General features: G+C 35.7%; 47 protein-coding genes, 1 tRNA gene and 1 pseudogene. 10 read left to right on the top strand and 39 right to left on the bottom strand.

Annotated features, from left to right (window positions below; genetic code table 11):
• Positions 1 to 66: 66 nt before the first annotated feature.
• The 8 genes from ACFO5Y_RS10835 to spxA form a co-directional block, all read right to left on the bottom strand.
• The gene (locus ACFO5Y_RS10835; RefSeq protein ID WP_197104751.1) at positions 67 to 636 is read right to left on the bottom strand and encodes a Gx transporter family protein; all 570 of its coding nucleotides are present in this window, start codon (positions 634 to 636) and stop codon (positions 67 to 69) included.
• Positions 637 to 805: 169 nt separating this feature from the next.
• Positions 806 to 877: transfer RNA gene (locus ACFO5Y_RS10830), tRNA-Arg, on the bottom strand.
• A 99-nt stretch (positions 878 to 976) separates the two neighbouring features.
• Entirely contained in the window at positions 977 to 1,969 is a 993-nt protein-coding gene (locus ACFO5Y_RS10825; RefSeq protein WP_331459528.1) for an isocitrate/isopropylmalate dehydrogenase family protein, read from the bottom strand.
• A 33-nt stretch (positions 1,970 to 2,002) separates the two neighbouring features.
• Positions 2,003 to 3,319 carry a CitMHS family transporter gene (locus tag ACFO5Y_RS10820; RefSeq protein WP_197104749.1) on the bottom strand — a complete coding sequence of 439 codons (1,317 nt, stop codon included), beginning with the start codon at positions 3,317 to 3,319 and terminating at the stop codon, positions 2,003 to 2,005.
• 286 nt (positions 3,320 to 3,605) lie between these two features.
• Positions 3,606 to 5,408 (bottom strand): oligoendopeptidase F, encoded by a 1,803-nt coding sequence (gene pepF / locus ACFO5Y_RS10815; protein WP_197104748.1) that lies wholly within the window; start codon positions 5,406 to 5,408, stop codon positions 3,606 to 3,608.
• Positions 5,409 to 5,481: 73 nt separating this feature from the next.
• On the bottom strand, positions 5,482 to 6,567 hold the full coding sequence (locus ACFO5Y_RS10810) for a competence protein CoiA (RefSeq protein WP_197104747.1): 1,086 nt from the start codon (positions 6,565 to 6,567) through the stop codon (positions 5,482 to 5,484).
• Between the two features lie 110 nt (positions 6,568 to 6,677).
• Complete coding sequence (locus ACFO5Y_RS10805; RefSeq protein ID WP_197104746.1) at positions 6,678 to 7,370, bottom strand: adaptor protein MecA; 693 nt, start codon at positions 7,368 to 7,370, stop codon at positions 6,678 to 6,680.
• A gap of 168 nt (positions 7,371 to 7,538) precedes the next feature.
• Positions 7,539 to 7,937, bottom strand: a complete 399-nt coding sequence (gene spxA / locus ACFO5Y_RS10800; RefSeq protein ID WP_197104745.1) for a transcriptional regulator SpxA — start codon at positions 7,935 to 7,937, stop codon at positions 7,539 to 7,541.
• Positions 7,938 to 8,313: 376 nt separating this feature from the next.
• On the opposite strand from spxA, the gene trpS reads away from it, so the two are divergent.
• Positions 8,314 to 9,300, top strand: coding sequence for a tryptophan--tRNA ligase (trpS, locus tag ACFO5Y_RS10795; protein ID WP_197104744.1), 987 nt, complete (start codon positions 8,314 to 8,316; stop codon positions 9,298 to 9,300).
• Positions 9,301 to 9,537: 237 nt separating this feature from the next.
• A complete protein-coding gene (locus tag ACFO5Y_RS10790; protein ID WP_197104743.1) occupies positions 9,538 to 10,635 on the top strand; it encodes an FUSC family protein in 1,098 nt (365 codons plus the stop codon).
• A gap of 73 nt (positions 10,636 to 10,708) precedes the next feature.
• Here the strand turns inward: ACFO5Y_RS10790 and ACFO5Y_RS10785 are convergent, their stop codons facing one another.
• The 7 genes from ACFO5Y_RS10785 to gcvT all read right to left on the bottom strand — a co-directional run bounded on the left by ACFO5Y_RS10785 (position 10,709) and on the right by gcvT (position 17,908).
• A complete protein-coding gene (locus ACFO5Y_RS10785; RefSeq protein ID WP_197104742.1) occupies positions 10,709 to 12,097 on the bottom strand; it encodes a L,D-transpeptidase family protein in 1,389 nt (462 codons plus the stop codon).
• A gap of 32 nt (positions 12,098 to 12,129) precedes the next feature.
• Entirely contained in the window at positions 12,130 to 12,768 is a 639-nt protein-coding gene (locus tag ACFO5Y_RS10780; RefSeq protein WP_197104741.1) for a DsbA family oxidoreductase, read from the bottom strand.
• Between the two features lie 13 nt (positions 12,769 to 12,781).
• On the bottom strand, positions 12,782 to 13,303 hold the full coding sequence (locus tag ACFO5Y_RS10775) for a GNAT family N-acetyltransferase (protein WP_197104740.1): 522 nt from the start codon (positions 13,301 to 13,303) through the stop codon (positions 12,782 to 12,784).
• A 217-nt stretch (positions 13,304 to 13,520) separates the two neighbouring features.
• Entirely contained in the window at positions 13,521 to 14,993 is a 1,473-nt protein-coding gene (gene gcvPB / locus ACFO5Y_RS10770) for an aminomethyl-transferring glycine dehydrogenase subunit GcvPB (RefSeq protein WP_197104739.1), read from the bottom strand.
• On the bottom strand, positions 14,986 to 16,341 hold the full coding sequence (gene gcvPA, locus ACFO5Y_RS10765; protein WP_269434928.1) for an aminomethyl-transferring glycine dehydrogenase subunit GcvPA: 1,356 nt from the start codon (positions 16,339 to 16,341) through the stop codon (positions 14,986 to 14,988). Before gcvPA ends, gcvPB begins: the two co-directional genes overlap by 8 nt.
• A gap of 56 nt (positions 16,342 to 16,397) precedes the next feature.
• Positions 16,398 to 16,778, bottom strand: coding sequence for a glycine cleavage system protein GcvH (gene gcvH, locus ACFO5Y_RS10760; protein WP_138404015.1), 381 nt, complete (start codon positions 16,776 to 16,778; stop codon positions 16,398 to 16,400).
• A gap of 14 nt (positions 16,779 to 16,792) precedes the next feature.
• Entirely contained in the window at positions 16,793 to 17,908 is a 1,116-nt protein-coding gene (gcvT, locus tag ACFO5Y_RS10755) for a glycine cleavage system aminomethyltransferase GcvT (protein ID WP_197104737.1), read from the bottom strand.
• A gap of 374 nt (positions 17,909 to 18,282) precedes the next feature.
• On the opposite strand from gcvT, the gene ACFO5Y_RS10750 reads away from it, so the two are divergent.
• Both ACFO5Y_RS10750 and ACFO5Y_RS10745 read left to right on the top strand, forming a co-directional pair.
• Complete coding sequence (locus ACFO5Y_RS10750; protein ID WP_197104736.1) at positions 18,283 to 19,479, top strand: M20 family metallopeptidase; 1,197 nt, start codon at positions 18,283 to 18,285, stop codon at positions 19,477 to 19,479.
• Positions 19,480 to 19,926 (top strand): VOC family protein, encoded by a 447-nt coding sequence (locus ACFO5Y_RS10745; protein ID WP_197104735.1) that lies wholly within the window; start codon positions 19,480 to 19,482, stop codon positions 19,924 to 19,926.
• A gap of 87 nt (positions 19,927 to 20,013) precedes the next feature.
• On the opposite strand, the gene ACFO5Y_RS10740 is transcribed toward ACFO5Y_RS10745, so the two are convergent.
• Positions 20,014 to 20,379 carry a DUF1622 domain-containing protein gene (locus ACFO5Y_RS10740; RefSeq protein ID WP_197104734.1) on the bottom strand — a complete coding sequence of 122 codons (366 nt, stop codon included), beginning with the start codon at positions 20,377 to 20,379 and terminating at the stop codon, positions 20,014 to 20,016.
• A gap of 163 nt (positions 20,380 to 20,542) precedes the next feature.
• Between ACFO5Y_RS10740 and ACFO5Y_RS10735 the strand changes: the two genes are divergently transcribed.
• Positions 20,543 to 21,226 (top strand): YwaF family protein, encoded by a 684-nt coding sequence (locus ACFO5Y_RS10735; protein WP_197104733.1) that lies wholly within the window; start codon positions 20,543 to 20,545, stop codon positions 21,224 to 21,226.
• Positions 21,227 to 21,281: 55 nt separating this feature from the next.
• Here the strand turns inward: ACFO5Y_RS10735 and ACFO5Y_RS10730 are convergent, their stop codons facing one another.
• The 6 genes from ACFO5Y_RS10730 to ACFO5Y_RS10705 all read right to left on the bottom strand — a co-directional run bounded on the left by ACFO5Y_RS10730 (position 21,282) and on the right by ACFO5Y_RS10705 (position 25,929).
• Positions 21,282 to 22,235: an IS30 family transposase gene (locus ACFO5Y_RS10730; RefSeq protein ID WP_197104732.1), complete on the bottom strand. Its 954-nt coding sequence runs from the start codon at positions 22,233 to 22,235 to the stop codon at positions 21,282 to 21,284.
• Positions 22,236 to 22,330: 95 nt separating this feature from the next.
• Complete coding sequence (locus ACFO5Y_RS10725; protein ID WP_197104731.1) at positions 22,331 to 22,936, bottom strand: alpha/beta hydrolase; 606 nt, start codon at positions 22,934 to 22,936, stop codon at positions 22,331 to 22,333.
• A gap of 15 nt (positions 22,937 to 22,951) precedes the next feature.
• Positions 22,952 to 23,566 carry a flavin reductase family protein gene (locus ACFO5Y_RS10720; protein WP_197104730.1) on the bottom strand — a complete coding sequence of 205 codons (615 nt, stop codon included), beginning with the start codon at positions 23,564 to 23,566 and terminating at the stop codon, positions 22,952 to 22,954.
• A 9-nt stretch (positions 23,567 to 23,575) separates the two neighbouring features.
• Entirely contained in the window at positions 23,576 to 24,469 is an 894-nt protein-coding gene (locus tag ACFO5Y_RS10715; RefSeq protein WP_197104729.1) for a ring-cleaving dioxygenase, read from the bottom strand.
• Between the two features lie 48 nt (positions 24,470 to 24,517).
• Positions 24,518 to 25,483, bottom strand: coding sequence for a VOC family protein (locus ACFO5Y_RS10710; RefSeq protein ID WP_197104728.1), 966 nt, complete (start codon positions 25,481 to 25,483; stop codon positions 24,518 to 24,520).
• A 14-nt stretch (positions 25,484 to 25,497) separates the two neighbouring features.
• Positions 25,498 to 25,929, bottom strand: a complete 432-nt coding sequence (locus tag ACFO5Y_RS10705; RefSeq protein WP_197104727.1) for a MarR family winged helix-turn-helix transcriptional regulator — start codon at positions 25,927 to 25,929, stop codon at positions 25,498 to 25,500.
• A 337-nt stretch (positions 25,930 to 26,266) separates the two neighbouring features.
• On the opposite strand from ACFO5Y_RS10705, the gene ACFO5Y_RS10700 reads away from it, so the two are divergent.
• Complete coding sequence (locus tag ACFO5Y_RS10700; protein WP_197104726.1) at positions 26,267 to 26,950, top strand: YggS family pyridoxal phosphate-dependent enzyme; 684 nt, start codon at positions 26,267 to 26,269, stop codon at positions 26,948 to 26,950.
• Between the two features lie 50 nt (positions 26,951 to 27,000).
• On the opposite strand, the gene nrdG is transcribed toward ACFO5Y_RS10700, so the two are convergent.
• From nrdG to ACFO5Y_RS10625, 15 genes are all read right to left on the bottom strand, one after another.
• Complete coding sequence (gene nrdG, locus ACFO5Y_RS10695) at positions 27,001 to 27,573, bottom strand: anaerobic ribonucleoside-triphosphate reductase activating protein (protein ID WP_197104725.1); 573 nt, start codon at positions 27,571 to 27,573, stop codon at positions 27,001 to 27,003.
• Positions 27,570 to 29,801: an anaerobic ribonucleoside-triphosphate reductase gene (gene nrdD, locus ACFO5Y_RS10690; RefSeq protein ID WP_380706633.1), complete on the bottom strand. Its 2,232-nt coding sequence runs from the start codon at positions 29,799 to 29,801 to the stop codon at positions 27,570 to 27,572. The genes nrdG and nrdD overlap by 4 nt, the downstream gene beginning before the upstream one ends.
• Before the next feature lie 556 nt (positions 29,802 to 30,357).
• Positions 30,358 to 30,789 (bottom strand): VOC family protein, encoded by a 432-nt coding sequence (locus tag ACFO5Y_RS10685; protein ID WP_197104723.1) that lies wholly within the window; start codon positions 30,787 to 30,789, stop codon positions 30,358 to 30,360.
• Positions 30,790 to 30,879: 90 nt separating this feature from the next.
• Positions 30,880 to 31,716, bottom strand: coding sequence for a hypothetical protein (locus tag ACFO5Y_RS10680; RefSeq protein ID WP_197104722.1), 837 nt, complete (start codon positions 31,714 to 31,716; stop codon positions 30,880 to 30,882).
• 82 nt (positions 31,717 to 31,798) lie between these two features.
• Complete coding sequence (locus tag ACFO5Y_RS10675; RefSeq protein WP_197104721.1) at positions 31,799 to 32,560, bottom strand: MerR family transcriptional regulator; 762 nt, start codon at positions 32,558 to 32,560, stop codon at positions 31,799 to 31,801.
• Between the two features lie 119 nt (positions 32,561 to 32,679).
• The gene (locus ACFO5Y_RS10670) at positions 32,680 to 34,023 is read right to left on the bottom strand and encodes an MATE family efflux transporter (RefSeq protein ID WP_231606904.1); all 1,344 of its coding nucleotides are present in this window, start codon (positions 34,021 to 34,023) and stop codon (positions 32,680 to 32,682) included.
• 143 nt (positions 34,024 to 34,166) lie between these two features.
• A complete protein-coding gene (locus tag ACFO5Y_RS10665; RefSeq protein WP_197104719.1) occupies positions 34,167 to 35,312 on the bottom strand; it encodes an AI-2E family transporter in 1,146 nt (381 codons plus the stop codon).
• Positions 35,313 to 35,396: 84 nt separating this feature from the next.
• Entirely contained in the window at positions 35,397 to 36,308 is a 912-nt protein-coding gene (locus ACFO5Y_RS10660; RefSeq protein ID WP_197104718.1) for an AEC family transporter, read from the bottom strand.
• Between the two features lie 55 nt (positions 36,309 to 36,363).
• The gene (locus tag ACFO5Y_RS10655; RefSeq protein WP_197104717.1) at positions 36,364 to 37,635 is read right to left on the bottom strand and encodes a metallophosphoesterase; all 1,272 of its coding nucleotides are present in this window, start codon (positions 37,633 to 37,635) and stop codon (positions 36,364 to 36,366) included.
• A 90-nt stretch (positions 37,636 to 37,725) separates the two neighbouring features.
• Positions 37,726 to 38,916 (bottom strand): DUF998 domain-containing protein, encoded by a 1,191-nt coding sequence (locus tag ACFO5Y_RS10650; RefSeq protein WP_197104716.1) that lies wholly within the window; start codon positions 38,914 to 38,916, stop codon positions 37,726 to 37,728.
• A gap of 34 nt (positions 38,917 to 38,950) precedes the next feature.
• On the bottom strand, positions 38,951 to 39,544 hold the full coding sequence (locus tag ACFO5Y_RS10645; protein WP_197104715.1) for a helix-hairpin-helix domain-containing protein: 594 nt from the start codon (positions 39,542 to 39,544) through the stop codon (positions 38,951 to 38,953).
• A 542-nt stretch (positions 39,545 to 40,086) separates the two neighbouring features.
• Positions 40,087 to 42,729 carry a bifunctional acetaldehyde-CoA/alcohol dehydrogenase gene (adhE, locus tag ACFO5Y_RS10640; protein ID WP_197104714.1) on the bottom strand — a complete coding sequence of 881 codons (2,643 nt, stop codon included), beginning with the start codon at positions 42,727 to 42,729 and terminating at the stop codon, positions 40,087 to 40,089.
• A gap of 313 nt (positions 42,730 to 43,042) precedes the next feature.
• Complete coding sequence (gene pflA, locus ACFO5Y_RS10635; protein ID WP_197104713.1) at positions 43,043 to 43,813, bottom strand: pyruvate formate-lyase-activating protein; 771 nt, start codon at positions 43,811 to 43,813, stop codon at positions 43,043 to 43,045.
• Positions 43,814 to 43,854: 41 nt separating this feature from the next.
• Positions 43,855 to 46,113 (bottom strand): formate C-acetyltransferase, encoded by a 2,259-nt coding sequence (gene pflB / locus ACFO5Y_RS10630; RefSeq protein ID WP_197104712.1) that lies wholly within the window; start codon positions 46,111 to 46,113, stop codon positions 43,855 to 43,857.
• A gap of 174 nt (positions 46,114 to 46,287) precedes the next feature.
• Positions 46,288 to 46,647, bottom strand: a complete 360-nt coding sequence (locus tag ACFO5Y_RS10625; protein WP_197104711.1) for a metal-sulfur cluster assembly factor — start codon at positions 46,645 to 46,647, stop codon at positions 46,288 to 46,290.
• Positions 46,648 to 46,793: 146 nt separating this feature from the next.
• Here ACFO5Y_RS10625 and ACFO5Y_RS10620 point away from each other — a divergent pair, with 146 nt between their 5' ends.
• Together ACFO5Y_RS10620 and ACFO5Y_RS10615 are read left to right on the top strand one after the other, a co-directional pair.
• Positions 46,794 to 47,036 (top strand): DUF1858 domain-containing protein, encoded by a 243-nt coding sequence (locus tag ACFO5Y_RS10620; RefSeq protein ID WP_197104710.1) that lies wholly within the window; start codon positions 46,794 to 46,796, stop codon positions 47,034 to 47,036.
• Positions 47,029 to 49,014: a DUF438 domain-containing protein gene (locus ACFO5Y_RS10615; RefSeq protein ID WP_197104709.1), complete on the top strand. Its 1,986-nt coding sequence runs from the start codon at positions 47,029 to 47,031 to the stop codon at positions 49,012 to 49,014. The genes ACFO5Y_RS10620 and ACFO5Y_RS10615 overlap by 8 nt, the downstream gene beginning before the upstream one ends.
• Positions 49,015 to 49,057: 43 nt before the next feature.
• Here the strand turns inward: ACFO5Y_RS10615 and ACFO5Y_RS10610 are convergent, their stop codons facing one another.
• The gene (locus ACFO5Y_RS10610; RefSeq protein WP_197104708.1) at positions 49,058 to 52,108 is read right to left on the bottom strand and encodes a type I restriction endonuclease subunit R; all 3,051 of its coding nucleotides are present in this window, start codon (positions 52,106 to 52,108) and stop codon (positions 49,058 to 49,060) included.
• Positions 52,109 to 52,273: 165 nt separating this feature from the next.
• Between ACFO5Y_RS10610 and ACFO5Y_RS10605 the strand changes: the two are divergent.
• Positions 52,274 to 52,795 (top strand): annotated as a pseudogene (locus ACFO5Y_RS10605) (restriction endonuclease subunit S); the annotation flags it as partial.
• A 39-nt stretch (positions 52,796 to 52,834) separates the two neighbouring features.
• The gene (locus ACFO5Y_RS10600) at positions 52,835 to 53,449 is read left to right on the top strand and encodes a restriction endonuclease subunit S (protein ID WP_231606903.1); all 615 of its coding nucleotides are present in this window, start codon (positions 52,835 to 52,837) and stop codon (positions 53,447 to 53,449) included.
• 89 nt (positions 53,450 to 53,538) lie between these two features.
• Here ACFO5Y_RS10600 and ACFO5Y_RS10595 read toward each other — a convergent pair whose 3' ends face one another.
• A complete protein-coding gene (locus ACFO5Y_RS10595; RefSeq protein ID WP_197104706.1) occupies positions 53,539 to 54,468 on the bottom strand; it encodes a site-specific integrase in 930 nt (309 codons plus the stop codon).
• Positions 54,469 to 54,557 lie beyond the last annotated feature (89 nt).

Here is a 54,557-nt window from a genome sequence, read left to right as displayed (position 1 = left end):
CTATAAAAAAATAGTAGTGAGAAATCCACCGTCGTGGTTTACTCACTACTAATCTTAGTATGTTTTTTATTTATGATTCGATAGCCAATCTTTTTGGTCTGTATTTGCTACGAGTTCTTTATGATACATCTGAAGCACTGAGATACGTTCAAGTAAAAAATTCCCAAGGAAGCCAACAACGAAGCCAGCTAAGATCCCAGAGAACGATAGGACCGGAAGATAATTCATCACAGAGAAGGATCTAGCAAATAAAGCAGCGACACTTAATTGCCCTACGTTATGCATCACCCCACCGAGCACTGAAATCCCGATAATACTCACTTTATTAGGTCCTAATTTTTTCGACCATAGCATCGCAAAGTAACTTAATAGCCCACCCGCTAAACTGTAAAAGAATGTCGACATATTTCCACCAATTAAGGCAGTGAGGACAATTCTAATTAACACGACTTGAATACTTTTTGAAAAAGGTAGTGTGAAAATAGCAATCACAGATATTAAATTCGCTAAACCTAATTTAGCTCCTGGAGCAAAGGAAAGAGGTGAAGGGATAGCTCCTTCAAGAATACTAATAACTACTGCCTGTGCAGCTAGCATAGCGATGTACACCATAATTTGATAACGACTTCGTCTCATCTCATTCCTCCATTAAACAACTTATTTATAAATTCCATATTATTTCTCATAACTATTCTCACAGTATACACGTATTTTTTTATATTGTTAACCGTTCAAGCAAAATAATAAAACAAAAGATACTTAACAATTAGATTCAATGAATTGTTAAGTATCTTATTAATTTATACGCCGCCAGAGGGAATCGAACCCCCATCCTAAGAACCGGAATCTTATGTGATATCCATTACACTATGGCGGCCTAACTTCTCTATTATAGCCATCTTTAGCCTTCATTTCAAGATACAAAAAAAGAAGCAGTGCTGATGCACTCCTTCTTTCAAAGTATTCTGTATTGAGTTTATAGAGCTTTTATTACTGCCTTAGTAAAGCCTTTAGTAGTCATCTCTCCACCTAAATCTTTAGTAAAGTTATTTGAATCACTTAAGACTGTGTCTAATGCATTTCTTAGGCGATTTGACGCGTCTTTTTGCTCAATATGATCCAACATCTGGCAAACCCCTAACAGAATTGCTGTTGGGTTTGCTAGGCCTTTTCCGGCGATATCAGGGGCTGAACCATGGACCGCTTCAAAGATTGAAATATCTTCCCCAATATTCGCCCCAGGCACTAAGCCTAAACCACCTACTAAACCAGCCATTAAATCAGAAAGAATATCTCCATAAAGATTTTCAGTTACAATGACATCAAATTGCTTAGGGTTTATGACCAATTGCATTGCCATATTATCAACTAGAATTTCTTTGAATTCGATGGATGGGTATTCTTCAGCCACACCTCGGGCAACTTCTAAGAATAAACCATCCGTCAGTTTCATAATATTTGCTTTTGTCACAACTGTCACACTTTGACGATCATTCACTTTCGCATATTCAAACGCTTCACGAACAATTCGTTCTGAAGCTGATCGCGTAATTATCTTAATACTATGAGCTTCATCGTCTGAAATTTGCTTTTCAACCCCTGCGTATAAATCTTCTGTGTTCTCTCTAAAGAGAATTAAGTCTAAATCTTTGGTTAAAGACGGGATAGTTCCTAGACTTTTCACAGGTCGAATATTCGCATATAAATCGTATTTCTTACGTAGAGCTACGTTAACACTTCGGAAGCCTTTTCCGATAGGTGTCATAATTGGCCCTTTTAATACGACCTTATTCTTTTCAATACTTTCATAAACATTATCCGGAATTAATGTTCCTGTTTGGTTAAAGACAGCTTCGCCCGCTTCAACAACCTCCCACTCAATCCCAATATCTAAGGCATCTACAATATTTCGTGCACTTTCCGTAATTTCGGGACCAATCCCGTCTCCTGGTATTAATGTAATTTTCACATCAATTGCTCCCTTCATTTTCTAAAATTTGTTCTACAGAGATATTGGCATAATCCCTGTAACTGCACCAACGATAACAAAGACAATAAATATTCCTAGTGATACGAGTAAACCTTTTTTCTGCCAGTCGCCCCACTCCACGTTTGTCATACCTAATAGTACATAAGCAAAAGGTACTAATGGACTAAATAAGTGGAAAGCTTGTCCCATTAAAGATGCAAAAGTTAACTCTAGTCCAGAAAAGCCATAAGCCGTTCCTGCTTCAGCAAGAATTGGCATCATTCCATAGTAGAATGCATCATTATGTAAGAAGTATGTTCCTGGCGCAGAAATGATAGCAACGATAATACCAAAGAAGCCACTTAAGCTATCTGGAATGATTGAAATTAAACTTGATGCAATTCCATCATCCATACCAGTTGCTTGTAAAACACCCATGAATACACCTGCACCAAATACTGTCATAACTACTTGGTTGGCTTCACTTGCATTATTATCAATACGTTCTTTTTGTAGTGTCAATGACCCGTAGTTTACGAGTAATGCTACAACTGTACCAACCATAAAAATGATTGCTGATGGAATGACATTGGCAATTAATAATCCAATGGCAACAAATACAATAATTGCATTGATCCAAACATTCTTAGGTCGACGGATATCTAGTGTTTCTTGATCTTCGATAACCATTAATTTCTCAAGTTCATTATTTGATAAGTTTACGACACCTAAACGCTTCCGTTCACCGCGCCCAATCACATAAGCCACGATAAACATGTAGATAATTCCAGAAATCATCATTGGTGTTAAACCACGCATAACATCCGCTTCACTTACATTCATTACTGCAATTGCACGAGCTGTTGGTCCACCCCATGGTAGCAAGTTAATAATTGAATGTGATGTCATTGTTAATACGGCTAAGTCTAACATCTTCATATTCAAACGTTTATATATTGGCACAAAAGCCGTACATACAATAATCATTGTTGTTGTTCCATCACCGTTTAATGATACTGCGGCAGTCAATGCGACTGTGGCGATCATCACTTTCAATGGATCTCCTTTTGCGAAACGAATCATAGCGTTTGAAAGCGGGTCGAATAGACCAGCATCAATCATAATTGTAAACATGTATATTGCAAAGAATAGCATGATACCTGTCTGCGCTGTACCTAGCAGACCATCCATTGCAGCCTGTCCAATATCAATATTCCATAAGCCAAATAATTGACCCACAATCGCCCATACAATTGGTAGGAAAACTAAGCCAACGAAGGGAGATATCTTTTTCATCATAATTAGAATCATAAATACAATTATTAATGAATAACCCATTAAAGCAACCATTTATACACCTCATTATTTTATGTTAATTTTAGATGAACGAAATATTATTTAATCATCTATTTTTAATTATTCATTAATTATATATAACCCATTTAATTTTGACAAGTTATCCTTTGAATTTTGTATATAAATTTGTGATTGGTAAGCGTTATTTTCGCTGTTTTTTAATATCGATGTTGCTTTATCGTCGTAAATATATTTTTATATTTAATAAATTATTGCATAAAAATAGGCGATTCGTAACGCAACGCTCACACGTTCCAGTTACAAATCGCTCTCATTTTCCTTAATCTAATAGTGCTTCAAATTCAGCTAATCTTTGTTCAAATACATCTAAGGTTTGTTCAATATAATCTCGTTGTGTCATATCTAAACCAGCAGTCTTCATCGTATCGATGGCGTACTGACTTTTTCCTGATTTCAAGAAGCCTAAGTAGCTGTTTAATGCTTCTGCATCACCATCAGCAATGCGATCAGCAAAAGCAGTTGCTGCAGCGAAGCCTGTTGCATATTGGAATACGTAGTAATTCATATAGAAGTGAGGAATACGACTCCACTCATTCTTAATTTCAGAATCAGAATTCACAGATGGACCATAATATTTCGCATTTAATTCTTGGTAATTTTCTGAAAGAAATTCTGCTGTTAACGGTTGGCCTTTAGCATCTTGCTCGTGCATAAAGTGCTCAAATTCTGCGAATTGAGATTGACGGAAGACTGTTCCTTTTAATCCATCTAAGAAATGATTTAGAACATAGCGTTGAATTTCTTTATCATCATATGTTCTCAATAAATAATTCGTTAATAAGTTTTCATTCGTTGTTGATGCGATTTCTGCTAAGAAAATTGAGTAACTTCCATATTCGTACGGTTGATTCGCATGTGTTAAGTAACTGTGGGCACTGTGTCCTAATTCATGGACAAGTGTATATAATGAATTTAGGCTATCTTGCCAGTTCATTAGAATATAAGGTTTACTGTCATATGTTCCTGAAGAGTATGCTCCACTACGTTTACCTTTATTCTCATAAACATCAATCCATTGCTCGTCAAACGCATTGCGAATGATCTCTAAGTACTCTTCACCTAATGGTTGAAGCGCATTTAAAGTAATTTCTTTTGCTTCTTCATAAGTAAAGGCAATTGGAGGTTCACCAAGTAATGGTGTATACATGTCATACATTTCTAAATCTTCAATATTTAACAATGATTTACGTAAGTCTACATAACGATGTAATAAGTTTAATCGAGAACCAACAGTGTCTAATAATGTATCATATACAGATTCAGGAATATTATTCGTGAATAAAGCAGCTGCTCTCGCTGATTCAAATCCTCTAACTTTAGCATTGTAATTATGTGTTTTAATTTCAGTTGTTAAAGTTTGAGCTAATGTATTTTCGAATTGTTGATATACAGAATAGAACCCTTTAAAGGTATCTTTTCTGACACGTCTATCTGTACTTTCTAATAATTTACCGTATAAACCATGAGTCAATTGAACGTCATTACCTTCGCTATCTTTCACAGTTGGGAATTGGAAGTCAGCGTTATTTAAGTAACCAAAGATACGTGTTGCTCCACCAAAAACTTCACTCGCGCTTGCTAGTAATAATTCTTGTTCTGGTGGTAAAACGTGTTCGCGATTACGTGCAATATCGTCAATAAACTGATCTAATTCTTTTAGTCTATCATTGTTTGCTGTCATTTCTTCTAGTTGCTCAGCAGGAATAGCAAGTAATTCTGGTCTAAAGAATGACGTTACTTGACTATATTTAGAATATAGTTGATCTGTTTGAGCGTTCATTTTTTGGTATGTCGGATTTGTTTGATCTTGATCATTTTTCAAATGAGCATACACACCTAAATTAGAAACTTCACGTCCTAACTCTAACAATGTATCAATGGCTTCACTAAGCACTTCTGGGCTTTCACCTAATCTACCTTGGTAAGCTGTAATCTTATCAAGATTATTATCGGCTTTGGCGTACCCACTTTCAAATTCTTTGTCGGAAGCAAATAATGGTGTTAAATCCCATTGATATGTTGCATCCATTTGTTCTCTTGTTTTTACATTTGATTCTGTCATCAATATCCTCCTCATTTAAAATCATATAAATAGTGTATCACATGTGCTTTTTCTAAACCAATTTGAAGAATCTTTATTTTGAAAACCATTCCATGCTACTCTCTTTTTCTATTATCCCTTTTTGAAACAGTAATATAAGAATGGCTAAACATAATATTGGGTAGATATCATCATGAATGAGTGGTGTTTGAGCTACTTTAATTTCCGAGCATGCTCGAAATTTCTCAATGAAGTCATCGGTAGTAAATGAATGATTAAGTTGTCTGACGATCGTCAATGCCCAGGAAAAGACAAGCCAACTGGGTGATTGAGTTAATAACACTTCCCACTGTTCTGTAAAAAACCATTCTGGTAAATCAGTTAATACTGTCCCTTGTTGATATAATAAGTAAATGGTATTTCTATACGCTTCATTATTCATAATGCCACTTAATTGGCGATGATAATTTAATGGCTTTTGTACATGGTTCCGCACTGAAACTAACTCAGCATTTTCATCTTGTAAGCTATCTTGTTGATGGAATTCACGAATGGTCATTTTATTTTGTTTCAGCCTGTAATTGTTTTTCTGATAGATTATCGGTAGGTGATGTTGAATAATTATTTCTTTATTCTTTAAGTTAAGAAATTTCAAGTGAAAGCCCCAGCCATCACTATAATTTAACATTGTTTGCTTCCATCTTTGATTCAACGCGGTTCTGCGTGTTGTGAAATCATCCATCAGCCAGTGCACTTGACTCACATGCTGTTGGTAATTTAAATTTCTTACCCTGACATCGGCAGCTGGAATGACGGATCTTTGAAATTCATAAATAACCGACTCCCTACTCGCACCATTTGTTGTGACATAGACATCTGCATATTGATTAATTTCTGGAAAATATAATTCAGTTTGAAGAACAAGTTTCTGTATATCTTGCAATTCCTCAATGATAATTTCTTTCCCAAGTTTGTGTTCTTCCGATTCTATTGGACTCATACGACTTTCTTCTGATTGGCACTTCGAATAATGACTAAAAAACCCTTTGCCTTTATGACTATCCTTGTAAAATACTTTTTGGGCACAAGTTGGACAATAAAATTCCGTTAAATCTGGATGCTTTAATTTTACTTCGCTGCCATAAATTAACTCGCCTTCTTTTGAAATAGCAACTAACATTTGATCAATCCCCCTTATGTATAAATACACAAAAAAGAGGCTTTTCCATTATTACAATTTCATTAAAAAAAGAGCCAACGGAAATTTCCCGTCGGCTCTTATAAATATTATTAGAAATTTTCACCAAAATATTTCAATGCATCCTTACTTCTTAACATGTCTCCATGTTCTTGAAGGATTGCTTCAGTTACTTTGACTTTTTCACCATATTCAAACATGGTTAATAGTTTGTTGTACGCGTATTCTTCAACAATTGAAGAATCAACATAGTTAATGACTAAGAAATAATTTGAATTCATATGATAAAAGTCTGCGTGAATCAAATCAGTGGTTACTTCTCTTGATAACTTAAGGAAATCCTCTAAGTCAGCAAATTTAATAATTTCACCTTCAACTGATTTTACATCTTCAGTTTCTTGAGATTTCTCTTCATTTTCGAATAAATCTAAGATTGTTTTCTCTTTTTTATCATCATCTTGGTTTGCTTCATTTTCATTCATTTTTCGTTTACGCTCTATGAGATGTTTAGTTAATTCATCTTCCCATATTTCATCCATTTCATCAAAATTTGTTCGGCTTATATATAATTCCAAACCTTCTTTATTAGGCATTACTTGGAAAGTGACAGCTTCTGATTCCTGAAAGTGCTTATCAACATCTACCTCTTCTAAAATTGAGTAGAAAAATCTTTCAATCGTCTTTTGATCACCAACTAAATCTAGGAAATCAATACCTCGCTCTTCCAAGTCTTCCTGTCTAATTAACACTTTAATTAAATTTTCATTAATGTGTTCCATTTCCATATCCGTACACCTCCTCAGATCTTCTTACATCTATTATACGAATAATCTAGCAATACACAAATCATTAGTGTTACGTTATCATACCAATCAGAATGTCATGTTTCAAGTAAAAAAGACAAAAAAACCGATTAATAAATAATCGGTCATAGTTATAATAATAAATGGTTTTTACTCGTTTACCAATGCGCGTGCTTTTTGTAATTCTAATGCACGAACTGCACGTGGTAAGAAACGACGAATTTCATCTTCATTGTATCCAATTTGTAGTCTTTTATCATCAATGATAATTGGACGACGCAACAGCCCAGGTTGCTCTTGAATCATTTCGAAGAAATCGTTTAAAGGAATCTCACTTAATTCTACATCTAATTCAGAATATGCTTTTGAACGAGTAGACACAATATCCTCTGTCCCATTTTCTGTCATACGTAAAATTGACTTAATTTCTGTAGTTGATAATGGTTCAGTAAAAATATTACGCTCCTCATAAGGAATCTCATTTTCTTCTAACCATGTGCGAGCTTTTCGACATGAGGTACAGCTTGGAGTGATGTATAAAGTAACCATAATATAGTTGCTCCTTTCAATTTTGACAAAGTTAACATTAACTTTGCGGCTCCTGTTTAGTACGTTAGCAGCTCTTTTGTGAATTAATAAAGTGATACAAAAACAATAATATTATACTTTTAACGAAGTATATTTTCACAATCTGTATCGCTCTATGTTTAATAGTATAGCATTTTCAAATGAAAAAATCAATATCGCTTCTAATCAGGTCTTTAGACAATGTTAAGAATTCATCATTAATTCACAAAGTCATTATTCGCTAACACACTAAGACTTTGAAGTCATTAATTTTTTTTATTTTTGTTCTTTGTCAATAAATACGTTATAATGCTAATATAATTTAAGAAATATTTAACATTTGAAAAGAGGCATTTTTATGAAAGAAAAAGTTTTTTCTGGAGTGCAACCTTCGGGAATCCCCACTATTGGTAATTATATCGGTGCTATGAAAGGTTTTGTTGACTTACAAGATTCATACGACGCTATCTACTCTGTCGTTAATCAACATGCCATCACAGTGCCACAAGATCCAAAATTATTAAAACAAATGACACGTCAATTGGCTGCTTTATACTTAGCTATTGGAATTGATCCAAAAAAAGCGATTCTATTCGTTCAATCTGATGTCCCTGCTCATGCTCAAATGGCTTGGATTATTCAATGCATGACTGGTTTAGGTGAGTTAGAACGTATGACTCAGTTTAAAGATAAAGCTAGAAAGCAAGAAGCTGTTAACGCTGGTTTATTAGCTTACCCTACATTAATGGTTGGTGATATCGTCTTATATGATGCTAATTTTGTTCCAGTCGGAGACGATCAAAAGCAACATTTAGAATTAACGCGTAACTTTGTTGATCGCTTTAATTCTCGTTTTGGAGATAATTTATTAGTTAAACCTGAGCCACTCATCCCTGAAGAAGGCGGACGTATTATGAGCTTACAAGATCCAACAAGCAAGATGAGTAAGTCAGATACAAATACAAAAGCGTTTGTATCTATGTTAGATACGCCAAAACAAATCACTAAGAAAATTAAGAGTGCCATAACAGATTCTATCGGTGAAGTGAACTATGATAAAGAAAATCAACCCGCTGTGGCTAACTTATTGCAAATCTTTGCAAGCTTCAGTGGTAAATCAATTGACTCAATCGTTTCTGATTATAGTGGCCAAGGCTATGGTAACTTCAAAGGTGACTTGGCTGACTTAGTTGTTTCAACAATCGAACCTATCCAAGAACGCTATGAATCCCTATTAACAAGTTCAGATTTAGACGATATCTTACAAGATGGAGCGAAGAGAGCTTCAGCAATTGCTGAGTCTACTTTAAGTCGTGTTGAGAAAGCCATTGGCTTAACTTATTAATTACACATTTTAATCATTATTATATTTATGCGCCCAGTTAATTTGAATTTTACTGGGCGTATTTTTTAGATAAATTTTTTCGATTTATTTGTAATCTAATTGTAGTTGAAATTCCCTTTACTAATCTATCTTTCTTTAATACAATACTCTGTATTATTATTGGAACCTATACCTTGAATTTTTCTGAAAATCAAGTACTATTAAGTTAATTAAAATCTACATTAGGAGAATAAAAAAATGAAAATTGGCGCGCGGGTCTTAAAAACAGGACTAGCGATTTCACTTGCGACATACTTATCCATGCTACTCATTCCAGATAATAGTGCAGCTTTAGCTGCGATTGCCGCAGTAACAACAACGATGCCCTCTGTAAGAAAGTCTTTCGATATGTTTACTCGTCGATTAGTCGGTAATATTATCGGTGGTCTCGTGGCTGTATTTATGTTATTTGCAATAGGTAGTAATCCAGTTGCAATTGGTATTGCTGCTGTAGTAACAATTGCAGTTTTAAATGCCTTAGGTTTGTCTGATGTTTTATCTTTAGCAGTCATCACCGTGGTAGCAGTAATGTTAACGACTTCAGACAATTACTATCTAGCCGCACTATACCGTGTTTTAGAAACTACCATTGGGGTGATTGTTTCATTCATTATTAATTGGTTAGTCTACCCTCCGCAACATGACAAACCTTTCTACTCAACCTTGGTCAATCTGACGAATGAAGTCTTAATCTTTATTCGAGCGACTCTTAGAAAGAATGTCACATTCTCGATTCTACATCGAGATATTCAATGGGCAAGAAAAGAATATTCTACTTTAACAACTTTATTTGATTTAATGAATAATGAAGTGACATTCTCTAAGTCAGAGAGAATGGGTAAAGCAAGACGTTTGGTAATCTACCGTCAAATGATTAAAACAACTAAATCAGTGATTGATTTACTCGATGCCCTTCATTCGAATGATCATGTCTTTCAAAGTTTCCCGGTTGATTTAAGAATAATGCTCCGTGAACACATTGAAACATTAATGGTAGGTCACGAACAAATTCTACTTAAATTTAGTGGCCGAGTTTCAGCATCAGAAGTAAATTTTATCCATTCTCAAAAAGATTTCAAATTAGAATTTATGAAGCGATTCTTTGATCAAGCTTGGGATGAACTGGAAGCCGATACGAGCTATGAGAATGATAGTAATGGAGTCATTCACATCTTATCAGCTACTTATAATTATGAAGAATCACTAGTAAAATTAAATAGCATTATACGTATCTACAAAGAACGTTACATTGAGTATCATGATGAAGATGAACAACTTGGTAACGAGCATCTATAATGACATAACAACAATAAAAATCCGGCTATCCTTAGTGAAAACTAAAGATAGCCGGATTTTTTATTACCTAGATTTAAAAAACAATGACTGGCATGCCATATTCAACTAATTCAAATACTTGTCCCATCATTCCTGGTGGTGTATTAATACAACCGAGTGATCCAGCTGTTTGATAAGCATTTCCACCGAATGATGACTGCCATGAAGCATCATGAATCCCTTGTGCTTGGTCATCAAAAGCAATCCAATACGACACTGGTTGAACATAATCTTGTTCAGTAATTGTATTATAACCAACTAAGTTTGTATCTTGTTCCATATTCCAAACTTGATATGCGCCTGGAACTGTTTCAGCCCCAATGATTCCTGAAACAATGGGTGTGTCTAATACGAGTTGTCCATCACGGTAAATAAACATCATTTGATAGGCAATATCAACTTCAACATAATTTTCTCCGACATAGTCTCCCATACCATAACCACTTCCACCGATCACAGGTTCTCTAGTGACTTGAGCTCCGTTATGTATATCTTGAACAATCAACTCTGCTTCATCATAACGATCGATAAACCAGCCATAAGTACCGGGTTGAACTTGAACTTCACCTTGATAAGTACTACTAAAAGTACGAGGTAAGAATAAACTTGCATACTGTTCATTCAGCGAAAGAATGTATTCCTCTACAGCTTCTTGATTTACTTGTGGGTTATTATCTTCATCTAAATAAATCCAAGCGTTAATTTGCTCTTGCGGGATTGTGACAGAGTTTCCGTCGAATTCCAATGTGATTGATGTACTTTTCATTTGTTCAATGGTGTCAGCTCTTTGTATCAAGCTGTCACTTTCGGTTAACTCTGTTGGCTTCACATAGGCGTCTTCGATATTTAACTGCCCTGCTCCTGTTCCAACTGACTGAACAATCGCTTGTGCTAAACTATCTGAAGTTACTTGGTTTCCGTAAGTTTCTTCAGCGACACTTATTTCACCATTGTCATTCTTCACTAGCTGGGCATCAACTGTTGGTTCTCTTTCATCATTATTGATTCCAAGACTCGGTACCAGACCAGCCACAATATTCTCATCGATTTGAATCTGTTCTTGAATATTAACGACTTTATCGCCATTAAAGAAAGCAATTGGCCAACTCCAGCCGTTCTGGTTTTGAATGGCTTGACTCATAAGTTCATCTACTTCAGCAGACATACCAATCTGGTTCATTTCAATGTAGCCGATATTATTTTCATTTTCGTTAAAAATTAAAGTGCTCGATTCAAGGTTTTGCCCCACCGTTTCGGTCGCTTGTTGTGGTGTCATTTGACTGATTTCTACTGGTCCTGCATAAGAGCGAGGCAAGAAATGAGATTTAAAGTAAAAAGCACCCACAAAATAAATTAGTAAAATTAAAAGAACTACGATCGCAGTAATCACATAGCGTTTAGGCAACTGTCTAATTTTTTCCAATAAATCCACCTCCTATGAATATATATTTCATTCTATGACTCAGCTGCAACTTGTTCAAGGACATTTTTGAATATTTCAATTGGTTGTGCCCCAGATACAGCATATTTATTATTAAATACAAAAAATGGAACCCCTTGAACACCAATCGAGCCCGCTGTTGCAATATCATCTTGGACTTTTTGATGATTAGTTTGACTATCATTAAGAATCGCTTGAACATCAGCTAAGTTTAGCCCTAGTTCTTGACTGAGTTTTTCAATGACTTCATTATCTTCAATATTCAAACCTTCGACGAAATGCGCTCGATAAAAGCGATGGAAATAATCATTCCCTCGTCCTTCTTCTTTTGCATACTGGAAGACTCGGTGAGCTTTTAACGTGTTTGAGTACTTTGCATCGTCATAATTCATTGTTAAACCGGCTTCATTTGCCATATTTTTGACGCTGTCCATCATTTGAGTGACTTTATCCATTGGCATCCCTTTTAATTTCGCAAAGGTTTCATAATAATTTAATTCGGGTTGATAAGTTCCCACTGGATCCAGTTGAAAACTTTTATATTCAATAGTCACATCGTCCTTCTCAGAAAAAGTACTTAAAGCTTGGTTTAAGTGCTCTTCAGCAATGTAACAAAAAGGACATACAAAATCCGACCAAATAGTAATTTCCATAAATAAATTCCTCCTAAATGATGTACTCATACATTAAGTATTCAGCTAAACCTGTATCTTCATAATACAGTTCAATAGTATCAACTAAAACAAAGCCTGTTGCTGGATATAACTTCTTCCCTGCTTGATTCACTCCGTAAACATCAATGCGAATAGCTTTATAATTGTGTTCATTCCCATAAGCTTGGGCATATTGTACTAATGCTTTGGCAATGCCTTTGCCTCTTGCCTTAGGCATTACGCCTAGAGCATGTATCGAAATGAATTCGCCTTCATCTGCTTGTATTCGCCAGTTTACCTTTTCGTAACCCTCTGTATAGGCTTCATTAATAATCATTCCACCACAGATTTTGCCTTCTAGTTCATAAACATAATATTGTTTAAGATTAATCGCTTCTTGAATCATTCTTTCATCAGGATAAATACCGAGTACCCAACCTGCCCCAGCGTCAACTTGCCCTGGATATTCGGTCATCACTTTGTAATTATCCATAATGATATCAAAGTCATTTTGTGTTGCTAATCGAATCGACATCCATCCACCTCTTATTATGTAATCATATTCATTAATTTTGTTTAAGTAATTAAATCTACTTATCAATTAATTTACCACAGTATCGGCTTCGATACCATGATAAAGCTTGATTTTATGCTCTTTTGTTCCATGGTTTCGAAATGTATATTTTTTTCGAAATATTTTGAAATGAAAAGACGACAGATAATCGAAATCTGCCGTCAAACATTATTATTTATTATTGAAGACTCGCTTGATAAGTTAACACTGGCTTACGCGCAGCGGTTGTCTCATCTAATCTTCTAACTGATGTTAAGTGTGGTGCTTGTTTAACTATTTCTGGATCTTCCTTAATTTCTTTTGAAATTGAAATAAAAGCATCTGCAATTTGGTCTAATTCACGGATTGATTCCGTTTCAGTCGGTTCGATCATCAGACATTCTTCTACAATTAGTGGGAAGTATGTCGTTGGTGAATGAATACCATAGTCTAACAAACGTTTCCCAATATCTTTCGCATTGACATTATGCTCAACTTTTTGTCGTTTACAACTCACAACAAATTCATGCATACAATGTTGGGCAAAAGCAACGTCGTAATATTCTTTAATACGTGCTTTCAAGTAATTAGAATTCAAGACGGCATCTTTAGACACTTGCGTTAGACCATCTGCACCCATGGTTCTAATATAAGAATAAGCACGGACATTCACACCAAAGTTTCCAAAGTTACCTTTAATTCGACCAATACTTTGAGGATAGTCAGAATTAATAACGTAATGCTCGTCTACTTTTTCAATTCTAGGCACAGGTAAGAAAGCTTCTAAGTTTGCTTTCACACCGATAGGTCCTGATCCTGGACCACCACCACCGTGAGGTCCTGTAAAGGTCTTATGTAAATTCAAGTGAACAGCATCAAAGCCCATTGCACCTGGATTAGATATTCCCATAATCGCGTTTGAATTAGCACCATCGTAATATGCTAAGCCACCTACTTCATGAACAATGTCTACAATTTCTTGAATATCACGTTCATATAAACCTGCTGTATTAGGATTCGTTAACATAATACCCGCCGTCTCTTCATTGACTACTTGTTTCAATGCTTCAATATCTATAATGCCTTCTTTAGTTGAAGGGATTTCAAACGTTTCATAGCCAGCAACTGTTGCTGTCGCAGGGTTCGTCCCATGAGCAGAGTCTGGAACAATAATATTCTTACGTTGCTCACCTTCACCGTTCGCTTCATGAAAAGCTTTAAACATCAATATTGCAGCTAATTCTCCATGAGCTCCAGCAGCAGGTTGAAGGGAAATTTGGTCCATCCCTGTAATTTCCGCAAGGTATTCTTGTAAGTTATGCAGTAATTCTAAGGCACCTTGAGCTGTCTCTGGTTCTTGTTGAGGGTGAATTTGACTGAATCCGTCTAAAGCGGCAATTGTTTCATTCACTTTTGGATTATATTTCATCGTACATGACCCAAGCGGATACGGTCCAGACTCGATACCAAAGTTCTTATTCGATAAAGCTGTATAGTGTCTCACCAGTTGTAGTTCTGACACTTCTGGTAATTTCGCTGCTTCTTGTCGATTTAAATACTCAGGTAAATCATTAGATAAATCGTATGTTGGGACATCGTTATCTGGTAAATCATAGCTGACATGACCTGGTTGAGAAATTTCAAATATTAATTCATTATATTCTTTAAGCATGACGTGTCACCTCTACTAAACTCGATACAAAAGCATCGATTTCTGACTTCGAGCGCTTCTCAGTTGCACATAATAAGTAAGTGTTCTCAATACCTGTTGAGCGAGTTGCATCATAACCACCAACAAAGCCTACTTGGTGTAATGCCAAGTTAACTTCTTTAACAGGTTGATCTAACTGAATCACAAACTCATTAAAGAAAGGAGATTGATTAAATACTTTAAAGCCTTGAGCTTCTAATTGGTCTTTTAAATAATGAGCTTTATTAATATTTTGCTTAGCCATCTCGACAATGCCTTCTCGACCTAAAGCAGAGATAGCTATGGCTGAAGCTAAAGCATATAAAGCTTGATTTGAACTGTAATTACTTGTCGCTTTCTCACGACGAATATGTTGTTCACGTGTAGCTAAAGTCATAACAAAACCACGTTCGCCATTCTCATCTTCCGTTTGGCCGACGATACGGCTAGGTATTTTACGCATTAATTTCTTCGTTGTCGCAAAGTAACCACAGTGAGGTCCACCGTATGACATTGGTATACCAAATGGTTGCACGTCCCCAACAACAATATCTGCACCTAAATTACCTGGTGCTTCTAGAACACCTAAAGCAAGCGGATTTGCTGATACAATAAGTAACGCTTTTGTATCACTCATCGCTGCTTTAATTTCTTTCAGATCTTCAATCGATCCAAGGAAATTAGGGTATTGAATAATAACAGCAGCAACGGAGTCATCTAATTGCTCTTTAAGCTTTTCAATATCTGTCACATCATTTGCTAAAGGAATTTCATTCACTTCATATTCCTTACCAAAGCCATATGTGTTTAAGACATCAATCCCCTGGGGGTTCACCCCTTGAGATATTAAGATTTTTGATGATTTTCTAACAGAGCCAATCGCTAAATTCGCTGCCTCAGCAATGGCATTATATCCGTCATACATCCCACAGTTTGCCACTTCCATCTGAGTCAACTCTGCAATCATAGATTGCCACTCAAATAAAGCCTGTAGCTCTCCTTGGCTAATTTCAGGCTGATACGGAACGTATGCTGTTAGAAATTCTTGTCTAGATATTATCGCTTGGACAATTGAAGGAATATAATGGTCATACGTTCCTGCCCCAATAAAGTAAGGCATCTGTGTAGCATTTGTGTTCTTATTAGCTAGCTCACGAGCGTGTTTAAGTAGTTCAAATTCACTTAACTCTTTAGGTAGATCCATTCTTTCCTGGGTTCTAACTGCTTTTGGGACGTCTTCATATAATTCATTCACTGACTTAACGCCAATGGTATTTAACATTTTTTCTCTGTCATCCTCTGTATGAGGTAAATAACGAAATTTTTTCAACTCATTCATCCTCTCACATTTAAACATTCATTCCGATTACTGTTTTGAAAATAAACTTAATCTTCTACAAATTCAGTATATTGTTCTAACGATATTAAATGAGATGTATCAATAGCTGATTCACTTGTTAATTCACAAATCCACCCTAATTCATAAGGGTCTTCGTTAACGTTCTCAGGTTCATCTTCTAAAGTTTCATTCACTGCAGTTACTTTCCCAGCAATTGGTGCATAAATTTCTGACGTGGATTTCACTGATTCAATGTTTGCGAATGCTTCTTCTAAATCATATTCCTCATCCATCTCGGGTACTTCAACATAAACGATGTCCCCTAATTGTTCTACAGCGTAATCTGTAATTCCGATACGAACAGTATTGTCATCCAATACTTGAACCCATTCGTGATCTTCTGTGTAAAATAATGTGTTTTTATCCATTTTTCTTCCTCCAATTATTTATTTTTTAACCAATCTTTTTTAGTAATCTTCGCTGGTACGCGTTTATTACGAATCTCGACAAAAATTTGATTATTTATTTTAGCATATGGTTTTCTTGTTTGTGCAAAACCGAGTGCTTTTTTAAAGGTTGGTGATTTTGTTCCAGATGTTACTTCCCCAATGACTTCGGTACTTTCTTCTGATTCAAAGATTTTATATCCTTGGCGGGCAATCCCTTTTCCAGTTAGTTCAAAGCCACGAGACATATAACGATTCGGGTCGTTCTTTACTTTTTCAAGGGCTTCCTTACCAATAAAATTTTCTTTATTTAAATCAACCGCAAAAGCAATCCCACCTTCAATCGGTGTAATCTCTTCGCTAAGATCATTGCCATATAAAGCCATACCAGCTTCAAGTCGTAAGGTATCTCTAGCTCCTAGACCACACTCTTTCAGTCCATAAGACTCACCTACGTTAAGCAATGCCTCCCAAACTTTAGCCGTCTGTGCCCAAGGAATATATAATTCATAACCTAATTCACCTGTATATCCAGTCTTAGAAATACGCACTGAATCAACACCCGCAATTGTTTGTTGACTGAATATTTGGAAATTATTTAATTCTAACACTTCAGGTGCTACAATTTCCTTTAATACTTTTTCAGAATTTGGACCTTGAACCGCAATCAATCCGTATTCTGCTGATTGATCGACGATCTCTACTGTCTTATCGGAATTATGCTCATTCAACCATGCTAGAATTTTGTCTTTATTTCCAGCATTGGGAGTGACAAATAATGTATTCTCTGCAACATAATAATAAATCAAATCATCTAAAGTATAGCCATTCTCATTCACGATGGCAGTATACTGTGCGTCGTTTAATGAAATTCTTTGTGTATCGTTCGTGATGATTTGATTAAACCATTCAAGCACATTTGAACCTTTAATTAAAATTTCCCCCATATGAGAAGCTTCAAAAATCCCAACCGTTTGACGCACCGCATCATGTTCTTCTTGAATCTTTGTGAATTGGATTGGCAGTGCCCAGCCTCCAAAATCAGTTAATTTTAACCCTTTCTCAACATAATAATCAAAAAGTGGGGTCTGTTTTAAATTTTTTTCAGCCATTCTTAACTACCTCCTTCTTTTTATTACAGCTTTTATATTGTCAGCTACATACTTTATATTAGAATCAAATAAAACCCCTATCTGTTTTCTAATTATAAGGCACCTAGTAAACCCTTCAATACTTCTACGCACGAACATTAATGAAACAATCATATTGTTCGTTATAACTTAATTTTTTCAGAAAACCTACTGTAGTATAAGCGTTTTTAAAATCTCGTGTGTAAATTTTTAGTAGCCGTCTTTACAGTTTCTCAATTGTATTATAGCCAATTTTTAATCGACTAACAATAAAGGAAACACAAGCGGTAAAGCTTGAAAATATACTGAAATAGGAATAAGATGATTAAAGTAAGAAAAACCTTAGGAGGCATACAATGTTAGAGAAATTACTAGCAAAAATTGAAGAAAATAAAGATCAGATGATTGATATTCGTCGCTACTTACACGAAAATCCAGAACTATCTTTTGAAGAAGTGAATACTTCTAAATACATCGCGGACTTTTACAAAGATAAAGATGTAGATGTTCAAACAAATGTTGGTAATCACGGGGTTAAAGTAACGATTGATTCTGGTAAACCAGGTAAAACGTTAGCTATCCGTGCTGACTTTGATGCACTACCTATCGAAGAAGCCACTGGTTTACCCTTTGCATCTAAAAACCCAGGTGTGATGCATGCATGTGGTCATGATGCCCATACTGCTTACATGCTTATCTTAGCTGATGCTTTAATCGAATTAAAAGATGAGTTCGAAGGTAAGATTGTTATAATTCATCAAGATGCTGAGGAAGTTCCACCAGGAGGAGCTATCGGTATGATTAAAGACGGTGTCTTAGCCGGTGTTGATAATACCTTTGGTATCCACGTGATGTCTAACAAACCATATGGAGTAATTCATTACGTACCAGGTGAAGCACAAAATGGTCGTGCGAAATTTGTTCTTAAAGTACAAGGTGTTGGTGGACACGGTTCAAGTCCTCACGAAGCGAATGACGCGATTGTTGCGGCGAGTTACTTTGTAACAGCGATACAAACAGTTGTTTCACGTCGTTTAAGTCCATTCGATACAGGTGTTGTAACCATCGGTTCTTTCGACGGTAAAGGATCATTTAACGCTATTAAAGATTCAGTAGTCCTTGAAGGTGACGTTCGTGGTATGTCTGAAGAAGTACGTAAAAAAATAGAAGTCGAAGTAAAACGTATCGTGAAAGGTCTTGAAGTTATGTACAACGTTACTTGCGAACTTGACTACGCAAATGACTACCCTGTTCTATACAATGATCCAGAATTAACAGAACACATTGGTGCAGTTTTATCTGAAGCTAATTTTGAAGATGTTACAGAAGTTGTTAAAGCAGGACCAATGTCTCCATCAGAAGACTTCGCTTACTACGCTAAAGAAGTTCCAAGTTCTTTCTTTTATGTTGGTGCAGCCCCAGTAGATAAAGAAGCCTTCCCACATCACCATCCTAAATTCGATATCGAAGAAGGCTCAATGATGATTGCTGCTCGCGCAATGGCGACGGTTGTAGCTGATTACTTCAGTAATGATCAAAGCGAGAACAAATAAATGATTACAGGCGTAGAAATTGATTTCGTAGTTGAAAACTCTCTAAAAGCACTTGAAATGTATCAAGCAATTTTTACTGATGCTTTAGAAGTCATTGAAAAGACAAGTTTCCCAACAGGTTTAAACGAAGCGGTGTTTACTTTATACGGCACTCGCTTCCACCTTATGGATGCAAACGCTGAGTATGATTTATTAGCACCTACAGAAGATGATCCTAAAACTTTATGGTTCAATGTGATGGTACCTAACATTAAAGACACGTTCCAAAATGCAATTGATAATGGCGCTTCTGTCATTCAAGAACTTATGCATATGCCTGAGATGGGTGTAACTAATGGAATGTTCTTGGATAACTCAAATTACATTTGGATGTTACATGAAATCCACGAAGAAGTTAGTTTTGAAAAACGCGAAGAATTTTTCAAAGATGAATTTAATTTAGATTAGTAACATTTACATAAATACACCTTATTGTTCAAATGAGTAAGAAGATTGAATAATAAGGTGTATTTGTATGTATATAATAAGTGCTGATTAATCGAAACTATCTGAATCGGTCATTAAACGCTCGCGTTCTTCCATATTCGCGTTCTTTACTTCCCAGTGAACGACAACACTTAGAACTATTCTTAGAATTACAACTACAGTTAACACAATCAGTTCTTGGAAATCTCGAATAACGACCGTCTTAATAACCTCTGCCCCAAGTTTAAACTGTAAACTCAAAGCGAGGACTTCACCTAAAGTAATCGTAATCGCCTTATCATGAAAGTTAAAGCCAGATTTCATAAAAATCCAAAGTACCTTTAAACTACCGAAAAAAATAATAAAAATTCCGATTAATTCTAATATATGAATAATGGGTGGGCTAACAATTTGAATCAATTCTTCTAGGAACACTGATTCACAACTCCTTATACTTTTTATTTTATTTTACCGATATCTATCTAAAAGTACAAATGAAAAATGAGTTTGACAAAAAGAAATGAGATTCTTAAAATGAATGCATATTAAACTATTTTTTTTATAACTAATATATTATAAAGCGAGGTAAGTAACTAACATGGAGTACATTCAAATTCTTGGTCCGAATCATTTATTATATATTGCTGTTTTAATTTTCTTTACCTGCCTCTTATTTATGAATCAATCGTATGTTAGAGACCACCGCAATACTATTTCAAAATACATTGTGACTATTTCAATCCTTCAACAAATTTTATTATACGGTTCTTATGTCCTACTCGGTGAATTTACATTACAAGAATCCTTACCCTTCCACATTAGTCGGATTAATACCATTCTAGGTATCATTTTCTTATTTACTAAATCTGAAAAATTATTTAACATCGTTGCCTATTTCTCAGTGTTTGCTTGGTTAAGTTTCTTAGTACCATCAAACATTGAACCGATTACGCATCCTAGAGGGGTAAGTTTTTTAACGAATCATGTTATTACATTGCTACTACCCTTCTACGGTATGATTGCCTATAACTATAAAGTTTATGCATCCGCACGTAAGCGTGTCATTCTATTGTTTTTAGTATACTTTGTCTTCGTGGCGTTATTTAATCCAATTGTTAATGGTAATTACTTTTATCTTAGAGATAAACCCATCTTTTCTTCCGTACCTAATATCTTTTATTATCCGGGCTCAATTTTAGTATCTATCTTGCTGTTCTTTATCATTGAACAGATATTTCACTTAGTTCAAAGCAAATTTATTCACAAACAAACAGAGGGATGAGTTCTATTATGATCTCGTCCCTCTGTTATTATATTATTTCGTTTGTCAATTTAAGCTAGAAATAATTTAACCCAGACACATTCTCAAGAAAGACCTCCAACGGGGTCTTATAATTTAAAGACTTTCTAGGAATCTTATTCCTACGAATGGCGACCGAAGAAATAAACGCTTGGTTCACTTCATTGAAGTCCATTTGTTTAGGTAATCCATCTTTACGCAAGAGCCCATTCGAATGTTCGTTGAGGCCACGTTGAGAGGGACAGCCCGGATCTGCAAAGAAAACAGAAATATCCTGTTGATTGCTTAAACTTTTCCAGTTGGAAAATTCCTTGCCACAGTCAAACGTTATCGACTTAAAGAGATTCTTGGGTAGCTGTTTAAACCAGTTGGTCAAGGTGACCTCGATGTCTTCGGCCTTTCGGCCGGGTGTCTTTAAAGCAATGATTAACTTAGACGCTCTTTCCGCAAAGGTGATCACGGCACTCTTATGGTTTTTACCGATGATGGTATCACCTTCTAAATGACCAAATTCATTGTGGTAAGAAGGATAAGCTTGTTTTCGGTCATCAAGCGTTCTTCTGTCCCCTTGTTTCCCGCGCGTTTCTTTATGGCCATTCGGTTTTCGTTTTCCTTGCATGGGTAACGTCGTTATATCAAAGAGCGTACTATCTTTAAATCGTCTATAGAGGGTACGCATAGAACAGCCAAGATCTACTTCACCTCGACCAATGATCACATCGGGTGTCCAACCCTCAGCCACTCGGTGCTTAACGTATTGAGACTGTTCACTTGTCAATGTTTTTTTCTTGGCGCCGCATTTCGATTTATTCTGTGTATAACGTTCCAAGTAGTCATGAACCGTTCCACCTTCTTTTAGGAAGTTGACAACATTATAGATCGGTTGATTGGATCGTCCCAGTTTCTTCGCAATTTCATAGGCTTTATAGCCAATATCATAATAAGTTTCTATCCACCCGAGTTCTTTCATGGTAAGATGTGTGTAGGCCATTTGTGGTCACTCCTCTAATTTTCGTGGTTGGAAATTTGATTTGAGTGTACCACAGATGGTTTATTTATTTTTCTAGCTTAATTTTACAATTCAAGTTATTTAAAAACTTTATTTAACCAAGCTTTTGCTTGCATAGCTGTTTCACCATTTAACTCATGGGAATTTACCCAAAACGTTGTGACTTCTGCGCCGCGTGTCTCGAAGATATCAACAACATTCTCGCTATCATTTAACGAAACGATGGGATCATTTTCTCCCATTGATAAATAAATTGAAACATCTTTCATATCTTTTGTATTATGAGACACGTCCACTGGATACATTGGTGCAAATAATGCCCCTTTATTCACTTGGCTGTCATCTCTTAATAAGATATTCATCGCAATGTTTGATCCGTTTGAAAAGCCTACAAAGACCGCATCATCTAAATTAAAGTTATATTCTTTACTAGAATCAACGATAAATTGATGTAAAGCTTCCCCACGTTGGTTTAAATCTTCGACATCATACACGCCTTCTTCTTTACGTTTAAAGTAGCGTAACATACCATTCTCCACTACATCCCCACGGATGGCTAAGATTGCTGCCTCAGGATCAAGAATCTCTCCTAAAGGTAATAAATTCGTTTCATTTCCACCTGTTCCATGTAACATAATGAATACAGGATGGTTTGCTTTTCCTTCTCTAAAGATATGTTCCATAAATTATTAACTCCTTTAATCTGGTCGGACTAAATCAAATTGCGTACCTAATTTGGCATAATCCGCACCGGCTAATCGACTCACAGGTTTCAGTTTGTCTGCTATAATATAGCCTGTGTCAACATCGTGAATCTTTTCTGCAAGATGGAAACCAACCACCTCTAGGATGATTAAATCCGCAACGATTAACCCTGATGCATCCGTAATTTCAACAGCTTTATACAACTGTGTCTCATAGCGGACGAGGGCTTCTTTAATCCCTGGTGTTCCAATCAATTTTGAGTCAATTAAGTTAAAGTTTGATACACTTAACTCACTCTCATCTGCAGGCAATGTTGCTGATGTTGCATTTGCATCGTTTACGATTCGCTCATCTACAACATGAACCGTCGCTTCTTTCTTTGCGAGAATATTTCTTGAAGTGTCTTTTAGTTCACCATTCGATCTTTGTATCGCAATCGAAATGAGAGGTGGGTTGTTAGAAACAATATTAAAGTAACTAAAAGGTGCAATATTAATGACTTCATCAGATTGCGTCATCACTAATGCAATCGGCCTTGGAATAATTGTTCCTGCTAATTTCTTTTTATTGTCCTTTGAGGACATATTATCTGCTTTAAAAAAATGCATAAACCCCTCCTATAATTCGACTTTTGGTAAAGTTTTCTCGATTTCTTCTCGCTGGCTTTCATATTGTTCTGGAAGCATGAGCTTTTGGCCTAAGGCATCTAAAGGTTCATCGACAGCAAAACCTGGACCATCGGTCGCATATTCGAATAGAACATGGCCCTTTTCTCGCATGTACATCGCTTTAAAGTAATTACGATCCTTAACATCTGTCACGTGGAATCCTTCATCTTGTAGGTATTCACGCCATTCTTGCTGTTTAAGATCGTCTTCCATTGACCAAGCCACGTGATGAACTGTTCCAACACCGTCTCTACCTCTCGCTGGTGCTTCTTTAGGTATAATAATGTGATGACGTTGTTCTCCCACTGTTTCTAAGTGGAAGAATTCTAATGTGGCTTCTAATTCCTCTAAACCGAGTTGGTTACGTAATGTATCTCTTGTTGCTTCTGGTTGGCTTGATAGCAACTCCACGCCGTACAAACCTAAGATATCTGAATCATTATTCTCTGCATCAGTTTCAACAATCGCTAGGCGTAAAGTATGATTATCTTCAAAGATAATCCCGCGATTTCCAAACATATTCGATTCTTCAAAAGCCACATCATGAGTTTCTAAATGTTTCTTCCAATGTTCTAATGACCCATTAGGTACTGAGAAAGCAATTCTTCCAACTTGCCCACTACCTTTAACACCACGATTACGCGTATCCCATGGGAAGAACGTTAAGATTGTTCCATCATCCATACCCTTATTTGAGAAATAAAAATGATATGTATTTACATCGTCAAAATTAACTGTTTGCTTAATTAATTTTAAGCCTAAAACATCACGATAAAAGTGTAAATTTTCTTGAGGTGGACCTGCAATCGCAGTAATATGGTGTATATGTTTCACCGGTTCCATATTATCAGCTCCTTATATTGTATTAATGATTTCAAAGTCGCCTGGCTATTATTTAATGCGCGTTGTATCAAATGGACGTACAGATGCTTCGATTTCGTCACGTTTTTCTTCTAAGAATGGCGGTAATGATAATTTTTCTCCTAATGTTTCATATGGTTCGTCGCCCATGAATCCTGGTCCATCTGTAGAGATTTCAATTAAGATATGGCCAATTCGTGCATATAGTGCTTCAAAGAAGAAACGATCTACCCAACCAGAGTGGCGAACACCGATTTGGTCATATTTTGCTTCCCATGATTTAATTGCTGCATGGTCTTCAACTCTAAATGAAACGTGGTGAACTTCTCCGTAACCTTGGATTCCAACGGGTGTTTTTTCATCTTTGCGTAAGATAACACGGCCACCGTTTCCACCTTCACCTACTTCAAAGACTGCAACTTCCTCTTCTTCAATCATTGGTTTCATATTATAAATTACTTGTAATAATTGTTTGAAGTCATCAAAGTAACTTACTGTAATTTCAATCGGTCCAAGCCCGTAGATAGCTTTATCTGTTGGTACTGGTCCATCTTGCCATGGTGTTCCAGCCTCTACCCCTTCATTATTCTCATCTGAGAATAAACGGTAGCGTTGCCCATCTTCTTCTTCAAATTCTAAAACTTTCGTACCGAATAAATCTTCAATTTCGCCGTGTTTTACATCAAATTCTTCAAAACGGTTTAAGTAGTATTCTAATGCTGCATCGTTAGGAACACGTAAGCCAATACGCGAAATTGAGTTTGATCCATAAGTTCCTGAAGGAATATTCGGAAAATCAAAGAATGTTAAATCCGTTCCTGGTGATCCGATGTCATCCGCAAAGAATGTATGATACGTTTGGATATCATCTTGATTTACTGTCTTTTTAACTAAACGCATACCTAAAATATCTGTGATAAATTTATAGTTTCTTTCAGCACTATTCGTAATCGCTGTAACGTGGTGAATTCCTTTAAGTTCAAAATTGTTCGTCATAATAAAACGCTCCTTTATTTGTTGTCTATGCCGTTCATTTTCTTCAATAAGAACCGTAGTTGTGTGAGTTCATCATCCGATAATTTATCAAATGATTCTCTAATCAATTCAGCATGCGATGGGAAGATGCGTTCAATTAACTCTTTCCCGCTAGGTGTTAAAGAGGCATGAATGATACGACGATCTTGTTCATTCACAATTCGCTCAACAAGTCCCTTCTCACATAATTTATCAATTAAGTAAGTAGTACTGCTGCTCGCAATTAGAATTTTCTCTTTTATTTGTTGAATGGGTTGTGGCCCTTTATTCAATAATAATTCTAGTACGGCAAACTCATTTAAGTTTAGACCGTGTTTTCTTGAGTCTTTTCTAACTGTTCTATCTAAAGTTTCGCTTGTTCTTTGGATCCCTACAAATGCTTTTAATGATTCTTCGGTTCTATTCATTGTTGCTCCTCCTGAAAGATTGTTCATATTTTATTATCTCGTTTTCGAATTATAAGTTAAAAATTATAACCGAGCAAAAGCATTTAAAATTTTACTTTAAATGTTTACATCTCGATTTCGAATTAATAATAACATGAATCAATTTAGAGGTCAAGTCTTTCACTTTTATTAGTGATCAATGAAGTGTTATCTCGACTTCGAAAGAATACTAACATGGATATTTGTTCAATGCAAGTATTATTCTTGAATTTGTTTGAATGTCTTCAAATTGACACCCTCCACCATTATTGATAAATTCAATAGAGGAATAATTAAAGGATTGGTGAACGAAGTGACAATGAAACAAACGTTAAAAACAAATATCAATGTAATTCAAGAAACGATTGAAAATCATCTACCCGCTGGAAACGAGGAACCTACTGTAGTTGCAGTCACTAAGACCGTTGATGAAAAAACGATGCGTGATTTGCACGCTCTTGGAGTAAAACACTTTGGGGAGAATCGCCCCGATGTATTCTTAAAGAAATATGAAAATTTGGCAGATATTAATGACGAGATTCAATGGCATTTTATTGGTAATTTACAAACGAGACAAGTGAAGAAGATTATTAATGATATTGATTATCTCCACTCTCTGGACCGTCTCTCTTTAGCAAAAGAAATTCAAAAACGCGCTGAGCAGCCGGTTAACTGTTTCATTCAAGTTAATGTGAGTGGTGAAGATAGTAAATCTGGTTTCCAACCCGACGCGTTGGCTGACACTTTAAAAGAGTTAGAAGCATATGATAAGTTAAATATCATTGGCCTAATGACAATGGCTCCTATTGATGCCAGCCAAGAGGAAATCCATGAATATTTCCGTTCTTTAAAAGAGTTACAAGTTGAAGTGGGACAAAGTAACTTTTCAAATGCTCCTTGTACCGAAGTTAGCATGGGCATGAGCCAAGACTATCCCATCGCTGTTTCAGAAGGAGCTTCTTTCATACGTGTAGGTACTGCCTTCTTCAAAGATGCTTTATAGTTTAACAAAAAAAACAACAGTCTGATTTTTCGAACTGTTGTTTTTGTTTATCAATAGTATGGTTGTCCATTCGATTGTGTCCAAAGCACAACTTCTCCTTGAGCCAAACTTTCTTGGACATCGATAATGCGTTGATTCGTACTGCCTCTGAATTGCCTTGTGAGATCTTTTTTATTAATGTCAAAACGACCATCGACTAGCACATCGATTAATGATAATAGTTCTAACTTATCCTCTGATTCCAACAGTAATTCTTCCCATGTGTAACCCGTCCATGACCAAATATCTTTTGTTTGTTGGTATTTTTCTCGGATTGCTTTACATAAAGGGACTACGATATTAGTATTTAACATAGGCTCTCCGCCTAGTAATGTTAAGCCTTGGCAGTATGATACAGCGAGGTCTTCAATGATTCGCTCTTCTAGTTCTTGCGTATAAGGTGTCCCGTAGTTAAAGTTTTGTGCGACACGATTGTAACAACCGACACAAGCAAAGGGACAACCACTGACGTAAAGGCTGCATCTGACTCCTTCACCATCCACAAAATTATACGGTTTGTAATCCGCAATCTTACCTAGACTTAAATCTTCAGCTAGCCATTCTTTGGGTTTTGGATTTTTCATTCGAGTACGCTCCTTGAGTCGTTTGCTAATTTCGCTTTCTGATTGCGTTTTAATTTCACAATGCTATTGGGAATGTGTTTCACCCGTGCGTTGATTTCTTTATGTCTTCCACGCACCATCGGTCTTTTCTGTGGATTGCCTAAATAGCCACAAGTTCTCTTTACAACGTCTGATGTGTCAGGATTTTGATTGCCACATTGAGGGCATTTAAAACCGCGTTCGGTCGCTTCAAACTCTCCATCAAAATCACATTCATAACAATGATCAATCGGTGTATTCGTTCCTAGATACCCAATCTTGTCATAAGCAAAGTCCCAAACTGTTTCTAACGCTTTTAAATTTTGACGCATATTCGGATATTCACAGTAATGAATAAACCCGCCACTACAGTATTGTGGATAGTCTTTTTCGAATTCGATTTTCTCAAAGGGGGTTGGATTTTTTCTGACATCATAATGGAAAGAATTCGTATAATAATCTTTATCAGTAATATTAGGAATCGATCCAAATCGTTCTTTATCCATCCGACAGAATCGGTCTGTTAAACTCTCTGAAGGAGTGCTGTACACACTGAAGTGATAACCGTACTGTTCACCTAGCTCATCTGCCTTGGCTTTAAGAGTTTTAATCACTTCTAGTGTAAAATCTTTAGCTTCTTTATTCTCTTCCCAATCGGGACCATAAAAAGCAGTTGCCACTTCATATAATCCGATATAACCCAGCGACACTGTTGCGCGTTTGTTTTTAAATAATTTATCAACGGATTCGTCTTCATTCAATCGTTCACCAAATGCTCCATATTGATATAAGATGGGGGCATTCTCTGGTAAAGCTTCCTTCACTCTTTCAACGCGATATACTAAAGCGGCAGTCATAATATCGAGTCTTTCCTCTAATATTGACCAAAATTGCTCTTTGTTCTCGCTAGATTCAATCGCTATTCTCGGTAAATTTAATGTGACAACCCCTAAGTTCATACGACCGTCATTGACTTCATTTCCATTGTCATCTTTCCATCCTTGCAGAAATGAGCGGCACCCCATTGGCACTTTAAAGCTGCCTGTTAACTCAACTAATTTGTCATACATTAGAACATCCGGGTACATTCGTTTAGCAGTACATTCAAGTGCTAACTGTTTGATGTCATAATTCGGATCTGCTTCTTTTAAGTTCACTCCGTCTCTTAAAGTAAAGACAAGTTTAGGGAAAATGGCAGTTCTTTTCTCGCTACCCAAGCCCTCTAATCTAACTTTCAAAATGGCAAATTGGATTTCCCTTTCAATCCATGAAGTCCCTAGACCAAAGCCAAGTGTCGTAAAAGGCGTTTGTCCTTGAGAAGTATAAAGTGTATTAATTTCATATTCCAAACTTTGCATCGCATCATAAATATCTTTTTTCGTCTTACTCTTCGCAAATGCTTTTTGTTTATCCTCATCTTCAATCCACTCATGCGCCATCTTTAAATTCTTATGATAATTTTTCTCTGCATAAGGAGCTAAAATCTCATCAATTCGGTTTGCACTAGTTCCTCCGTACTGACTACTTGCAACGTTGGCAATGATTTGAGCCATTTGTGCCGTAGCCGTTTGGATCGATTGGGGTGACTCGACTTGGGCATTTCCTATTGTAAATCCTTCATTAAACATTGTTTCAAAATCAATCAAACTACAATTTGTCATCGGTGCATATGGTTGATAGTCCAAATCATGGTAGTGAATTTGTCCTTTTACATGAGCGTTAGCTACATGAGGAGGAAGCATTTTTAACCCAATTGCTTTAGCCGTGACACCTGCAGTCAAATCTCTTTGTGTATTAAAGACACGACTATCTTTATTCGCATTCTCATTCACTAGTGTACTTTCTTTTGCAGTTAGGGCTTTAATACTTTCATTGATATCGACAGATAACATGCGTTCTTGTTCTCTTTGTACCCGGTAGCTAATATAAGCTTGGGCAACTTCGTTGTATTCAGAGGCCACTAGTACCTCTTCTGTTACTCGCTGTATTTGATTAATCGTCAATTCTTGACCATATCTATTTGATAGTTTAGTGATGATGTCTTTAACTAATTCCGATATTTCAGCATCCTCGCTTGAATATACATGAGTAAATGCTTTGTTAATCGCTGCTTTTATCTTATTCGGATTAAAGTTTACAACTCGCCCATCTCGTTTGATAACGATTGTATTTGTTATATTTTCCTTAATACCTTTAAATGTTTGCTCCATTTCCATCCTCCTTCAACACAATATATAGTGTTCACTTAATAATAATAGCACATATATTGTGTTAGTCGAGGATTTTTTACCGTTTTCATAAATATTATTTATTTAAAATTGTAAGTAACTGCGATGTGAAAGGATTGGAGATGATTTTTTTTGTGCAATAAAACTCTGTCTACGATGATAATGACAGAAATGAACTTAGTCCACGAATGAAACGGGCATGTCTCTAGTTGTCCACGTTTATAGGACCAGTATATAGATGGAATCGAGTACTCGGATTTTTTTCGAATGCGTGTTTAGCCGGAATCTAGCACTCGGATTTTTTTCGAATGCGTGTTTAGTCGTAATCTAGTACTCGGATTTTTTTCGAATACGTGTTTAGCCGGAATCTAGGACTCGAATTGAATTCGAATGCACGTTTAGCCGGAATCTAGCACTCGGATTTTTTTCGAATGCACATTTAGTCGTAATCGAGGACTCGAATTGAATTCGACTGCAGGTTTACCCATTTTCCCAATAAAAAAAGAGCTGCAACCACAGCTCCTTCAATCAACACTTATTATTCTATGACTAGCATGTTATTATCATCGAACTTCCAGCTATCACCATATGCAACTTCCCAATAATAACCGTCAAGATCTTGGAAGTAACCACTATACCCGCCCCAATCCGTAGGTTTAGGATATTTCGCGATCGGCCCACCAGCAGACTCAACCAGTTTAACAAATTCATCAACTTCAACTTTAGTTTTAAAGTTGATTGCTAATGTGATTCCACTAAAACCTGTATTAATGACTGGGGGGTTGGTTGGATTTATTTCTTTGGCTAAATCTTCAAGTGAGAATAACTCTAGTTTGGTTCCATCATTATCAAAAAATACAATCGGTGGGTTGTCAGCCTCTTCATAGGTTTTAAAGCCGATATCTTTATAAAATTTCATTGCCCTACCGATATCTTTGACACCTAAAGCAATTAAGTTAATTCGATTCATATTCATGACTCCCTTATTCATTTATTTAAAAAAACGCTTAGGCCTACACAATGATTGTTGTAAACCTAAGCGGTAATTAGTTCAAACTGCTTATTCAGCTGTTTCGTCAGTGTTGTTAAATTCATCTAGGCTCGAAATCTCGACACTTTCACTGCTCTCTTCGCTATCTTCAATCGTATTGAGTTCCACAATATTCCCGTCAGCATCGACTTCAGTCATGACATAATCTATTGAGTCAGTTTCATCACTATTTCGAATCCAAGCATACAGCCAACTTTCATCTTCGAACCGATAAGTTATCTCTGATGGCTCACCAATTAATTCCTGTAACTCTTCAAATGTAGTAAACTCACGATTGTCACTCTCTGAATCTTGCCAAGTTTCAATTTCTTCTAAAGTAATGTTTAATGGCTCAAAGGCCGTCTCATTCACTAACAATAAATTCACTTCTGTTAAATAAGGCGCAGCGAATTCCTCTTCTGTTTCTGTACTTTCAACAGATTCTGTCGAAGCTGCCTGTCCACTACTTGCTTCCGCTGCCTTTTCTTCTGAGAAGATTTGTGCATATAGAATAGCTGATTCTTCATCATTCATTGAATAATACAATAAGAATTCACTTGCACCTGCATCAAACGTTTCAGCAGGCTCGCCCGCTAATTCAATGACTTCTTCTTTAGTCATATCGGTTGAACCTTCGGAAATGAGCGTCTCAAATGTAGACTTCAATTCATCTAAAGGTGTTTGGGGCAGATCGTCATAGGCTCCAAACCAGCGAATATAATTCACTTTATCCTCTTCACTTAATTCTACTTGTTCCAGTTCTTCATCACTTGTACTAGAACTATTTTCTGATGCTGTTATGCTTATTGGGTTGAATAGCATCGCGAATAACATCGTTGCTAAAAAACCTTTATTTCTATGACTCATCTCTATCCATCCTCACTTCAGATTGTTACTTTAGACAAGTATAGCATAGGCCTCGATTTTTCTAAATATTTAAGGTCTTCGCTTATTTATTGTAAAATACCTTGATTGCTTCGTATAAGTAATCTGCTGCACCTTCAGTAATATCTTCATAATATTTCTTGAAACGCTCATCTTGTGTATACATTTGAGCTAGGCCAATGTGTGCTTCTTCAGAGTATAGATCATCTGGCCAAACCATGATTAGCCATTCTTTATGTAATTCAGCAACTCGTTGCCCTTCTGCACTTTCAGGCTTCCCTTCTGGTACGGCATTTACTAAAGCTTCACTGATTTCTTCATTAAGCTTTTCAATACGTTCGTACTGTTCTTGCGTTAAATTTCCGAATTTTTTATTTGATGAATCAATGACATCATCACCGTATTTTTCTCTGATTTCTTCACCATATTTTTCTTCATTAGCTTTAATTTGTTGTTTTTTAAAGCCTTCAAATTCTTTTTTAGACATTGTTAAGTCCTCCTTGTATATTTTAATTGTGTTTTCGACTGTATTCATCAATTGACTAATACGGACTTTTTCCGATTTGAGGTGTTGGTAATGTGTTTCCAACGCTTTAAGACGATCAAATTCTGAAGAATTAACAATCGCATGAATTTCCTCTAATGTGATACCAAATTCGCGGTAAAACATTATTTGTTGCAACATTTTCACTTCATCTTCACTATAAATTCGGTACCCATTCTCTTCGACATACGCAGGTTTTAATAAATCAATCGCATCATAATGACGCAAAGTCCTTGTACTAATCCCGGCTAGTTTTGCTAATTCTCCAATTGAATAACTCATTTCCTCACCTCTTCATACAGATTACACCTTAACGCTACGTCAAGGTCAAGCGATTTTAAAATATTTTCCAAAATAATAAAAAATCAGCCGGTGCATTCAATGCATCGACTGACTAAACTTTATTGAGTTGCTTTTTGCTGTTGCAATTCAACTAACTTCTTATTGCGTTTGTAATAGGCTGGAACTAAGGCAAGTACAGCACCTAACCAAGCCATTGGATTGGAAATAACTGGCCCGGCAAAGCCGATAAGGCCACTTAAACCAAATGCCGCAATGATTCTCATCGTTAATTCCATCACTCCTGCGACTGTCGGGATAAAACTATCTCCCAAACCTTGGAGAGTGTAACGAAGGACAAAGAGAATTGCTAGAATCCAATAAAATGGACCGGTTAATTGGAAGAAATACTGACCATAACTTCTTAGAATTTCTTTTGATGAACTATCTCCGAAGACACTCGTTAATTCTCCACCGAATAAGAATAAAACAACTGAGAAAAGTATTGACACTGATATCGAGAGAACAAGGACTTGCTTTACACCTCTTAAGATACGGTCGTATTTTTTGGCACCGAAGTTTTGTCCAACATACGTTGCCATTGATACTCCGAATGACATTAGAACAAAGACAACAATTTGATCAATCTTTTGAGCTGCTGAGTAACCTGCAACTGCTTCAGCTCCCAGTGTATTCAAGGCAATTGTTACAGACATTGATCCAATCGCAATAATTGAAGATTGAAACGCCATTGGGAAACCAATACGGCAATGTTGAATCACTTCATCTTTACGCATCTTAAAATGTCTTGCTTTAACTTTTAATAAATAAACTTTCTTTTGAATATAGAATAAGCAAATTAAAGAGGCGATTAATTGCGATACCATTGTCGCAGTCGCTACCCCAGCTGCTCCCATATCAAAAACTAGGATAAAGACATAATCTAAGATAATGTTAATCACAACCGCAATGACTAAAGCAATCACCGGTGTCCGACTATCTCCTAAAGCTCTCATTAAGTTACTTAACATATTGAATAGAATTGTAATCGCCATAAATCCAAAGATAATAATTAAATAATCATAGGTGTACTGAATGATTTCAGCCGGCGTATTCATTAAGTAAAGAATATCCCATAAGAAAAACACACTTAACGCCGTCATCACGATAACGACTAAAGTCGATAGGACCCAATTGATTGCGACACTTCGACTGACTTTTTCATAATCACGTGCCCCGTACGCTTGTGCCGTTGGAATCGCCGTTCCAGCAGTGAACCCTTGCGAGAAACCAACCACAAAGAACATGACACTCCCTGCTGCTCCAATACCGGCTAGAGCATTCACACCCATCGTCCGTCCGACAATAAATGTATCCACCATGTTGTAAAACAATTGAAAAATATTACCTATAATTAAAGGTATAGAAAATAATAGAATCTGTTTGATCGGTGTTCCCGACGTCATATCTTTCACAAACGTGTTCCTCCTACTTTATTTATTTCTTACGTAAGTATATGTGAAAAGTTTTTAGGTTACAACATTATTCAATGCAAATATAAAAACCTAATGACAGCAACTAGGCTAATCATTAGGTCTAAACTTTCAAATTAAAATGTTAATTCACTTTCATGATCTAACTCATAGTAATGTTCTTTGTATTCAACATTCGAACGAATGAGTTTATATATGACTGATGCAATAGGTACCCCTAGGAAGAAGCCGGCGGGTCCTAAGATTCCCCCACCAATCGTTACCGCAATGAAAGTCCAGATACCTGGTAAACCAATCGATCCACCAACAATTCTTGGATAAATCGCATTACTTTCAAGCTGTTGCAGTACGATATTGAATAGAAGGAAAAAGAGTCCTTGAATCGGGTTTTGAACGAAGATTAACATCGTTCCAATAACAGCTGATAAGATAGCCCCAACCATTGGTACTAAGGCCAGTGCCCCAGAGAGTGCTCCAATCATACCCGCATATGGGAAGCTAAATATCATCATCCCCACCGTTACTAACGTACCATAAATAATCGCTTCGATTAACATTCCCGTAATAAAACTAGAGAATGATTCATTCGTCACTCTTAAAACATACTTCAAACGACGGAAGTGGTCTCTCTTCATGTAAGCACGCAGTACGCGTTTAACTTGTCTTTGTATTTTCTCTTTTGAAAATAAGGCGTAAATTGCGACAACTAATATAACAACTAATCTAAATAAAGATGAAGTTAATAATTGGAATGTCGTAAACGTTGACCCTAAAATGTTATTAGCAAAACTTGCCGCATCTCGGGCAATACTTTCCCAATTAATGTTTAAATTATTTATCAATGTATCAATTTGAGGATAAATTTCTTCTAAATCCTCAATCCACCTTTGAATATATTCAACCATTAATGGTAGGTTTTCTAATAAAGTTTGTACTAGGGAGATTAATTGTGGAATGATGAGCCATAACACTAGAACAATAACAATAATAACTGTAATCAGTGCCAGTAATATCGATACTGGACGTCTTGCACGAATAAGTAGCTCATTATCCGTTTCTGGAAACCAGAACCCCTCATACATCACCATAATTAAATTCAAAATATATGCAAATACAAATCCATAAACAACAGGAGAAATTATATCCCAAAGCTCTCTCAAACCAGCGAAAATGTGCTGATAATTAAAAATAACTAGAATAAATACTGCAGCTAAAATAACGTACTTCATGACCATTCGATCCAAACGGCCTAATTTATCCATTAAATCCCCCCTCTATATGTATATACACTATACCATGTTTTTATTAGCGATTACGAACAGTTTCATTACAATATGGAGTTATTTTTACACTTGCCAGACAACTAATAATGTTGACATAATAATGATAGAAATGATGATAGATAATGAATTTATAATCGCTGATAATTCAAAATTCTCCCCATACATCCGTGTATACATTGTTGCAACGCCTGAAACCGGCGCAAAGGCAAGAATCGCTAATGTTTGCCGAATTTCTAAACTAAATGGCAAGAAAAAATATAACAATGCTGAAATCCCTGCTGCTACAACATAACGACCAGATAATGTCTTAATTAAGAGCCGGACATGTTCCTTATGAATCCTTAAATCTAAGGCAACACCAATCATAAACATCGACAAGAACGTATTCCCATTCCCAATAATTTGGGTCACATCCGTAACAAAACTTGGTAATTGCAGTGAAAAAAGCGATAGGATTATCATCACAATATACACAATAACTGAAGGTGAACTCATCATCGTGCGAAAGATATACCCAATATTCACCTTACTCTCTCCGTCCCTGACACTCTTTGCCATACCGTAGTTTCCACCTAAAACCATGAAGGCACTTCCGGCATCGAACAAGCTCACTGCTAAAATCGCTACTTCAGAGAAAAAGAAAGAAATAAAAGGTAAAGAAAAGTTTCCAATATTATAACCATTCATATTCAACATTAAAAAGCCTTTCTCTGTTGGCGTTTTACCTAACAAATGCGAGAATATAATATACACCCAATTACATAAAAATCCAATAATACTAATAACAATCAGTGTTGGTGGAAAGCTCAATCCATTTAAATTTGAAATGATTACACTCGGTAACGTTAGATAAAAAATTAATTTAGAAATCGTATCAAAATCTCTTTCTCTGATAAAGTAACCTCGAGTTGTTAAGACATTTGCCAATATAATAATTGACACTAGAACTGCCGCTTTAATAATTGTTTCGACCATTATGTTGTCCTTTCTATCCGTTTGATATGTGCGTCGTAAGTACATGCATGCCAAATTACCATCTATACTCTTGGTGATTATAATTTGCTTGATCAATTAAAACTTGTAGATAACGGTTCATCGACTCTGTATCAGGACTAATTAGTTTCTCAAATGTATCTTCGTAGGCAGAGACAGTTGCTTCCCAAATATTAGAGATATTTCCAGCAAAGAAAGCTAAATTTAATTCCTGTGTTAATTGTCTTAATTCATCATTTCGATCTTTATTGGAATCCAATTTCTCATTTGCTTTAGTAAAGACTTGTTTAAGGTAAGTATCATAATCGAGTAAATTTGGATCTTCTGTCTTAGTCTCTTTTACCCAAGCTTCCATATCTAATTTTATTTGTTGATACGACTTCTGGTTATTATCAATCACAACCTCACCAATCACACTCGGTAGAACAGCAAACGCTCCTGTCGCAATGTCAGTCACTTGCCCTTCTTGTGCAATATGTTGCGCATGCATATGACCACTCAATGTTACAGGAAGTTGGTATTTTTCTAAAATATTCTTCAGCCAATCATGATTACCCACGACAAAATTCTGACCCATCAATTCAAAATGCGGAATAGAACTATGATGTAAAACAACCGTCACTTCAACGTCTTCTTCCGTAATAGTACTTAATTTATCCTCCAACCAAATGAGGGTTTCGTCTCTCAATTCCCCTTTGGATACGGGCGGTTGGTCATTGCCTTCTTCGTGATAAATATTACTGTCTAACATCACTAGCCAGTGGTTGCTCCTTAATTGAGTAATATAACTCAAACTCGTATCATCTTGGTAAGTCGCTTCCCCATAGCCAAAGGAACTCATGATTTCCTTAAAGTCAGGAGGGGTGATTTGTTTATCCCTCACAGCTCTACTATCAGTAAATGAACTAGCCCAGCCATTGTTAATATCATGATTGCCAGGTATCACAAAAACTTCCGTACCTAAAGCTTCGATCTTTGAAAATGCTTCCTGAAGGTCGACTAAACTTTGATACTCACCGTTTAAAGTCAAATCACCTGCAACTATTAAAGCATCCGGTTGCTGTTCTGCCTGTTCGATTTGATAAGCAAGGGCTTCAAGTCGTTCATTGGAATAAAAAATTTCCAAACCAGCACCAGTATCTTGTAATTTCTGAATGCGGGGCCCTTCAACATATAAGCTAGGTGATAAATGATGGATATCAGTCACAACCCATAATCTCAAATCTGACTCCGCTTTAGACGCTTGTGCGCCAGTCATTGCAAAGAAAATACAAAGAAAGAATACTAAACATTTCCAAACCTTTCTCATTATCAAACCCTCCTTTCAATAACAAACAAAAAAGACTATGAGAAATCTCATAATCTTATTATCCTATATTATTGAATGAATACAATCTAATTATGTTTTTGATTCTGTTTCTTTCTTAACCTCAATATCTACGTCATAAACGGGGATGGGCTCTCGACTTGCTTTATCAAGTGTTTGTAATAGTAGCATCAACCAAGTAAAGGCAAGAACAAATGAAACAATTTCAAATCCAGTTAAAGTAATATACCAGCCTGTTAAATAATAATAAGTAACAACGAACAACATAATGCCTAACACATAAGATGTAATCACAAATTCTCGTGACACCTTAGGCACAAACCACTTAATTCCGATAATCATCGCGATAATCATATATACTAGCATGGCTGCAGATTGGTTATGATATTTAGGCATATTTCCCGGTCCATCACTTGGGAAATAACCAACAAGTCCTAGGCAAATTGCTGTAATCGTCAGTAATATTCTTAGAATTGTTAGTGGACGGTGTTTTGGATAAATCTTCTTTAAACCAACAAATAAATAATCCACTAAAGCAATCATCATAAACGCAGACAGCATCAAAGTTAAGTTAAATTGCCAAGCACCGCTCGCCTCTTGTGTTCCTAAGAAACTTAAATTTCGCTGCCACCACTGTGCCTCACTGTTGGTAATCATTGAGATAATCACACCACTTAAAATGACCACAACTAATAATTTGGTCATTAAAGACGGCGAAAGGACCATCACAAAACTGATCATGACATAATTAATAATCGATATAAAGATAAAAGTCAGTAAGCTTGATAAGTAAATATCTAAAACTAAACCTTCAAATAATAAACCTAAGAGGTAGAAAAAGAATAATATAGCTAAAGCAATGATGATGGCGAAAGATAATAATATCGTTGGAACATTCCGCCAATAGATATTCTCCAAATTGGCTAATTTTTTTCTTTTACCTACGATAAAAGCAATCGCAAAAGTAATGACTCCACTTATCGACCCAATCAGCAATATCGCACTCGCAATCGAAATACGTCCCATTAATTGAATAAATAATTGCTCTCGGGAATTGAAAAAAAGAAAATATATCAAAGTTCCAATCACTGCTGGTATTAAGAAATAACGTAAAGCAAGTTTTTGATGATTGCTTGAATGATTATTTGACTTTAGTACATATTCTTGACCATCTATCTTAAGTATCGCTTGATTGACTTGATTTACGTCAGACACTTCATCATTCACTATAACCCTTAGTTCTTTATCCTCATTGCTTCCCATTATGCACCTCGTATTTTGTTAATATTATGCTCACTTATTCAACTTCTTCAATCATATAAAATCTAATTGCTTTAATTAAAGCTTCTTTTTTTGTATTTTCAAATGTATCAAATGAAGCAAAATGTATTCTCTGTCCTGGTTTTGCAATAATAACACCATCCGCTGCTCCATATTTCCCATGGGATAAAATACTCAGTAAGTTTAAACTACTTAACTGTATATCTTTTTTATCAAAATAAGTGATTAATTCATCAATCCCATTTATTGTTTGGTCGCCGTTAATTTCCGTTTCTACAGCAGGATTAAGTGTTTCCTCTAGATTAGATTGCTTTCCAACAAAAAGTCCTACGACAAAGTCTCTAATAACACGTCTTTTCGGCGCATTGTCACAACTTAAATCACCTAACAATAAAAAATCTGGCTTATATGGATGTGCTTCAGCGTCACTAAAAGTTAAATTACTTTCAGTTAAGGCAGATTCTAATATGTTGATCGACTTTTGTCCCATTCCATGTAGCTTTAATAATTCATCTTTACTAAAAGCAGCCACTTCCTCAAGTTGTGTGACATCAATAGTTTGAAGTGCTTTGGTAGCAACTTTTCCAATATTAGGTAAAGCGTGTGACATAATACCCTCTCCTTCATTTTCTTCACTTTATATCATTATCTTAATATATATAAGTCCATACTAAAAGGAGAAAATGCTTGATTTCAAAGATAAGCGTGAATAAGCTTACCTCAACAAGTGGAAGAATTAGTTTATATTCTTCCAGTTAAGCGCCTCAGCTGGAACAATTGGTTTTTATTCTTCCAGTTAAGCGCTTCAACTGGAACAATTTATTTTTATCCTTCCAGTTAAGCACCTCAGCTGGAACAATTGGTATTTATTCTTCTAGTTAATAACCTCAGCTGGAACAATTGGTTTTTATTCTTCCGGTTAATCGCCTCAGCTGGAACAATTTATTTTTATTCTTCCAGTTAAGCACCTCAGCTGGAACAATTGGTATTTATTCTTCCAGTTAATCACCTCAGCTAGAACAATTTATTTTTATTCTTCTAGCTAGGTACAACTCAAAATCAAAAAACGTATATGCCTTACTTGCGCAAGTAAGGCATATACGTGTATAAAAGGGGATCAAATTTAGGTATTACTTGATGCGTCGGATACTATTAATTGTAGTTTGCTTGTCTTTCTTTATATCCATAATATGCATCTTCAAGGATTTCTTGCATTTCATTTACTAAAGCTAAGCGTGGATTCACTGGTGTACATTGGTCCTCAAAGGCTAAGTAGGCGATATCTTCTGTTTTATCCATGAAGGCAGATTCATCAACGCCCTGGTCTTTTAGACTCATTTGAATTCCAACACGTTCTCCAAGTTCGAACACAGCTTGTGCTAAGTTTTTTACTCCTTCTTCTGGAGTTTTTGCATCAAGTCCGATTAATTTAGCGATGTCTTGGTATTTTACATCTGCTTTGTAGTAATTGTATTTTGGCCAGTTCGCCTGTTTCGCTGGTCGGGTTCCGTTATAGCGAATAACGAATGGAAGTAAAATCGCATTTGTTCGACCGTGAACTGTATGGAAAACTCCACCAATCTTATGAGCCATTGAGTGGTTAATTCCTAAGAAGGCATTACCAAATGCCATACCCGCCATAGTTGAAGCGTTATGCATTCTTTCACGTGCTTCTGGATCATTATATTTTACTGAAGCTTCTAAGTTTTCGAATACAATCTTAATTGCTTGTAAAGCCAGTCCATCGGTAAAGTCGTTAGCCATCACTGATACATACGCTTCGATCGCGTGTGTTAACACGTCCATCCCTGTATCAGCTGTAACAAAATCTGGTACAGTCTCAACTAAAGCAGGATCTACAATTGCGACTGTTGGTAGTAATGAATAGTCCGCTAATGGGTATTTCATATTATTTTTCTTATCAGAGATAACCGCAAATGGTGTCACTTCAGATCCTGTTCCTGATGTCGTTGGAATACCTACATACTTCGCTTTAGACCCAAGTTCTGGGAACTTAACCGCTCTTTTACGGATGTCTAGGAATTTTTGAACTAAATCTCTAAAGTCTACTTCTGGTTGTTCGTAGAATAACCACATGACTTTAGCTGCATCCATAACAGATCCCCCACCTAGTGCGATAATTGTATCGGGTTGGAATTGAGCCATGGCTTCAGCACCACTTCTAACGGTTGTTATATCTGGATCTGGTTCAACGTTATGGAAGATTTGGTAATTTACTTTATTTTGACGTGCCTCAAGCTGGTCGATAATTCTTTGCGTAAAGCCGAGTTTCATCATAGATTCATCCGTAACAATCATGACGCGTTCAACATCAGCCATTGTTTTTAAATATTGGATTGAGTCACGTTCGAAATAAATTTTTGAAGGTACTTTAAACCATTGCATGTTATTGCGTCGTCTCCCTACTGTTTTAATGTTAAGTAAATTCAATGCTCCGACGTTTCCACCAACTGAGTTGCGTCCGTATGATCCACAACCTAGAGTTAATGAAGGGATGAAGGCATTGTATACATCTCCGATTCCCCCGAATGTTGAAGGAGAGTTCCAAATAACTCGAATGGCTTTAACTTGACGGCCGAATTCATTCGCTAATTCTTGATTTTGTGTATGAATCGCAGCTGAGTGACCTAATCCAAAGAACTCAACCATTTGTGCAGCTTTTTGAATTCCATCTTCAGTTGTTTCTGACTTCAATAAGGCTAAGACTGGAGATAGTTTTTCGCGTGTTAATGGTTCGTTTGGTCCAACTTCTGACACCTCTGCTACTAGAATATTTGTTTCTTCCGGAACGGTGAAACCTGCTTGTTCTGCAATCCATGTCGCTGGTTTCCCAACAATTTCATTATTTAATTTTGCGCCAGCACAGTTTTCACTGAATGCTTTAGAACCGAAACAAAATTCCTCTAATAGTGCTTTCTCTTTTGAATTTACGATATAAGCATGATAGCTTACTAATTCATCTTTAAATTCTTTATAGATTTCTTTATCAACAATTGCGGCTTGTTCAGAAGCACATACCATTCCGTTATCGAATGATTTACTTAATACGATGTCATAAGCTGCTTGCTTAACGTTTGCTGTCTTTTCAACGTAAGCTGGCACATTTCCTGCCCCAACTCCTAACGCTGGCTTACCACATGAGTAAGCTGATTTAACCATGGCATTTCCACCAGTGGCTAAGATTGTTGCAACCCCATCGTGATTCATTAATGCATTCGTTGCATCTAACGATGGTTCTGTAATCCACTGTACACAGTTTTCTGGTGCACCTGCTTCAATCGCTGCATCTCGAACGATTTGAGCAGCGTGAGCCGATGACTCAAGTGCTGCCGGGTGAAATGAAAAAATGATTGGGTTACGAGTTTTTAATGCGATGAGCGCTTTGAAAATAGTTGTCGACGTCGGATTCGTTGTCGGAGTGATGGCGCAAATAACTCCAACAGGTTCAGCAATTTCTGTGATCCCCGTCACTTCATCATCACTGATAACACCAACTGTCTTCATATCTCGCATGTAATTTACAACGTGCTCACAAGCAAATAAGTTCTTTGTCGCCTTGTCTTCAAATACACCACGGCCAGTTTCTTCAACCGCATGTCTTGCTAAAGTACCATGTTGATCTAAAGCTGCAACTGAAGCTTTCGCTACAATGTGATCAATTTGCTCTTGATTAAAATGATCGAATTCCTCTAAAGCAACCAAACCTTTTTCTACTAAACCATTAATCATGTAATTAACATTTCCGATAACTTCTTTTTCAATTAATTCCGTCATTGTTACGCTCCCCTTTTCTTTATCTTTGATTACATGTTACCTTTTTCACAAAGTAAAGTAAAGTGTTTTATTTGTAAAAATCCTATTATAAAAGGTTTTTATTAAGTGTTATAACAGTTATTTATGCTGTTTCAATCAATGATAATTCTCTATATGTGATTAAATGAGCATCTTGACGCTTCTGTTATATAACAACATTGATATTGTTTTATTGATATTAATATTTCTTTGAATATACTGGTAATATTTGCTAGAAATACATAAAAAGCGCAACACTATTTTATAGTGTTACGCTTTAATTATGTCGCTTTATTTAATCATCTAAATATCCTTTATAGCGTTCTGTTCTCAACAATCTTTTAGCATTCTCGACCCGTTCTACAGTAGGTGGTTCGACTCCTTCCAAACGGTATTTAATTCCTAGTGCTTCATATTTGTAGACACCTAGTTTATGATATGGAAGCACCTCGAATTTGCGAACATTTGATAAAGTTTCAACATAATCGCCTAATCGGATCAGATACTCATCATAATCTGTACGCGTTGGTACAAGTACGTGACGAATCCAAACAGGTATATTCAACTCTGAAAGTAATTCAGCCATCTGCATGATATTCTCATTGCGCACGCCTGTTAATTTCGCATGACCTTTTGGATCAATATGCTTAATATCAAATAAGAACAGATCAGTATACTTCATCAGTTCTTCAAATTGTGAGCGGAATGGCTCCTCTAAAGTAAAGGGCGCGCCACACGTATCAATGGTTGTGTGGACACCATGTGCTTTACAAATTTTGAAATATTCAATCAGAAATTCGATTTGAAGTAAAGGTTCTCCCCCACTTACAGTTACTCCGCCGCTATTACCCCAAAAAGAACGGTATTGTATGGCTTCATCGAATAATTCTTGTGGTGTATATTGCGTTCCTCCACGCATATTCCAAGTATCTGGATTATGACAAAACTGACAACGAAGACGACATCCTTGCATAAAAGAGATGAATCGTATCCCTGGTCCGTCAACTGATCCGAAACTTTCAGTCGAGTGGACATTCCCAATAATTGGTGTTTTAACTTCTGACAAGATATATCCCCCTTTCTACAAGATATCTAAGACTTAATTGTTTACATTGAACTGTGCATTGTACGGTTAATAACATCCATTTGTTGCTCTCTAGTTAATTTGATGAAGTTTACAGCATAACCAGATACACGGATTGTTAATTGTGGATATTCTTCTGGGTGATCCATCGCATCTAATAACGTTTCACGGTTAAACACGTTAACGTTTAAGTGGTGTCCACCTTCTTTAATATATCCGTCTAACATATTCACTAAGTTATCTTTTTGAATTTCTTCATCTTTACCTAAGGCTTTTGGAATGATTGAGAATGTATTTGAAATTCCATCTAAAGCATATTCGTAAGGCATCTTAGCAACTGAAAGTAAACTTGCTAACGCCCCATGAGTATCACGTCCGTGCATTGGGTTCGCTCCAGGAGCAAATGGCTCTCCTTCACGACGACCGTCTGGCGTGTTACCAGTTTTCTTACCGTAAACAACGTTTGATGTAATAGTTAAGATTGATGTTGTATGGATAGCATCACGGTATGTTGGATGTTTCTTAACTTTAGTCATGAATGCTTTAAGTAAATCAACACCGATCTCATCGGCACGTTTATCGTTGTTACCGTATTGTGGGAATTCACCTTCGATTTCATAATCGACAACTAGACCATTTTCATCACGGATTGTTTTAACTTTTGCATATTTGATTGCTGATAAAGCATCAATTGCAACTGAGAATCCAGCAATACCTGTAGCCATCGTACGTTTTACATTTGTATCATGTAAAGCCATTTCAATACTTTCATAGCTGTATTTATCGTGCATGTAGTGGATAACGTTTAATGAATTGATATACAATCCTGCTAACCATTCTAACATGTCATCATAACGTTCCATCACTTCATCATATTCTAAGTATTCTGAAGTAATTGCTTGGTAACTTGGTCCAACTTGTGCTTTCGTCATTTCGTCGACACCACCGTTGATTGCATATAATAATGCTTTTGCTAAGTTCGCGCGCGCACCGAAGAATTGCATTTGTTTACCAACTTCCATCGCTGACACACAACATGCGATGGCATAGTCATCACCGTAAATTGGACGCATAATGTCGTCATTTTCATATTGAATAGCTGATGTGTCAATAGACATCTTCGCAACAAATCGTTTGAAATGAGTTGGTAAGCTTGGTGACCATAGCACTGTTAAGTTTGGTTCTGGTGCTGGTCCTAAGTTTGATAATGTATGTAAGAATCTAAATGAGTTTTTAGTTACTAGTGGACGTCCATCAATCCCAACCCCTCCGATTGATTCAGTTACCCAAGTTGGATCTCCTGAGAATAATTGGTTGTAATCAGGTGTACGTGAGAATTTAACTAGACGTAATTTCATAACGAAATGGTCAACTAATTCTTGCGCATCTTTTTCTGAAAGCACACCTGTAGCAAGATCACGTTCAATATAGATATCTAGGAATGTAGATGTACGACCTAATGACATTGCTGCCCCATTTTGATCTTTAATTGCCGCTAAGTATCCTAAGTATAACCATTGGAATGCTTCTTGCGCTGTTTCAGCTGGACGAGTTAAATCAAAGCCGTAAATATTACCTAATTCAATTAAATCTTGTAAGGCACGGTATTGTTCACTAACTTCTTCACGTAGACGCATAACTTCTTCGTTCATTTGTCCGTTACCAATATTTGCGAAGTCTTTTTGTTTCTCTTCCATTAAACGGTTTACTCCGTATAATGCAACACGACGGTAATCTCCGATAATACGTCCACGACCGTAAGCATCTGGAAGTCCTGTAATTACTCCTGAACGACGAGCAGCACGCATCTCAGGTGTGTATACATCAAATACACCTTGGTTATGAGTTTTCCGGTACTCTGTAAAGATATGTTCAATTTCTGGATCAATCTTATATCCATAAGCTTCTGCTGATTGAACAGACATACGGATTCCACCGAATGGTTGTAAACTACGTTTGAAAGGTTTGTCAGTTTGAACACCTACTACTTTTTCAATGTCTTTGTTTAAGTAGCCCGCATCGTGTGAAGTAATTGTTGATACAACTTTTGTATCCATATCAAGAACGCCACCAGCATCACGTTCTGCTTTAGTTAATTCCATTACTTGATCCCACAATTCGAAAGTCTCAATCGTTGCACCTTCCAAGAATGAATCATCGCCTTCATATAAAGTATAATTCTCTTGAATAAAATCTCTAACATCAATTGACTCTTGCCATTTAGTCCCTGTAAAACCTTCCCAAGGATTAACATTCATTTTTTCGTTTTCTAATTTTTCCATGGTATCCCCTCTATTTAAATTCGAAGCAAACATTTTTACTTGTGAATCATTACACATATATGATAAACTATTTTTATATCCAAATCAATAGGTTATAACAATTATTTATCTAAAATTTAAGTTAATGAACAAAAAAAGCCCTGTCGTTAAACAGGACTTGCGAAATAAGTAAATTTAATTCGGAATAAAGTCACTCGGAATACCTAAAGCAATGCGAGCGAAACGTGAGATGCGAGATAAATCCCAATGTGGTTCAAAGACAACTTTAATATCGATTTCAGTAATCTTGTCAAAGTTAGCTAATTGGTATCTAACATCACTATCAATGAAGTCTGCTAAAGGACAACCGGCAGTTGTTAAAGTCATTATGACTTCAACCTTCCCTGCTTCATCCATATCTACTTCATATATTAGGCCTAAGTTCGCAATATCTATGCCTAATTCTGGATCGATGACTCCTGTTAATTGCTCTAGTAATTCTTTTTCGTACTTTAAAGCTTCGTTTTTGAATAGAATACCAAATTCTTCATTCATAAAAGACGTTCCTTTCGTTTAAATAATATATTTATTTTATTCATATTGCTTATGAACTTTTTGTTCGCTAGAATTATGTAATATAGTACGTTTAGTTTATACATAAATAGAATTAATATCAATCGAATTTTATAAGGAGTAAGAAAATGGAAAATCAAGTAGACCTTAATAGACCTGTGAAACAAGTCCTTGATTCACACCCTGAACTTCTCGACATACTTGTCGATTTAGGCTTTAAACCTTTAGCTAATCCAGCCATGAGACAATCGGCTGGAAAAGTTGTCACATTAAAACAAGGCTGCAAATTAATCAACTTACCATTAGAACAATTAATAAATGAACTACAATGGAACGGCTATACTGTCATCGGAGGTGACGTGAATGAGTAATAATACAGATAATCGCATAGATATATTAGAAGGTATTCTTCTTAAATTGCATCATGGAGCAGATCCTGACTCAGTTCAGGATGAGTTTAATGAGCATTTCACGGGTGTGAGTGCCATTGAAATCTCCATGATGGAACATCAATTAATGTATGGTGATAGTGTGATTACCTTTCAAGATGTTCTAAAGCTATGTAATGTTCACGCGAATCTGTTCAAAGGTGCGATTGAAGATGGTAAAGCGCCAGATGCTGACCAACCCGGACACCCAGTGACTGTATTCAAAGAAGAGAATATGGCCTTACGCTCTGCCCTACTTCGAATTAACAATATACTAGATACCTTTGAAGATATGCCGGTTGAAGAATTAACTGAGGGTATGATTAAAGGACTTAAACGTCAATATGATATCATCGGGCAGTTTGATAACCACTACAAACGTAAAGAACATTTATTCTTTTCGGTCATGGAAAGTTACGGCCATGATGCCCCACCAAAAGTTATGTGGGCAAAAGATGATGAGATTCGTGACTTATTCAAACGCGCATACAAAGCCATGGTAAAATTCCCAGATATTAAGTTTTCAAAAGTAAGAGACACTTATGAGGCTTTTCAATTTGAATTCAATGAAATGATTTTTAAAGAAGAAGCCATATTAATTAATATCTTACTGGAGAGTTTCAATCAATTGGATTGGTACAACATCGCCCAGCAAAGTGATAATTACGGCTATGCGATTATTCGTCCACGCGAAACTTGGGAACCAGAAAACCTGGCAGACTTACTCGAAGAAGATACGAAAAAAGCTGAAGAATTAACAATTCAAGAAGTACCTACACCAACTAAGTCAGTTCAAAAAACAATGAATACAGTGGAAAGTAAAACAATCGAAACACGAAAAATTACCGTCAATGGCGGTCAATTTACCGTTCTTTGGGAACCAGATGAGACACTTGACTCAAGCAGTAACCATATCATGAACCCAACAGTGCCTCTTTCGATTGGTGATGGTTACTTGAGCTTAGAACAAATCAAAGTCATCTTTGATTACATCCCAGTGAAAATTACTTTTGTTGATCAAGATGATATCGTACAATACTTCAATCACAAGAAGGAGTCATCAATATTATCACGACACGCTGAAGATATCGGTGCTAAGGTAGAAGATGTCTATCCAGAAGCTGTCTGGGATACATTAGAACCCATTGTTCGAGCTTTCAAAGATAATACATTAACTGAAGAAAGTTTTTGGTTTGAACATGAGTCAAAATTCTTATTTATTTCGTATAAAGCACTCTTTAATGAAAAAGGACAATATCAAGGGTTCGTTGAAATAATACAAAACATCCAACCTATCTTAGATATTCAAACGGATAAATGGCGTAATTTACTCCCTCAAAGTAAGGTTGATTTAACACTTAAGGATCCAGCTAATTTAACTCAGGTTAATCACAAACATCAGTCTCAAGCAGAATCACAAGTACTTCAATTTGGTAAAGGACAGTTGGAGTTCAACTGGTCTGTAAGCAATGAGACAGTAGTCAATGATCCAAAGGATTTTTCTAACGAGCAATTGATTAGTATCGGCGAAGGATATTTAAGTTTAAAGCAAGTGAGGCTCATTTTTGATTCAATGCCCTTTGAGATTACTTACGTTGATGGCGATCATAAGTTCAAATACTTTAATAATATCGGTCCTTATGACGAGATGTTATTCCAAAGATCGCCTTTAGAAATTGGGCGTGACTTAGAATATTGTCACCCAGCTAGAGTTTGGCCAAAGGTTAAACGCTTATCTGAAGACCTTCAAGCACAACGTCGTTTTATTGAACCTATGTGGTTCTCACCTGGGAATAAACTTATTTATATCTTATATATTGGTGCGCAAGATCAAAATGATAATTATCATGGTATTGTGGAGACTGTTCAAGATGCTTCAATGTATGTTGAATTGGACGGAACAGAGAAACGATTGTATTAAAAAAAGGAACTTGCTATTTTGTAGCAGGTTCCTTTTTAATTTACTAACGCCAGTTTAATGGTAGTATCTCTTCTTCAATAACGTCTGTAAATTCATTCTTTACATGTTTCCAGAATTTTAATCGATTAACTCCATTTTCAGTGTTTTCTTTATAGGCATTATAATCAGCACTTCTTTTTAATTCTGTCTCACCGATTTGTTTTTTCTTAGCTGGGTTATAGTTTTCTACTAAGAAAGCGAAATCTTCCTTATTTAAGAAATATTCTTTAGTAATCTTCTCTTCAATCGTATCTATCTTTTCTTCAATCTTTAACTGAAGTTTTTGAGATACATCTAAGTTTTTCAATTCTTCTTTTGGTAAATGTTGAACTTCATTCCAGATATCGTCAATAATGACAGCTAATTTTGGATTTGTTTGTTTAAAGTCAGAAATATACTTTTCAATTTCATTAACTCTCTTTTTACTTGGTTTATCATCTTTTTGATTGTATCTTTCATTCGATAAGTTTTGAATGAGTAGAATAAGATACTCGTAATCAATCTTATCCGTTCCAATTGATGATAATTTATAGTCAATATCGAATAATATTTCTTCTACATCATTCTCGCCAATCCGTTCTTTAATTTCTTGCAATGCATTTTCGTATTTACCGTGATAATCTTCAATCAAATCTACTTTTAATCCGAATTCTTCTCTAAAGTAATCTTCATCATAATTAGAGTATACTTTGATTGCACTGAACGTTTTATCAAATTGTTGATAGTTTTTTACAAAGAGCTTTAGTGCTTCTGTCTCATCATTCATATCAATATTATCTGGATTGGGAGCTATAAATCTTAACTCCTCTAAAGCAAAAGTGAATTTACTAAACGCTTCATCCCAATCTGGAGCTTGAATAGCATTTTCGCCTCCATTAGAATACAAGAGAAAAGCTTCTTGAACTGCCTCTTTAAATGTAGCTGGTGATTGGAATGTCATGATTTGTCCGTATTGTTTAGTATGGTCATAAATACGGTTGGTTCTAGAAAAAGCTTGGATCAGACCTTGTGGTCTCATCGGTTGTCTATCGACAAAAAGTAATGCTAAAGAAGGCGCATCGAACCCAGTTAATAGTCGATCAACAACTATAACAATATCAATTTGTTCTTCTCTATATTTATATATTTCCTTTTTCCGAGCTAATCTATCATTTAAATTTCTATTGAATCCTCGAAGATTACTTAAATCATAATTCGTATTGTACATCTTGTTATAATCCTCTATGACACCTTTTAAATGACTTTGGTTCTCAAATGAACTCTCCTCAGTTTCTGTTACTGAATAAGTGACACTCACTTTAGGAAAGTCAACCACTGCTTTTTTCACTTTGTCAGAAATAACAACTGAACTTCTGCCCTCGAGGACTTCTCTAAATAAATCATAATATCGTTGAGCTTCTTTAATAGAACTCGTCGTTAATATTGCACTGTAGGTATTTCCAATCCCTTGATCCAAGTTAAATTTATTTTTTGAATGATTAATAATTGTATCAATAACTTCTAATTTATGTTCATCAGAAGAATAAATTCGTGATGGAATGTATCTTTCTTTCTGAACTTCATCCATATGGAGCACATTATCAACTTTTGCTTCTGCTTTGACAATATCTATTAAATCATCATCACTAATAGTATTGTTGTATTCAACTTGAAATCCAAGCACTGCATTGTCGTTAATTGCTTCTTTGACTGTATATTCATGTAATCTAGGGCCATATTGTTCTTCAGTAGTTCGTGCTAAATTTCCTTGTTCTTGACGAGCATTCTCTACAAAAAGTGGCGTTCCTGTAAAACCATACCAAAGAGCATAAGGAAAGAACATATTAATCTCCTGTTGTTTTTCTGGTGAAACCGCCCTATGACATTCATCTACTACAAAGGCTACATTTAAAGATCGTAATTTTTTATAGTTCCGATTATTTTCGCTATCTCCATATCTTTTCATTACATAATTCAATTTTTGAATGGTTGTCACTATTAGTGTTCTATCATTTGAAACTAGTTTTTTTACTAAATCAGAGACATTATCAGTTTGATCTATATCAATAACATCATTCTCTGCATAAGACATAAAAGATGCCGTCGTTTGTTGATCAAGATCTATTCTATCAACGATAAATATTGTCTTATCTATCGAAGGTATTTGAAGTAAGTTTCTTGCTACCTTATAAGAAGTTAAAGTTTTTCCTGAACCAGTTGTATGCCAAACATAACCTGACTCTCTTCTTCTGGATGCCCTTTCCACTGCTTCGATAGCATGAATTTGATAAGGTCTCAGTAAAATTAGTGATTTCTTTTCGTTATCTATTACAGTAAACTGTGTAACTAATTTATGCGCATGAGGAATAGATAGAACGTGTTCTGCAAATTCTAAATAGTTATTCACTCGCTTATTATCTTTATCAACCCAAGTTGTAAGGAACTTAGAATTAAGTTTTTCTCCTCGACCTGCTGCAATGTACCGTGTGTCGGAACCATTTGTAACGACAAACATCTGAGTCGTTGAATAAATTCCATTAAACTTACCTTCGTTTAAGTACTTATTAATTTGTTCATAAGCAGACATATACCCATCTGATTTGTTTTTCAATTCAATATGAATCATAGGTAGCCCATTAATTAATAAAGTTACATCAAAAATCCTTTGACGATCAACAGGACTCACTTGTGTAGTCCGATACTGATTAATCACCTCATAGACAGATGTACCACCTGCAATATCTTGGCGACGAATGACTTGCAATAATATGGTTCCCTTGCTAGCATCTTCTCGTTGAACTGTTGCCTTAGCAACACCATTCTCTCCTGTTAACCAAACTGCAGCAGCATAAAAAGAGCTAAAGTTTAATTCTGCTTTAACTTGTTCAAATTCTTGGTCAGTTAATGGAACACCATCCAGAACGCTTACATTATTCGCTTCCAAAATTTGCCTGAAATTGTCCCATAATTGATCCTCAGTCTTTAAATCATTACGATAAGTCCACTGTGACTCTCCTTGAATCAATTGATTTATTATATTTTTTTCAAATTCTGCTTCACTAGTAAAAGACGGCATAGCTCTCCCTCATTCTTTTTTAATAGTCTAATTTATCCCATTATAGCATGGAAAGCTCATTAAAATAGTATTTAAGAGTAGTATTTTCGCTCTATCAAAGGAAACATATTTTTTTGGAAAATATATTAGTTATACCGGGCTAACTAAAATTAAACGTGGGAACAGCGAGAACTATCTGACTTAGTGAAAAGAGTAAAATCTTATTCGCTCTCTCGAAGTGTAGAAACTCCAAACTATACAAGTACTAAATATGTTCACTATGGTGATATTCACACAAAAGTTGCAGATAAAATTTCAAATGAGACTAATTTACCAAATATAGTTCCTGGTGATTATGAAACATTAAGAAAGGGCGATATAATTCTTGCTGATGCATCTGAAGATTATCAAGGAATTGCTACCCCCTCAATAATTATTGAGGAGCCTCTATCAAATATAGTTGCTGGTTTACATACTATAGCCCTCAGACCGACTGAAGTATATCCTCTGTTTTTATACTACTTATTTAAATCAACTACTTTTAGAAAATATGGATATAAAACTGGCACGGGAATGAAAGTATTTGGCATATCTGTCATTAATATTATGAAGTTTAAAGGATACATACCTTCGCTTAAAGAGCAGAAAAAAATAGCTTCAATACTTTTTCACTTAGATAATGCACTTGTTCTTCATCAGCGTAAGCTTGATAAAATAAAAAACTTAAAAAAAGCTTATCTACAGTATATGTTCCCTGAAAAAACTCAAGGTGTTCCTACATTAAGATTCGATAATTTCTCAGAAATATGGGAACATCGTAAATTATCAGAAGTGGGAAAGATTAGCACAGGGAATACTCCTAGTACAAAAGATTTAGAAAATTATTCTGATAGTGGAATGCAATGGGTAACACCTTCTGATATAAAGTCATTAATAATTACCGATACCGCGAAAAAATTATCTCTAAAAGGGCAACAAAGCGCTAAGATAGTTTCTGGTGGCTCAATATTAGTAACCTGTATTGCTAGTATAGGGAAAAACACATTGGTCACTAGAACGAGTAGTTTTAACCAACAAATAAATGCAATAACTCCATTTGAAGCATATGATTCGTATTTTTTACTCACCCAATCATATTTTTGGTCAAAATTCATGAAAAAAATTGCATCGTTAGGAACTATGCAAATCGTTAATAAGGCAGAATTTTCGAACTTAAAATCAAAATACCCAGGGTTAGAAGAACAAAAAAAAATTGGTTTATTTTTCAAAGAAATTGACAACATTCTTACTCTTCATCAGAGAAAATTAGACTCTTTAGAAAGACTAAAAGCATCATACTTACAATTACTATTCCCTCAATAATACTATCGTATAGATATTAATGATAATTGAAATCTATAAAAAACTAATAAATACCGCTAATTCCAAATAGCGGTATTTATTAGTTTTTTTCAGATTAGGGTGGACAAATGACGCATAATTTTATCATTATCCTGATTCTCTAATTCATGAATAATGTGTAAATAAGTTTCTTGTGTAGTTGTCATACTAGAATGACCTAATCTTCTTGCTACGGATGCAATAGAAACCTCTGCATACAATAACAAAGAAGCATGTGTATGACGTAAACTATGAATAGTTATTTCTGGAACCCCAGCATCATTACATAGTTTCGAAAGTTTCTTGTTAATCGTAGTGTTAAAGATTCTCTCACTTACAAATATCAATTGATCAGAAGATATATTACGTACTAGCTGAGAAAATTGCATGGCAGTTTGCCAATCTAATTGTATTGTTCTAACTGATGAGGGATTTTTTGTTGGTAAATATTTTCCTTTAGGTGATTTATAATCCCATGTTTTGTCTACTTTTAATTTTTGAGTGGAGAAATCAAAATCATTTGGTGTCAATGCAAGCGCCTCTGAAAAACGTAATCCTGTTTTTAAAATTAAAAGAAAGAACCAGTCCCAATTAATATCATTTGTCAATTCAAACTCTTTAATTAAAGATTGAACTTCAAATTGATTTAAGTATTTTATTTTTTTGATTCTAGGTTCTTTGCCTTTAATTATTACTTTACGAGTTGGATTATAGGCTAATATACCTTCATCCACAGCATCTAAGATCGCACCTTTGAGTTGGTGGTGGAAATCCATTGTAGTTTGTCTTTCATGTGTTAATGCATAATCATTCAATAATTGTTGATACGAAGTTCGCGTTAGTTCACCCATTTTTAAATTTGGTGCTAATTCTTCAATTCTCCTTTGATTAATATAATATTTCTGAAGAGTTACTTGCCTCACTGCAGCTTCCTTGTATAGCGCCACCCAATCTTTAAAATAGACTGAAAATAATTGATTTGTTTTTCTATTCTTTACCAAAATAAAACCTCCTTGAATATTAGTCAAGTCCATAATCCTGTGTAAAATACTATACAATGTTTCACCAGTCTCTCATTGATCAAACTTAA

This window comes from Ruoffia tabacinasalis (assembly GCF_042652985.1).
In the GTDB taxonomy this organism is placed as follows: Bacteria; Bacillota; Bacilli; order Lactobacillales; family Aerococcaceae; genus Ruoffia; species Ruoffia tabacinasalis.
Note: the sequence above shows the minus strand (reverse complement) of the source record. Positions and strands in the feature narration are given on the sequence as shown.

Bases quoted from the DNA above. Each gene is read 5' to 3' on its own strand.
- ACFO5Y_RS10835 (WP_197104751.1), bottom strand. From the start codon at position 636: ATGAGACGAAGTCGTTATCAAATTATGGTGTACATCGCTATGCTAGCT.
- ACFO5Y_RS10820 (WP_197104749.1), bottom strand. From the start codon at position 3,319: ATGGTTGCTTTAATGGGTTATTCATTAATAATTGTATTTATGATTCTA.
- pepF (WP_197104748.1), bottom strand. From the start codon at position 5,408: ATGACAGAATCAAATGTAAAAACAAGAGAACAAATGGATGCAACATAT.
- ACFO5Y_RS10810 (WP_197104747.1), bottom strand. From the start codon at position 6,567: ATGTTAGTTGCTATTTCAAAAGAAGGCGAGTTAATTTATGGCAGCGAA.
- ACFO5Y_RS10805 (WP_197104746.1), bottom strand. From the start codon at position 7,370: ATGGAAATGGAACACATTAATGAAAATTTAATTAAAGTGTTAATTAGA.
- spxA (WP_197104745.1), bottom strand. From the start codon at position 7,937: ATGGTTACTTTATACATCACTCCAAGCTGTACCTCATGTCGAAAAGCT.
- trpS (WP_197104744.1), top strand. From the start codon at position 8,314: ATGAAAGAAAAAGTTTTTTCTGGAGTGCAACCTTCGGGAATCCCCACT.
- ACFO5Y_RS10790 (WP_197104743.1), top strand. From the start codon at position 9,538: ATGAAAATTGGCGCGCGGGTCTTAAAAACAGGACTAGCGATTTCACTT.
- ACFO5Y_RS10780 (WP_197104741.1), bottom strand. From the start codon at position 12,768: ATGGAAATTACTATTTGGTCGGATTTTGTATGTCCTTTTTGTTACATT.
- ACFO5Y_RS10775 (WP_197104740.1), bottom strand. From the start codon at position 13,303: ATGTCGATTCGATTAGCAACACAAAATGACTTTGATATCATTATGGAT.
- gcvPB (WP_197104739.1), bottom strand. From the start codon at position 14,993: ATGCTTAAAGAATATAATGAATTAATATTTGAAATTTCTCAACCAGGT.
- gcvH (WP_138404015.1), bottom strand. From the start codon at position 16,778: ATGGATAAAAACACATTATTTTACACAGAAGATCACGAATGGGTTCAA.
- gcvT (WP_197104737.1), bottom strand. From the start codon at position 17,908: ATGGCTGAAAAAAATTTAAAACAGACCCCACTTTTTGATTATTATGTT.
- ACFO5Y_RS10750 (WP_197104736.1), top strand. From the start codon at position 18,283: ATGTTAGAGAAATTACTAGCAAAAATTGAAGAAAATAAAGATCAGATG.
- ACFO5Y_RS10745 (WP_197104735.1), top strand. From the start codon at position 19,480: ATGATTACAGGCGTAGAAATTGATTTCGTAGTTGAAAACTCTCTAAAA.
- ACFO5Y_RS10735 (WP_197104733.1), top strand. From the start codon at position 20,543: ATGGAGTACATTCAAATTCTTGGTCCGAATCATTTATTATATATTGCT.
- ACFO5Y_RS10730 (WP_197104732.1), bottom strand. From the start codon at position 22,235: ATGGCCTACACACATCTTACCATGAAAGAACTCGGGTGGATAGAAACT.
- ACFO5Y_RS10725 (WP_197104731.1), bottom strand. From the start codon at position 22,936: ATGGAACATATCTTTAGAGAAGGAAAAGCAAACCATCCTGTATTCATT.
- ACFO5Y_RS10720 (WP_197104730.1), bottom strand. From the start codon at position 23,566: ATGCATTTTTTTAAAGCAGATAATATGTCCTCAAAGGACAATAAAAAG.
- ACFO5Y_RS10715 (WP_197104729.1), bottom strand. From the start codon at position 24,469: ATGGAACCGGTGAAACATATACACCATATTACTGCGATTGCAGGTCCA.
- ACFO5Y_RS10710 (WP_197104728.1), bottom strand. From the start codon at position 25,483: ATGACGAACAATTTTGAACTTAAAGGAATTCACCACGTTACAGCGATT.
- ACFO5Y_RS10705 (WP_197104727.1), bottom strand. From the start codon at position 25,929: ATGAATAGAACCGAAGAATCATTAAAAGCATTTGTAGGGATCCAAAGA.
- ACFO5Y_RS10700 (WP_197104726.1), top strand. From the start codon at position 26,267: ATGAAACAAACGTTAAAAACAAATATCAATGTAATTCAAGAAACGATT.
- nrdG (WP_197104725.1), bottom strand. From the start codon at position 27,573: ATGAAAAATCCAAAACCCAAAGAATGGCTAGCTGAAGATTTAAGTCTA.
- nrdD (WP_380706633.1), bottom strand. From the start codon at position 29,801: ATGGAGCAAACATTTAAAGGTATTAAGGAAAATATAACAAATACAATC.
- ACFO5Y_RS10685 (WP_197104723.1), bottom strand. From the start codon at position 30,789: ATGAATCGAATTAACTTAATTGCTTTAGGTGTCAAAGATATCGGTAGG.
- ACFO5Y_RS10680 (WP_197104722.1), bottom strand. From the start codon at position 31,716: ATGAGTCATAGAAATAAAGGTTTTTTAGCAACGATGTTATTCGCGATG.
- ACFO5Y_RS10675 (WP_197104721.1), bottom strand. From the start codon at position 32,560: ATGAGTTATTCAATTGGAGAATTAGCAAAACTAGCCGGGATTAGTACA.
- ACFO5Y_RS10670 (WP_231606904.1), bottom strand. From the start codon at position 34,023: ATGACGTCGGGAACACCGATCAAACAGATTCTATTATTTTCTATACCT.
- ACFO5Y_RS10665 (WP_197104719.1), bottom strand. From the start codon at position 35,312: ATGGATAAATTAGGCCGTTTGGATCGAATGGTCATGAAGTACGTTATT.
- ACFO5Y_RS10660 (WP_197104718.1), bottom strand. From the start codon at position 36,308: ATGGTCGAAACAATTATTAAAGCGGCAGTTCTAGTGTCAATTATTATA.
- ACFO5Y_RS10655 (WP_197104717.1), bottom strand. From the start codon at position 37,635: ATGAGAAAGGTTTGGAAATGTTTAGTATTCTTTCTTTGTATTTTCTTT.
- ACFO5Y_RS10650 (WP_197104716.1), bottom strand. From the start codon at position 38,916: ATGGGAAGCAATGAGGATAAAGAACTAAGGGTTATAGTGAATGATGAA.
- ACFO5Y_RS10645 (WP_197104715.1), bottom strand. From the start codon at position 39,544: ATGTCACACGCTTTACCTAATATTGGAAAAGTTGCTACCAAAGCACTT.
- adhE (WP_197104714.1), bottom strand. From the start codon at position 42,729: ATGACGGAATTAATTGAAAAAGAAGTTATCGGAAATGTTAATTACATG.
- pflB (WP_197104712.1), bottom strand. From the start codon at position 46,113: ATGGAAAAATTAGAAAACGAAAAAATGAATGTTAATCCTTGGGAAGGT.
- ACFO5Y_RS10625 (WP_197104711.1), bottom strand. From the start codon at position 46,647: ATGAATGAAGAATTTGGTATTCTATTCAAAAACGAAGCTTTAAAGTAC.
- ACFO5Y_RS10620 (WP_197104710.1), top strand. From the start codon at position 46,794: ATGGAAAATCAAGTAGACCTTAATAGACCTGTGAAACAAGTCCTTGAT.
- ACFO5Y_RS10615 (WP_197104709.1), top strand. From the start codon at position 47,029: ATGAGTAATAATACAGATAATCGCATAGATATATTAGAAGGTATTCTT.
- ACFO5Y_RS10610 (WP_197104708.1), bottom strand. From the start codon at position 52,108: ATGCCGTCTTTTACTAGTGAAGCAGAATTTGAAAAAAATATAATAAAT.
- ACFO5Y_RS10600 (WP_231606903.1), top strand. From the start codon at position 52,835: ATGTTCCCTGAAAAAACTCAAGGTGTTCCTACATTAAGATTCGATAAT.